This is a genomic window from Micromonospora sp. WMMD708 (assembly GCF_049315245.1).
GTDB classification, from domain to species: domain Bacteria; phylum Actinomycetota; class Actinomycetes; order Mycobacteriales; family Micromonosporaceae; genus Micromonospora; species Micromonospora wenchangensis.
Map to the genome: position 1 here is coordinate 4,733,255 of NZ_CP186060.1, position 57,076 is coordinate 4,790,330.

The 57,076-nt window shown below is 73.7% G+C and carries 48 protein-coding genes and 1 pseudogene (2 of these 49 cut by a window edge); 25 read left to right on the plus strand and 24 right to left on the minus strand.

Going from position 1 to position 57,076, the window contains the following annotated elements; translation table 11 throughout:
* Positions 1-1,809, plus strand: the 3' portion of a protein-coding gene (locus ACN260_RS20800) for a M36 family metallopeptidase (protein ID WP_422752660.1). 1,122 nt of this gene lie to the left of the window's left edge; 1,809 of the gene's 2,931 nt are visible here — the last part of the coding sequence; its start codon lies beyond the left edge, outside the window; the stop codon is at positions 1,807-1,809.
* 49 nt (positions 1,810-1,858) lie between these two features.
* Here ACN260_RS20800 and ACN260_RS20805 read toward each other — a convergent pair whose 3' ends face one another.
* Complete coding sequence (locus tag ACN260_RS20805) at positions 1,859-2,728, minus strand: hypothetical protein (RefSeq protein ID WP_422752661.1); 870 nt, start codon at positions 2,726-2,728, stop codon at positions 1,859-1,861.
* Positions 2,729-2,931: 203 nt separating this feature from the next.
* On the opposite strand from ACN260_RS20805, the gene ACN260_RS20810 reads away from it, so the two are divergent.
* From ACN260_RS20810 to ACN260_RS20820, 3 genes are all read left to right on the plus strand, one after another.
* Complete coding sequence (locus ACN260_RS20810) at positions 2,932-3,600, plus strand: class I SAM-dependent methyltransferase (protein WP_422752662.1); 669 nt, start codon at positions 2,932-2,934, stop codon at positions 3,598-3,600.
* A gap of 9 nt (positions 3,601-3,609) precedes the next feature.
* Positions 3,610-4,776 carry a cytochrome P450 gene (locus ACN260_RS20815; protein WP_422752663.1) on the plus strand — a complete coding sequence of 389 codons (1,167 nt, stop codon included), beginning with the start codon at positions 3,610-3,612 and terminating at the stop codon, positions 4,774-4,776.
* A gap of 811 nt (positions 4,777-5,587) precedes the next feature.
* Complete coding sequence (locus ACN260_RS20820; RefSeq protein ID WP_422752664.1) at positions 5,588-7,099, plus strand: SulP family inorganic anion transporter; 1,512 nt, start codon at positions 5,588-5,590, stop codon at positions 7,097-7,099.
* A gap of 33 nt (positions 7,100-7,132) precedes the next feature.
* Here the strand turns inward: ACN260_RS20820 and bioD are convergent, their stop codons facing one another.
* Both bioD and ACN260_RS20830 read right to left on the minus strand, forming a co-directional pair.
* Complete coding sequence (bioD, locus tag ACN260_RS20825) at positions 7,133-7,837, minus strand: dethiobiotin synthase (RefSeq protein WP_422756777.1); 705 nt, start codon at positions 7,835-7,837, stop codon at positions 7,133-7,135.
* Positions 7,838-7,913: 76 nt separating this feature from the next.
* Positions 7,914-9,074: an 8-amino-7-oxononanoate synthase gene (locus tag ACN260_RS20830; RefSeq protein WP_422752665.1), complete on the minus strand. Its 1,161-nt coding sequence runs from the start codon at positions 9,072-9,074 to the stop codon at positions 7,914-7,916.
* Between the two features lie 252 nt (positions 9,075-9,326).
* Here ACN260_RS20830 and bioB point away from each other — a divergent pair, with 252 nt between their 5' ends.
* Genes bioB through ACN260_RS20845 form a run of 3 tightly spaced genes read left to right on the plus strand, consistent with a single transcriptional unit; the run spans position 9,327 to position 11,085 of the window.
* A complete protein-coding gene (gene bioB / locus ACN260_RS20835; RefSeq protein ID WP_422752666.1) occupies positions 9,327-10,322 on the plus strand; it encodes a biotin synthase BioB in 996 nt (331 codons plus the stop codon).
* Positions 10,323-10,326: 4 nt separating this feature from the next.
* Positions 10,327-10,575, plus strand: a complete 249-nt coding sequence (locus ACN260_RS20840) for a hypothetical protein (RefSeq protein WP_422752667.1) — start codon at positions 10,327-10,329, stop codon at positions 10,573-10,575.
* 3 nt (positions 10,576-10,578) lie between these two features.
* Positions 10,579-11,085, plus strand: coding sequence for a GNAT family N-acetyltransferase (locus tag ACN260_RS20845; RefSeq protein WP_422752668.1), 507 nt, complete (start codon positions 10,579-10,581; stop codon positions 11,083-11,085).
* A 71-nt stretch (positions 11,086-11,156) separates the two neighbouring features.
* On the opposite strand, the gene ACN260_RS20850 is transcribed toward ACN260_RS20845, so the two are convergent.
* Entirely contained in the window at positions 11,157-13,622 is a 2,466-nt protein-coding gene (locus ACN260_RS20850) for a non-reducing end alpha-L-arabinofuranosidase family hydrolase (RefSeq protein ID WP_422752669.1), read from the minus strand.
* Between the two features lie 209 nt (positions 13,623-13,831).
* Complete coding sequence (locus ACN260_RS20855; protein WP_422752670.1) at positions 13,832-16,795, minus strand: glycoside hydrolase family 9 protein; 2,964 nt, start codon at positions 16,793-16,795, stop codon at positions 13,832-13,834.
* Between the two features lie 239 nt (positions 16,796-17,034).
* Here ACN260_RS20855 and ACN260_RS20860 point away from each other — a divergent pair, with 239 nt between their 5' ends.
* Positions 17,035-17,439, plus strand: a complete 405-nt coding sequence (locus ACN260_RS20860) for a VOC family protein (protein WP_422752671.1) — start codon at positions 17,035-17,037, stop codon at positions 17,437-17,439.
* Between the two features lie 191 nt (positions 17,440-17,630).
* Here ACN260_RS20860 and ACN260_RS20865 read toward each other — a convergent pair whose 3' ends face one another.
* Positions 17,631-18,755, minus strand: a complete 1,125-nt coding sequence (locus tag ACN260_RS20865) for a GNAT family N-acetyltransferase (RefSeq protein WP_422756778.1) — start codon at positions 18,753-18,755, stop codon at positions 17,631-17,633.
* 89 nt (positions 18,756-18,844) lie between these two features.
* Complete coding sequence (locus ACN260_RS20870) at positions 18,845-19,546, minus strand: amino acid-binding protein (protein ID WP_422752672.1); 702 nt, start codon at positions 19,544-19,546, stop codon at positions 18,845-18,847.
* 152 nt (positions 19,547-19,698) lie between these two features.
* Between ACN260_RS20870 and ACN260_RS20875 the strand changes: the two genes are divergently transcribed.
* Complete coding sequence (locus tag ACN260_RS20875; RefSeq protein WP_422752673.1) at positions 19,699-20,787, plus strand: phosphotransferase family protein; 1,089 nt, start codon at positions 19,699-19,701, stop codon at positions 20,785-20,787.
* The gene (locus tag ACN260_RS20880; RefSeq protein ID WP_422752674.1) at positions 20,787-22,004 is read left to right on the plus strand and encodes an acyl-CoA dehydrogenase family protein; all 1,218 of its coding nucleotides are present in this window, start codon (positions 20,787-20,789) and stop codon (positions 22,002-22,004) included. The genes ACN260_RS20875 and ACN260_RS20880 overlap by 1 nt, the downstream gene beginning before the upstream one ends.
* Before the next feature lie 84 nt (positions 22,005-22,088).
* Here the strand turns inward: ACN260_RS20880 and ACN260_RS20885 are convergent, their stop codons facing one another.
* The 6 genes from ACN260_RS20885 to ACN260_RS20910 all read right to left on the minus strand — a co-directional run bounded on the left by ACN260_RS20885 (position 22,089) and on the right by ACN260_RS20910 (position 28,684).
* Positions 22,089-23,135: a LacI family DNA-binding transcriptional regulator gene (locus ACN260_RS20885; RefSeq protein WP_088645450.1), complete on the minus strand. Its 1,047-nt coding sequence runs from the start codon at positions 23,133-23,135 to the stop codon at positions 22,089-22,091.
* Positions 23,136-23,227: 92 nt separating this feature from the next.
* Positions 23,228-24,661 (minus strand): GH1 family beta-glucosidase, encoded by a 1,434-nt coding sequence (locus ACN260_RS20890; RefSeq protein WP_422752675.1) that lies wholly within the window; start codon positions 24,659-24,661, stop codon positions 23,228-23,230.
* Positions 24,658-25,500, minus strand: a complete 843-nt coding sequence (locus ACN260_RS20895; protein WP_422752676.1) for a carbohydrate ABC transporter permease — start codon at positions 25,498-25,500, stop codon at positions 24,658-24,660. The genes ACN260_RS20890 and ACN260_RS20895 overlap by 4 nt, the downstream gene beginning before the upstream one ends.
* A gap of 10 nt (positions 25,501-25,510) precedes the next feature.
* Positions 25,511-26,479, minus strand: a complete 969-nt coding sequence (locus tag ACN260_RS20900; protein ID WP_422752677.1) for a carbohydrate ABC transporter permease — start codon at positions 26,477-26,479, stop codon at positions 25,511-25,513.
* A 115-nt stretch (positions 26,480-26,594) separates the two neighbouring features.
* Positions 26,595-27,887 carry an ABC transporter substrate-binding protein gene (locus tag ACN260_RS20905; RefSeq protein WP_363656338.1) on the minus strand — a complete coding sequence of 431 codons (1,293 nt, stop codon included), beginning with the start codon at positions 27,885-27,887 and terminating at the stop codon, positions 26,595-26,597.
* Positions 27,888-28,138: 251 nt separating this feature from the next.
* A complete protein-coding gene (locus tag ACN260_RS20910) occupies positions 28,139-28,684 on the minus strand; it encodes a plasmid pRiA4b ORF-3 family protein (RefSeq protein ID WP_422752678.1) in 546 nt (181 codons plus the stop codon).
* A gap of 150 nt (positions 28,685-28,834) precedes the next feature.
* On the opposite strand from ACN260_RS20910, the gene ACN260_RS20915 reads away from it, so the two are divergent.
* Positions 28,835-29,620, plus strand: a complete 786-nt coding sequence (locus ACN260_RS20915; RefSeq protein WP_422752679.1) for a pyrimidine reductase family protein — start codon at positions 28,835-28,837, stop codon at positions 29,618-29,620.
* Positions 29,621-29,727: 107 nt separating this feature from the next.
* Here ACN260_RS20915 and ACN260_RS20920 read toward each other — a convergent pair whose 3' ends face one another.
* Positions 29,728-31,272 carry a M4 family metallopeptidase gene (locus ACN260_RS20920; RefSeq protein ID WP_422752680.1) on the minus strand — a complete coding sequence of 515 codons (1,545 nt, stop codon included), beginning with the start codon at positions 31,270-31,272 and terminating at the stop codon, positions 29,728-29,730.
* 441 nt (positions 31,273-31,713) lie between these two features.
* On the opposite strand from ACN260_RS20920, the gene ACN260_RS20925 reads away from it, so the two are divergent.
* The 9 genes from ACN260_RS20925 (at position 31,714) to ACN260_RS20965 (ending at position 42,799) form a co-directional block, all read left to right on the plus strand.
* The gene (locus tag ACN260_RS20925) at positions 31,714-33,474 is read left to right on the plus strand and encodes an ATP-binding protein (protein WP_422752681.1); all 1,761 of its coding nucleotides are present in this window, start codon (positions 31,714-31,716) and stop codon (positions 33,472-33,474) included.
* Positions 33,475-33,487: 13 nt separating this feature from the next.
* The gene (locus ACN260_RS20930) at positions 33,488-34,636 is read left to right on the plus strand and encodes an exonuclease SbcCD subunit D (protein WP_422752682.1); all 1,149 of its coding nucleotides are present in this window, start codon (positions 33,488-33,490) and stop codon (positions 34,634-34,636) included.
* A complete protein-coding gene (locus ACN260_RS20935) occupies positions 34,636-37,110 on the plus strand; it encodes an AAA family ATPase (protein ID WP_422752683.1) in 2,475 nt (824 codons plus the stop codon). Before ACN260_RS20930 ends, ACN260_RS20935 begins: the two co-directional genes overlap by 1 nt.
* Positions 37,111-37,182: 72 nt before the next feature.
* Positions 37,183-38,148, plus strand: a complete 966-nt coding sequence (locus ACN260_RS20940; RefSeq protein ID WP_422752684.1) for a hypothetical protein — start codon at positions 37,183-37,185, stop codon at positions 38,146-38,148.
* A 28-nt stretch (positions 38,149-38,176) separates the two neighbouring features.
* Entirely contained in the window at positions 38,177-39,034 is an 858-nt protein-coding gene (locus tag ACN260_RS20945; RefSeq protein ID WP_422752685.1) for a spermidine synthase, read from the plus strand.
* A gap of 82 nt (positions 39,035-39,116) precedes the next feature.
* The gene (locus tag ACN260_RS20950; RefSeq protein WP_422752686.1) at positions 39,117-39,821 is read left to right on the plus strand and encodes a sigma-70 family RNA polymerase sigma factor; all 705 of its coding nucleotides are present in this window, start codon (positions 39,117-39,119) and stop codon (positions 39,819-39,821) included.
* Positions 39,818-40,600 (plus strand): anti-sigma factor family protein, encoded by a 783-nt coding sequence (locus ACN260_RS20955; RefSeq protein WP_422752687.1) that lies wholly within the window; start codon positions 39,818-39,820, stop codon positions 40,598-40,600. The genes ACN260_RS20950 and ACN260_RS20955 overlap by 4 nt, the downstream gene beginning before the upstream one ends.
* 207 nt (positions 40,601-40,807) lie before the next feature.
* Complete coding sequence (locus tag ACN260_RS20960) at positions 40,808-41,476, plus strand: hypothetical protein (protein WP_422752688.1); 669 nt, start codon at positions 40,808-40,810, stop codon at positions 41,474-41,476.
* A 402-nt stretch (positions 41,477-41,878) separates the two neighbouring features.
* Positions 41,879-42,799 (plus strand): DNA-3-methyladenine glycosylase family protein, encoded by a 921-nt coding sequence (locus ACN260_RS20965; protein ID WP_422752689.1) that lies wholly within the window; start codon positions 41,879-41,881, stop codon positions 42,797-42,799.
* Positions 42,800-43,070: 271 nt separating this feature from the next.
* Here the strand turns inward: ACN260_RS20965 and ACN260_RS20970 are convergent.
* From ACN260_RS20970 to ACN260_RS20980, 3 genes and pseudogenes are all read right to left on the minus strand, one after another.
* Positions 43,071-43,238: pseudogene (locus ACN260_RS20970) on the minus strand (DUF1990 family protein); the annotation flags it as partial.
* A 127-nt stretch (positions 43,239-43,365) separates the two neighbouring features.
* Positions 43,366-43,788, minus strand: a complete 423-nt coding sequence (locus ACN260_RS20975; protein WP_422752690.1) for an SRPBCC family protein — start codon at positions 43,786-43,788, stop codon at positions 43,366-43,368.
* Between the two features lie 162 nt (positions 43,789-43,950).
* Positions 43,951-44,160, minus strand: a complete 210-nt coding sequence (locus ACN260_RS20980; protein WP_422752691.1) for a hypothetical protein — start codon at positions 44,158-44,160, stop codon at positions 43,951-43,953.
* 135 nt (positions 44,161-44,295) lie between these two features.
* On the opposite strand from ACN260_RS20980, the gene ACN260_RS20985 reads away from it, so the two are divergent.
* Complete coding sequence (locus ACN260_RS20985; protein WP_422756779.1) at positions 44,296-45,411, plus strand: ATP-dependent DNA ligase; 1,116 nt, start codon at positions 44,296-44,298, stop codon at positions 45,409-45,411.
* A gap of 32 nt (positions 45,412-45,443) precedes the next feature.
* Positions 45,444-47,024, plus strand: a complete 1,581-nt coding sequence (locus ACN260_RS20990; RefSeq protein ID WP_422752692.1) for an alpha/beta hydrolase — start codon at positions 45,444-45,446, stop codon at positions 47,022-47,024.
* Between the two features lie 41 nt (positions 47,025-47,065).
* On the opposite strand, the gene ACN260_RS20995 is transcribed toward ACN260_RS20990, so the two are convergent.
* The gene (locus tag ACN260_RS20995) at positions 47,066-47,563 is read right to left on the minus strand and encodes a potassium channel family protein (RefSeq protein ID WP_422752693.1); all 498 of its coding nucleotides are present in this window, start codon (positions 47,561-47,563) and stop codon (positions 47,066-47,068) included.
* Positions 47,564-47,637: 74 nt separating this feature from the next.
* Between ACN260_RS20995 and ACN260_RS21000 the strand changes: the two genes are divergently transcribed.
* A complete protein-coding gene (locus ACN260_RS21000; protein WP_422752694.1) occupies positions 47,638-48,090 on the plus strand; it encodes a GNAT family N-acetyltransferase in 453 nt (150 codons plus the stop codon).
* A gap of 28 nt (positions 48,091-48,118) precedes the next feature.
* Here ACN260_RS21000 and ACN260_RS21005 read toward each other — a convergent pair whose 3' ends face one another.
* From ACN260_RS21005 to ACN260_RS21020, 4 genes are read right to left on the minus strand one after another with little or no spacing between them, the layout of a single operon-like run.
* Positions 48,119-48,835: an ABC transporter ATP-binding protein gene (locus tag ACN260_RS21005; protein WP_422752695.1), complete on the minus strand. Its 717-nt coding sequence runs from the start codon at positions 48,833-48,835 to the stop codon at positions 48,119-48,121.
* Positions 48,832-49,830, minus strand: a complete 999-nt coding sequence (locus ACN260_RS21010; protein ID WP_422752696.1) for an ABC transporter ATP-binding protein — start codon at positions 49,828-49,830, stop codon at positions 48,832-48,834. Before ACN260_RS21010 ends, ACN260_RS21005 begins: the two co-directional genes overlap by 4 nt.
* 1 nt (position 49,831) lies before the next feature.
* Entirely contained in the window at positions 49,832-52,522 is a 2,691-nt protein-coding gene (locus ACN260_RS21015) for an FtsX-like permease family protein (RefSeq protein ID WP_422752697.1), read from the minus strand.
* 43 nt (positions 52,523-52,565) lie between these two features.
* Complete coding sequence (locus ACN260_RS21020; protein WP_422752698.1) at positions 52,566-55,751, minus strand: FtsX-like permease family protein; 3,186 nt, start codon at positions 55,749-55,751, stop codon at positions 52,566-52,568.
* Positions 55,752-55,891: 140 nt separating this feature from the next.
* Here ACN260_RS21020 and ACN260_RS21025 point away from each other — a divergent pair, with 140 nt between their 5' ends.
* Positions 55,892-56,185, plus strand: a complete 294-nt coding sequence (locus tag ACN260_RS21025) for a hypothetical protein (protein ID WP_422752699.1) — start codon at positions 55,892-55,894, stop codon at positions 56,183-56,185.
* A gap of 153 nt (positions 56,186-56,338) precedes the next feature.
* Here ACN260_RS21025 and ACN260_RS21030 read toward each other — a convergent pair whose 3' ends face one another.
* Positions 56,339-56,527: a hypothetical protein gene (locus tag ACN260_RS21030; RefSeq protein ID WP_422752700.1), complete on the minus strand. Its 189-nt coding sequence runs from the start codon at positions 56,525-56,527 to the stop codon at positions 56,339-56,341.
* 154 nt (positions 56,528-56,681) lie between these two features.
* Between ACN260_RS21030 and ACN260_RS21035 the strand changes: the two genes are divergently transcribed.
* Positions 56,682-57,014, plus strand: a complete 333-nt coding sequence (locus tag ACN260_RS21035) for a hypothetical protein (RefSeq protein ID WP_422752701.1) — start codon at positions 56,682-56,684, stop codon at positions 57,012-57,014.
* Here the strand turns inward: ACN260_RS21035 and ACN260_RS21040 are convergent.
* A protein-coding gene (locus ACN260_RS21040) for a hypothetical protein (protein ID WP_402890851.1) crosses the window boundary here: on the minus strand, positions 57,007-57,076 show its end. It continues 86 nt past the right edge of the window; the window shows 70 of its 156 coding nt (coding positions 87-156); its start codon lies beyond the right edge, outside the window; its stop codon occupies positions 57,007-57,009. The two genes, ACN260_RS21035 and ACN260_RS21040, sit on opposite strands and share 8 nt — an antisense overlap.

A 57,076-nucleotide genomic window follows, 5' to 3' on the forward strand; every position in this document is an offset into this window, starting at 1 on the left:
CGCTGCAACCCGGCGGTGTTCACCTCCGCCCAACGCAACGACGCCGACGCCGCCACCGCCAACCTGTTCGCCATGCACAACCGGATGCACGACTGGGCCTGGCACCTGGGCTTCACCGAGGCCACCTGGAACCTCCAGGCGGTCAACGTCAGCGGCGCAGGGCTGGGCGGCGACGCCGAGCAGGGCCGGGCCCAGCAGGGCGCGCTGAGCGGCAACCGGAACAACGCCAACCAGTCCACCCCGCGCGACGGGCTGCCGCCGAGCACCAACATGTACCTGTGGCAGCCGCAGGCCGGTGGGCCGTACCCGCCGTGCGTCGACGGCGACTACGACATGACGGTGATCGGCCACGAGTACACCCACGCCATCACCAACCGGATGATCGCCGGCCCCGACAGCGGGATCAGCGGCCACCAGGGCGGGGCGATGGGCGAGTCGTGGAGCGACCTGCTCGCCGCCGAGTACCTCTACGAGCACGGTCTGCGCGCCCCCGGCGAGACGCCCTTCGTCACCGGCGGCTACGTCACCGGCAACCTGGTCAGCGGCATCCGCAACTACGACCTGAGCCGCAGCCCGCTCAACTACTCCGACGTCGGTTACAACACCGCCGGGCCGGCGGTGCACGCCGACGGGGAGATCTGGGGCGCGACCAACTTCCGCATCCGCGCCGCCCTGGTCAAGAAGTACGGCCTGGGCACCCCGGCGCGGCAGCTCGACTGCGCCCAGGGCCGGGTGGCCGCCGGGAACTGCCCGGGCAACCGGCGCTGGGTGCAGCTGGTCTTCGACTCGTTCCTGCTCCAGGCGGCCAGCCAGGTCAGCATGCTCGACATGCGGGACAACCTGCTCACCGCCGACCGGCTGCGCTTCGGCGGGGCCAACCAGGAGCTGATCTGGGCCGAGTTCGCCCGCTCCGGGATGGGTCGGGACGCCGCCACCGTCGGCGCCGCCGACACCGATCCCACGCCGAGCTTCGCCAGCCCGGCCGGCGGCAACGCCACGCTGACCCTGCGTCCCCGGGGCGACAGCACCGACGCGCCGATCCGGCTCTACGTCGGTGACTACGAGGCGCGGGCCACCCCGGTCGCCGACACCGACCCGGCCACCCCGCTACCGGCCACCTTCGAGGCCGTCGCCGGGACGTACCAGGTGCTGGCGGTCGCCCCCGGCTTCGGCCACCAGCGCCTGGAGGTGGTCGCCAAGGCCGGCCAACAGGGGTACGTCGACCTGCGGCTGAGCCGGAACCTGGCGTCCACCGCGTCCGGGGCGAGCATCACCGGGGACGGGGTGAACCTGGACCGGATCGCCGACGACACCGAGGCCACCAACTGGGCGTCGTTGACCGGGGTGGCCGGCAGGCAGGTCACCGTCACGCTGCCCGGCGGCACCCCGCAGCCGGTGCAACGGGTGACCGTCAGCGCCATGCTCCGCCCGGCGATCACCGGCGACGCCGACCCCGGTGCGCAGAACGCGCTGAGCGCGCTGCGGTCGTTCGCGGTGTCGACCTGCGACGCGACCACCACCGACTGCGCCGACCCGGCCCGCTGGACCCGGATCTACACCAGCGCCGACGACGCGTTCCCCGGTGGCAGGTACCGGGCCTACAGCCGGGACCTGATCGCCCGGTCGTTCCGGGTGCCGACCACCGTCGCCACCCACGTCCGGCTGGAGGTGCTGGCCAGCCAGTGCACCGGCGGCCCCGCGTACGCCGGTGAGCAGGACGACGACCCGGCGACCCGGACCGACTGCGCGACCGCCAGCCCGGCGCGCGACCAGGTGCGGATCGCCGAGTTCCAGGTGTTCGCGAAGTGAAACCCGCCGGGGCCGGGTGGTGGCGCCACCCGGCCCCGGCGGCCCCCGATCACCGTCGGACGGTGGTCCAACGGACCGGCCGACGGACCGGGCGCGCATCGTCGCCCGCCACCCCGTCGGACGCGGTCCGGGTGAGCTGCCGCAGCCGCATCAGCAGGCCGACACCGAGGAAGAGCAGCAGGCCGCCGAGCAGGAACGCCGCCTGCACCAGCCCGAAGCCCCCGCTCTGGCTGGCCGAACGGTTCGCCGCGGCCGGTGGCGGCACCTCGGCCAGCGCCTCCTCGGTCGGCTCGGTCTCCTCCTCGGTCGGCTCCAGCACCTCCTCGGTCGGCTCCGGCGACGCGGTGGTCGGCTCGGGTGCCGCCGTGGTGGGCGCAGGCGCCGTGCCGACGACCTGCCGGGTGGCGGTACGCCGGGCGAGCAGCCGCAGGTTCGGGTCGTACGCCTCGGCGGCCATGGTGATCCGACCCCGGGTGACGTCCTCGGCGAAGGCCACCCGGTAGGTGGCGGTGACCGTGCGGTCCGGGCAGAGGGTGCCCGGGTCGAGCTGCCGGTCGGTCAACCGGGCCACGTCCCCCTGCGCCCGGATGTCCAGCGGGAACGAGCCGGTCTCCTCGACCCGGTCCATCTTGACCTGGTCCAGTCGCAGCCCCTGCACCGAGAGCACCATCGACCAGCGGACCTTCACACAGCCGCCGTTGCCCTTGTTGGACACCACCGCCGAGACCGTCCGCACCTGGTCCCCGGCGGTGAACTGGGCCGGCAGGCCGCTCAGTTCGGTGGAGAAGCGGTCCGCCGCCGACGCCGGTGTCGGCCCGACGAGCCCTGTCCCCGACAGGCAGGCCAGCACCGCCCCGACCCGTAGCGCGTTCCGCCACACCATCACCACCGTCTCGCTCCTCCCGTCGGTCTTGTCCACTCGCCACGCTATGAGCACGATGGGGAAGCCGGTAGACGGGCGTGTTCGCGCCGATCGGCAAGTACGGGGCCGGTTAACACCGACAGTGGTGAACCGGTCACCCCTCTTCGCCGACACGCCGGGTGACGGTGTGGGTTGGGTCGCTTCCGCGCGCCGGTGAGGGTCGACCGCGCCGGGGTCCGCTCGGCTGACATCCTGGGCGGGTGTCCGATCTCTCCGCGGCCTTCGTCCGGCTGCACGCCCGGCTCGCCCCGGTCGCCTTCGTACCCGAGGTGCGGTTGCACCAGGCCGACGAGCCGATCGGCCTGTGGGAACTGACCGAGGGCCAGTTCCGCAGTTCCCAGCCGCCGCCGTTCTGGGCCTTCGCCTGGGCCGGCGGGCAGGGCCTGGCCCGGTACGTCACCGACCACCCGGAGACGGTCGCCGGCCGCCGGGTGCTCGACCTCGCCTCCGGCTCCGGCCTGGTCGCCATCGCCGCCGCACGGGCCGGCGCGGCTACCGTGCGGGCGGTGGAGATCGACGAGCGGGCCGTCGCCGCCGTCGCCCTCAACGCCCGCGCCAACGGGGTACGCGTCGACGCCGAACTGGCCGACGTGCTCGACGGCGACGCCGGGGACGCCGAGGTGCTGCTCGCCGGGGACGTCTTCTACAGCGAGGCGATGGCCCGCCGGGTGCTGCGCTTCCTGTTGCGGGCCGCCCGCTCCGGTGCCCGGGTGCTGGTCGGCGACCCGGGCCGGGCGTTCCTGCCCCGGGAACGGTTCCGCGAGCTGGCCGGCTACGACGTGCCGGTGCCGGAGGCGTTGGAGAGCGTCCGGGTGAAGCACACCACGGTGTGGGAACTGGACCCCGCCCCGCCGGGGGCCGCCCGCTAGCGTGACCGGGTGCTGTTCCGGGGGTGGGAGGCGTCCGTCGACGAGCCCTGGCCGGACGTGGCCACGGTCGTCGACCGGGTCGGCGGCGTCCACCTGGTGGTCACCCGGCACACGCTGGTCCGGCGGGTGCTCGCCGACGCGGTGACCTGGCGGCCCGACAACGCTTTGGACGCGGTGACGCCGATCCCGGTGGCCGCGCTGCGGGTGCTCACCGCGCACCGGTTCCGGCTGCCGCCGACGCTGGCGAACAACGCCGGCCCCAGCCACCCGGCGATCCGGGCGATCGTCGCCGAGGCCCTGCACCCCGACCGGGTGGCCGCCCAGCGACCGTGGCTGACCGCCCTGGTCCGGGACCGGGTGGCCGGCATCGACGCCGACCTGGCCGCCGGTCGGCCGGTCGACCTGCACGCCCGGCTCGCCGCCGACCTGCCGCTGCTGGCGCTGGCCCGGCTGGTCGAGCTGCCGGACGCCCCGGTGGGCGCGGTGAAGGACTTCGCGCGGGCGGCACTGGAGCTGTTCTGGGCCCCGCTGGACGCCGACCGGCAGCAGACCCTCGCCGTCGAGGTGGGCCGGTTCCACGCCGTCCTGCGGGAGTTCGCCGGTACCGGCGGCGGCCTGGCCGGCCGGCTGCGCGCCGCCGGGCACCCCCCGGACGTGGTGGTGGGGGCGCTGTTCTTCCTGCTGGTCGCCGGCCAGGAGACCACCAGCCAGTTCCTCACCCTGCTGCTGCACCGGCTCACCGGCGAACCGGGGGTGCGCGCCGGGCTGCGGGCCGGCACGGTCGCCGTCGCCGATGTCGTCGAGGAGGGCCTGCGCCGGGAGCCACCGATCGTCACCTGGCGGCGGGTGGCGGCGGTCGACACCACCCTGGGCGGTACGCCGGTGCCGGCGGGCAGCTCGATGCTGCTGTGGCTGGCCCGCGCCGGCTGTGACCCGGAGGTGGTGGCCGACCCGGCCGGGTTCCGCCCGGGGCAGCGCGGGTCGCGCCGGCACCTGGCCTTCGGGGCGGGGGCGCACCGCTGTGTCGGCGCGCACCTGGCCCGGCTGGAGGCGGCGGTGGTGGTCGCCGAGGCGACACCGTTGCTGGACGCGGTGACGGTGGTACGCCCACCGTGGTGCCCGGACAACCTCACCTTCCGGATGCCCGACGCCTTCGTGGTGCGCCGCAGCGGGTGACCCGCCGGCCTGACCAGAGGCACCGCCACGACGCCGGGACGCCCACCGGCACACCGCGCGGCGTACGGGCGTAACCCGGCCTCCTGGCGACGGGTTGAGCCCAGTGTCGACGCGTGGTCGCGCGTCCGCCTGTCGGGCCGGGGGGTGAGGGTGCAGCGCACGCCGGTCCTCCTCGTCCCGCTGCTCAGCATCGTCCTGCTGTGGCCGTTGGCGGTCGTCCCCGGTGGCGAACCGCAGCTCCCCGCCCCTGCCGCCGGGCAACTCACCGTCGCCGGGGCCACCCCGTCGACCCGGTTGAGTATTCCTCCCGTGACCCTCCGTTGTATTCTGGATCGTCTATACGCTCGTCTCAGTCAGGAAAAGCCGGTAGTATCAGACATCGATGGATATCAGTACCTGTCGACCAGCCCGGCCGCCCCGGACAGCGCCGGAGCGGGTCGGACCGGAGGGGAGATCGGAACGGCAGTCGGGCGGGCGGGGCGCGGACAGTCGTCGACGGAACGACGTGACCCGATCGGGCAGGAATGCCCCGGGGTGCGGGGCACCGTCCACCGGTGGCAGCGGGGCACGGACCAGCGTCCGGCCCCCGACACCGCCGACGCCACACCGCTGATGGTGAGCGTGCTGCGCTGCTGACCGGTGGCGGTCCGCTCCACCACGCCCGTCGCCGTCGCGCGACGTCCGGCCGATCCGGCGACGACCCTCGTCGCCGGTCCGCAACAGACCGCCGCCCAGCCCGTCGTTCCGCCGGTCGGTGAGCGACGGCGAGGGGGCGACCCGTTGACCGCTGCCAGCCTCCTGGATGTGAATCGTGCTCTCCACTGACACCCGGCGTGCCCTGCGCGCCGACCTACCCGCCTCACTCGTGGTCTTCCTCGTCGCGCTGCCGCTCTGCGTCGGCATCGCCGTCGCCTCCGGCGTCCCCGTCGAACTCGGCCTGGTCACCGGTGTCGTCGGCGGGGTCGTCGTAGGCATGATGCCCGGCAGCAGCATGCAGGTCAGCGGCCCGGCAGCCGGCCTGACCGTGCTGGTGGCCGAGGCCGTGGACCGCTACGGCCTGGCCGGCCTCGGCACCATCGTGCTGATCGCCGGGCTGATCCAGATCGTCCTGGGGTTGCTCCGGCTCGGCCGGTGGTTCCGGGCCATCTCGGTGGCCGTGGTGCACGGCATGCTCGCCGGCATCGGACTGCTGCTCATCGCCGGGCAACTGCACATCCTCGCCGGCGCCGACACCGCACCGGTCGGCCTCGCCGCGTTCGCCGGCCTGCCGGCGCTGGTCGGTGACCTGACCGGCTCCGAAACCGCCCGGCTGTCGCTCGTCCTGGGTACCGCCACGATCGCGGTGATGCTGATCTGGAACGTCCTGCCCGGAAAGCTGCGGACCGTGCCCGGCGCGCTGGTCGCCGTGGTCGCGGCGGCCGGGGCGAGCATCGTGCTGGACCTACCGGTCGACACCATCGAGGTGTCCGGGCTGCTCGCGGCCATCCAGCCGTCGCTCGGGCATCCGAGCCAGCTCGCCGACCTCGGGGTGCTGGCCACCATCGCCACGTTCGCCCTGGTCGCCTCTGCGGAGAGTCTGTTCAGCGCGGCGGCGGTCGACCGGCTGCACCAGGGACCGCGCACCGACTTCGACCGGGAACTCGTCGCCCAGGGCACCGGCAACACCGTGTGCGGCCTGCTCGGCGCGCTGCCGATGACCGCCGTCATCGTGCGCAGTTCCGCCAACGTGCACGCCGGCGCGAAGACCAAGGCATCCCGGGTGCTGCACGGGCTGTGGCTCCTGGTCTTCGTCGCCGCCGTACCCGGCCTGGTCGGGCTGATCCCCCTGCCGGCGCTCGCCGCGGTGCTGGTGCACGCCGGGTGCAAGCTGCTCCCGGTGCGGACGCTGCCCGGCCTGTGGCGGGAACACCGGGGCGAGGCGGTGGTGCTGGTGGTGACGGCCACCGCGATCGTCACCACCGACATGTTCACCGGCGTGCTGGTCGGCCTCGGCCTGGCGGTGGCCAAGGCCGCCTGGGAGACGTCGCACGTCCGGGTCACCGTGGACGACGGCGACGGTGGCACCGGGCCGATCGACGTCGCCATCGTCGGCAACGCCACCTTCCTGCGGCTGCCCACCATCCTCAACACGCTGCACGCGCTGCCCGCCGAGCGGATCATCCGGCTCGACCTGCGCGGCCTGCGGCACCTCGACCACGCCTGCGGCACCGCGCTGGACACCTGGATCGAGGCGCACAACCGCTCCGCCGGCGGCCAGGTGCAGGTCGTCGCGCCCCGTCCGGCCGAGGACGACCGGCCACGCCCGGTCCCCGCCACCGAGTGAGCAGGGACCTCGCGGCCCACGGCGGTGCGACGCTCAGCCGGCGTCCTCGGCCCAGGTACGCCAGTCGTCGAGCACCCCGTACAGGTCGGGGGTGAGCCAGCCCGGGGCGGACCGGCGGAACACCCCCGGGTCCATCGCCCCCGCCCCGGCCGGCAGCGCACCGAGCAGGTTCGGCACCAGCTCCGTCAGGTTCGCCCAGTGCACCAGCTGCGGCTCCGTTGGCCACGCGCCGATCACCACCCCGGCGGGCACGGCCCGGCGCTCCAGGGCCTCCAGGGTGAGCGCGGTGTGGTTGAGGGTGCCCAACCCGGCCCGGGCCACCACCACCGCCGGGGCGCCCAGCGACACCGCCAGATCGGCGACGGTCCACGCCTCACCCGACGGACGCAGCCCCATCGGCACCAGCAGCCCACCGGCCCCCTCGACGAGCACCAGGTCGTGCTCGTCGACCTCCGCGCGGATCGCGTCGACGGCCGTGTACAGCTCCAACGGCTCCAGTTCGGCCACCCGGGCGGCGGCCAGCGGGGCCAACGCGTCGGGGTAGCTGGCCAGGGTACGACCGGTCAGCGGGGCGGCCAGCCGGGTCACCGCGTCCACGTCGCCGGGCTCACCGGTGGCCGTCCCCGACTGGCCCGGCTTGACCACCGCGACCCGTAGGCCGGCAGCCTGTGCGGCGGCCGTGATCGCCGCCGTCACCACCGTCTTGCCGACCTCGGTGTCGGTCCCGGTGACCAGCACCGCACCCTTCCACCCACTCACGGAACCACCTCGGTTCGCGACTGCGGGGCTCGCAAACCCGGCTCACTCCTCACGCTCACGGAACCACCTCGGTTCGCGACTGCGGGGCGCACTCCACGATGGTCTCCAGGGCGTGTTCGAAGTCCGCCCGGCTGACCCCGGTGGAGAGGGTCAGCCGTAGGCGCGAGCGGTGGTCCGGGGTGGACGGTGGGCGGAAACACCCGACCGCGACGCCCCGGGCCCGGCAGTCGGCCGCCCAGGCGGCGGCGGCCTCCGGGCCGGGCGCGGTCACCGACACCACGGCGGCGTCGGGGGTGGACACCGGCAGCCCGGCCGCGCCGAGGCGGCGTACCGCGTGGCCGGCCCGGTCGGCCAGTTCGGCGCGCAGGTCGTCGGCGGCGCGGGCCAGCGCCACGGCGGCGCGTACCCCGGCGGCGACGGCCGGCGGCGGCGCGGTGTCGAAGATGAAGGTCCGCCCGGTCTCCACCAGGTGCCTGACGAACTCGGCCGGACCGGCGACCACCCCACCGGCGCCACCGAGCGCCTTGGACAGGGTCGCGGTGACCACCACGTCCGGCGCGCCGGCGAGCCCGGCGGCGGCCACCGCGCCGGCACCGGCCGGGCCGGTGACGCCGAGCCCGTGCGCGTCGTCGACCAGCAGCAACGCGCCGTGCCGCCGGGCCACCGCGTGCAGCGCGGCCAGCGGCGCGAGGTCGCCGTCGACGGAGAACACCGACTCGGTGACCACCACCGCCGGGCGGCCCGGCACGGCGGCGAGCGCGGCGGCCACGGCGTCGACGTCGGCGTGCGCGGTGACCACCGTCTCCGCGCCGGAGATCCGGCAGCCGTCGATCAGCGAGGCGTGGTTGTGGGCGTCGGAGACGAGCAGGGTACGCGGCTGCACCAGGCCCCGGACGGCGGCCAGGTTGGCCAGGTAACCGGAGGAGAAGACGAGTGCCCGGTCGACGCCGAGCCAGTCGGCCAGGTCGTCCTCGAGCGCGTGGTGGACATCGGTGGAGCCGCGGACCAGCCGGGAGCCGGTGGCGCCCAGCCCGTACCCGGACAGGGCCCGGCCGGCGGCGGCGACCACCTCGGGGTGGGTGGAAAGGCCCAGGTAGTCGTTGCCGGCCAGGTCGACGTCCGGGTCGCCGGCGGCGCGGGGGCGCAGGGTGCGGGTGAGCCCCGCCTTCGCCCGCAACGCGGCGCGGCGGTCCAGGGCCGCCAGCCAGTCCGCCACCGGTCCCGCCTCCGTCCGTCGTCCGACCTGCCTCCCGCCCGTCCGCCGGGCGTCTGCCGCCCGCCACGGACGACCGGCCCGTGCCGGTGGGTGACGACGTTGCCGCCGCCGGGCGAAATTACCATCCGCCGGGCCGGCACCGGCGTGGCGGCGGCCCCCCGCCACGCCGCGCGGGAGGCGGCCCGCGGGGCGGCCGGGGGCCGTCGGCTCGGGGCGTTTCCCGGGCCGCACCGGCCTTGTAGGGTACGGACCATGCCAGAGATCCTCGACCAGGCCCGGACCCAGGTGCTGGGCGACGGCGTCGGCCTCGACCAGGCCGGTGTCCTCGCGGTGCTGACCCTGCCCGACGAGCACCTCACCGCCGCCCTCCAACTCGCCCACGAGGTGCGGATGCGCTGGTGCGGCCCGGAGGTCGAGGTCGAGGGGATCGTCTCGCTGAAGACCGGCGGCTGCCCGGAGGACTGCCATTTCTGTTCGCAGTCCGGCCTGTTCACCTCGCCGGTCCGGTCGGTGTGGCTGGACATCCCGTCGCTGGTGGAGGCGGCGAAGCAGACGGCGGCGACCGGGGCGAGCGAGTTCTGCATCGTGGCCGCCGTGCGCGGCCCCGACGACCGGCTGATGAAGCAGATGCGCGAGGGGGTCGCCGCGATCCGCGCGGAGGTCGACATCCAGGTCGCCGCGTCGCTGGGCATGCTCAGCCAACAGCAGGTCGACGACCTGGTCGAGATGGGCGTGCACCGCTACAACCACAACCTGGAGACCTGCCGCTCGTACTTCCCGAACGTGGTCACCACGCACTCCTGGGAGGAGCGCTGGGAGACCCTGCGGATGGTCCGCGAATCCGGCATGGAGGTCTGCTGCGGTGGCATCCTCGGCCTCGGCGAGACCGTGGAGCAGCGCGCCGAGTTCGCCGCCCAGCTCGCCGAGCTGGACCCACACGAGGTGCCGCTGAACTTCCTCAACCCGCGTCCGGGCACGCCGCTGGGCGACCGTCCGGTGGTGGAGGGCAGGGACGCGCTGCGGGCCATCGCCGCGTTCCGGCTGGCCATGCCGCGCACCATCCTGCGGTACGCGGGCGGCCGGGAGATCACCCTCGGTGACCTGGGCACCCGCGACGGCCTGCTCGGCGGGATCAACGCGGTGATCGTCGGCAACTACCTGACCACGCTGGGCCGGCCGGCGACCGACGACCTGAAGCTGCTCGACGAGCTGAAGATGCCGGTCAAGGCGCTCTCCGCCACCCTGTGAGGTGATGATGACCGACGCGGGTGACCCGACCACCGACGGTCGTACGGCGGAGTCCGTCGTGCTGACGTCGGCCCCGACCTGGTGCGACCGCTGTGGTGCGGACGCCACGGCGGGTCCGCACCCGGGGTGCGCGGCGGCCCGGGTGTTGGAGCCGCCCCGCTACTGCGGGCACTGCCGACGGCGGATGAAGGTGCAGGTGCTGCCGGTCGGCTGGTCGGCGGTCTGCGTCGAGCACGGCGAGCGGCGGGGCTGACGGGTGCTGCGCGGGCGGACGGTGACGCTGCGGCCGGTGACGGAGGCGGACGTACCGGCCCTGGCCGCGATCCGGGCCACCCCGGAGGTGCGTCGCTGGTGGCGCGGCGGCGACGACCTGGCCGCGTCGGTGCGGGCCGACCTGGCCGACGACACGCTGACGGTCTACGTGATCGAGCACGCCGGCCGACTGGTCGGGGCGATCCAGTGGTACGCCGAGACCGACCCGGACTACCGCCACGCCAGCCTGGACGTCTTCCTCGACCCGGCGGCACGCGGCAACGGGCTGGGTGGGGACGCGGTCCGCACCCTGGTCCGGCACCTGGTCGACGAGTACGGCCACCACCGGTTCACCATCGACCCGGCGGCGGCGAACACGGCGGCGATCCGGGCGTACGCGAAGGTGGGGTTCCGCCCGGTGGGCGTGATGCGGCGCTACGAGCGGGGCGCGGACGGGCGCTGGCACGACGCGCTGCTGATGGACCTGCTCGCGGAGGAGTTGGCCGACTGAAACCGGGCGGGGCGTGCCCGGCACCCTCGGGTGCCGGGCACGCCCCGGTTGTTCAGCATGCGTAGGTGCGCCTAGCGCTGGAGGGTGAGGACACCCGGCCGCCACGGCAGCAGGTTGTAGTCGCCGCCCGCGTTGGGGTCCTTGCCCTGGTAGAGCAGTTGCAGGTTGCAGGCGTCGATGGTCTTGGTCTGGTCGGGGTTGGTGCGGACCAGGTCACCGTGGCTGATGTCGTTGGTCCACGTGGCGCCGCTGTTGGCCTTGCCGGCGAAGGGGTTGCTCTCGCTGGCCGCCTGCGGGGTCCACGAGCCGCCCAGGCTGTTGGACGTGAACGACCGGAAGTAGCGCCCCTGGCTCCCGATCGCCTCGACGATCATCAGGTACTGGTTCTGGCCCGCCACCTTGTAGACCTCGACACCCTCGAACAGGTTGTTCGTCGAGTCGGTCATGATCGTCGTGTAGCTCGAACCGAAACTGCCCGGGAAGTTCCCCAGCGGCATGCTCGACCGGTAGATCTTGCCGTTGTCCCCGGCGAAGAACAGGTACATGTTCTGGTCGTCGCCGATCAGGGTCTGGTCGATCACACCGTACGGGGCGTCCGGCAGGGTGGCGGTGGACAGCGTCTGCGCCGAGGACCAGCCGTTGGCGTTGGTCGGGTCGCTCGACGTCTTGTAGCTGAACGAGGTCGGTCCCCACTGGTACGCCAGCACCCAGATGTTCTTCGGGGCGAAGTACAGCAGGGTGGGCGCGACGGTGCCCTGGCTCATGCCGTTCTGGCTGGCCGAGGCCATGTCCGACCAGTTGGTGAACGTGCCGAAGTTCATCGAGCTGTACTGGCCGCTGCTGTTGACGTACGAGCCGTAGACCAGGTGCTTGCCGTTGTAGACGACGTTGGTGAAGTCCTTCAGCGAGACCCAGCCGTTCTTCGGGCTGGTCAGCGCGCCGGTCGACGACCACCGGTAGGTCGACGGGAGCGCGCAGCCACCCGAGGGCGGCGGCGTGGTCGTCGGCGGCGGGGTGGTGGTGGTCGGCGGCGGGGTGCTGCCACCGAAGTCGGTGCGCCACTGCTGGTTGGTCTGCCCGTGGCAGTCGTACAGCTGGACCTGCTGGCCGTTGCCGGTGCCCCAGACGTCCAGGCAGCGACCGGACTGCACGCCGCTGATGGTGCCGTTGGCGTTGATGTTCCACTGCTGGTTGGCCCCGCTGTTGCAGTCCCAGATGATGATTCCGGTGCCGTTGGCGGTGGCCGCGCCGTTGGCGTCCAGGCACTTGGTGCCGTAGACCCGCAACTGCTTGCCGCTGGTGTACGTCCACTGCTGGTTGGTCTGGCCGTGGCAGTCGTAGAGCTGCACCCGGGTGCCGTTGGTCTGGGTGGAGTTCGGCACGTCGATGCACCGGTTCGACTGCACGCCGACGATCCGGCCGGCGCCGCCGCTCGGCGGCGGGGTCGTGGTGGGCGGGGGCGTGGTGGGCGGGCCCGTGGTCGGCCCGGAGGTCGGGGGCGCCGCGTTGAGCGCGTTGAGGACCGAGTTGTACGCGGCCTTCTTGTTGCCGCCGCCGTCGAACAGCAGCGGGTTCTCGTTGGAGCGCCACGAGTCGCTGTCGCGCACGCCCCACACGGTGATGCCGATGCAGCGCGGCACGTTCAGGCACGCCTGGGTCAGCCCGGCGTACTGGGTGGTCGAGGAGTTCGTGACGTCGACCTCGGTCAGCGCCACGTCCACCCCGAGGGCGGCGAAGCTGGACAGCGTGGTCTGGAAGTTGCTCGGCAGCGAGCTGCCGCCGGTGAAGTGGGTCTGCAGGCCGACGCAGTCGATCGGCACGCCCCGGGACTTGAAGTCCTGGATCATCCGGTAGACGCCCTGCGTCTTGGCGTACGACCAGTTCTCGATGTTGTAGTCGTTGTAGCAGAGCTTCACCGACGGGTCGGCGGCCCGCGCGGTGCGGAAGGCCACCTCGATCCAGTCGTTGCCGGTGCCCTGGAGGTTCGACGACCGGCGGCTGCCGTTCTCCTCGAACGCCTCGTTCACCACGTCCCAGGCGGCAAGCTTGCCCCGGTAGTGGCCCATCACGCCGTTGATGTGGTCGATCATCGCCTGGCGCAGCGTGCTGCCGCTCAGGCTCTGCATCCAGCCGGGCTGCTGCGCGTGCCAGGCCAGGGTGTGCCCACGGACCTTCAGGCCGCGCTGGGTCGCCCAGTTGTAGATCTGGTCACCGGAGTTGAAGTTGAACTGGCCGCGCTGGGGCTGCGTCGCGTCCGGCTTCATCTCGTTCTCGGCCGTGATCATGTTGAACTCGCGGCCGGCGATCGTGCTGTACGTCGAGTCGCCGAGCCGGCCGGCTGCGATCGCCGTGCCGAAGTACCGGCCCGACTGCGCGGCGGCCGCGCCCAGCGTGGTCGCGGCGGCGTTCGCCGACGGCATCATGACGGCGGCGGCCGCCACCGTCACGACGCTGACCGCGCCGGCGAGCAGTGCCCGGACGGCGGGCGACCGCCGTCGCCGACTCCCGCCGGGGGGAACGGATGGACTCGTTGCCATCGTGGTCTCCTTGCTGGCCGACACCCGGGCCGTCGGGGCGGGACGGCCGGATGCCTTCGGTTGTTAAATCTAGTGCCATCGATGTTTCCATCCTGCACCGGCAGGAACAAAGGTGTTTCGGAAAAGTTTCGGAACATTTTTGGTCCGGCGGGGCCGACGCGACGTGGCCGGTCACCGCAGGTGCGGTGCCGGCCACGTCATGTCGATGCTCAGGAGACCGTGCAGGTGGCCCCGTTGAGCGTGAAGCTCGTCGGCTTCGGGTTGCTGCCGGTGTGGGTGCCGTTGAAACCGATGCTGGTGGACGCACCGGGGGCCAGCGCCCCGTTGTAGCTCATGCTGGTCGCGGTCACCGCCGTACCGGTCTGGGCGTACGTCGCCGACCAGCCCTGGCCGATCTTCTGCCCCGTACTGGGGAAGGTGAAGGCCAGCGTCCAGCCGTTGAGCGCGGCCGTGCCGGTGTTGGTGACGGTGATGCTGGCGGTGAAGCCGTTGGTCCAGTCGCTGGTGGTGTAACCGACCTTGCACGACGACGCGGGGTTGGTCGGGGGCGGGGTGGTCGGCGGCGGGGTGGTCGGCGGCGGGGTCACCGATCCGGTGGTCCGTACGGTGACCGTCGGTGACGGGGTGGACGGGTTGCCGGCCGCGTCCACCGCCACCACGTAGAACCCGTACGACGTGTCCGGCGTCAACCCGGTCACCTGGACGGTGGTGCCGGTGCCCGTGGCGACGACGAGATGGGCCGGCCAGGACGTCTTGTAGACCCGGTAGCCGGTGACCCCGACGTTGTCGGTGGACGGCGTGAAGCTCAGGGTGAGCCCGGTCGGGCCGACGTTCGACGCGGTCGGGGTGCCGGGCGGGGTCGGACCGGTGGTGTCCGAACCGGTGCCCGCCGGGGTGGCCACCGCGAGCGCCGACGACCACAACGAACTGTTGCCGGCACCGTCGCGGGCCATGACCGAGAACCGGTAGTTGGTGGCCGGCGAGAGGTTGGTCAGGGTCAGGCTGTTGGTGGTGGTGCGGTGGGACATCATCACGTCGCTGCCGACCGTCTCGCGCACGACGTCGTAGCCGGCCACGCCGCTGCCGCCGGTGTCGGTGGAGGCGGGCCAGGTCAGCGTGACCGAGGTGGGGCCGATCGCCGAGACGACCGGGGTGCCGGGGACGGTGGGCGGGGTGGTGTCCGTCGGCGTCGAGGTCGGCTCGTCACCCCAGACCCGGGTGGTCCCGGCGTACAGCGGCACCTTCGGGTTCGGGCCGGCGGTGGCCTGGTACGACGGGTCGTTGGTCGGGTCCCAGGTGCCGCCCTCCGGTACGCCGATCTTGAACTGCACCTCCATCCGGTGCTGCGACTGCCCGGCCGGGGCGATCGTCTGACCGGTGCAGTCCACCTCGACGTACCAGATGTCGCCGGAGAGCTGCTTCGCGGTCGACGGCGACGGGCAACCCTGGGTGTAGCCGGGGGTGACCTGCACGGCGGTGCTGCCCTCGGGGCGGAAGTAGTAGCGGAACCTGCCGTTGGTCAGCGCCCGCGCCGGGAACGCCGACTTGTTGTAGATGATCGCCTTGAGCCCGGTGGCCCGGGGCTCGGCCTGCATCACCGTGGTCTCGACGCTCAGCTCGGCGATGTCCGGCTTCTCGGCCACCGGGAAGTCGGCCAGCGGGCTGCCGCCGTACTCCTGGGACAGCCGGGCCAGGGCGGAGGTGAAACCGGCGTTGTAGTCGGTGGCGACCTCGTTCATCACGTAGTCCGACCGGCTGTCGGTGTAGGCGTCGTTGGCCGCCGACGGGCCGCCGACCAGCGCGCCGTAGAGCACGTGCCGGGTCTCCACCGGCACGGTCTGGCTGTCCCACCAGGAGCCGTGGGCGGTGCGGTGGTGCGGATTCTTCGGCGCGTTGCTGCCGAACCCGATCACGTAGCTGGACTTGCGCGGGTTGTCGCCGAGCGCGTAGTTGATCTGCCGGACGGCGAAGTCGTGGAACCGGGCCTTGCGGGTGGCGTCGGTGGTCTTGTCGCTGTAGACCAGCGCCGCGAAGCTGGTGTTGGCGGCGTACCGCAGCGCGCCCCAGGAGTCGAGGACGGCCATCCCGCCCGGCGAGTAGGGCACCTTCTGACCGTTGACGCCGACCGTCCAGTAGTCGAGCCACCGGTTGGCGTCGTCGACGTACTTCTGCTTGCCGGTCAGGTTGGCCAGCAGCACGTACGCCCCGAACTGCTTGTTGTCCCAGGCGATCGTCCACTTGTAGGACCGGGTGGTGGACTGCGGCTCGGTGCCGAGCTTGTCGTACTCGCTCTCGGCCTTGGCCAGGTAGGCGGCGTCGCCGGTGGCCCGGTGCAGCCAGATCGCGCCCCAGACCAGTTCGTCCTGGTAACCGCTCCACGACTTGTAGAAGCTCGTCGCGTCGGTGATGCACTCGTGGTAGCTCTTACGGACCGTGTCGGCGAACGTGTAGAGCTGCTTGGCGTGGGTGAGCAACTTGTCGGCGTAGGCGGCGTCGGTGGGCCGGAACACCATCGACGACGCGGCCATCGCCGCCGCCGTCTCCCCCGCCAGGTCCGCCCCGCCACAGCTCGCATCGATCTTGTACGCGGGCCGCGCCATCGGCAGCACCTCGGCCGGACCCCACCACTTGTGGTCGTCGTCGCCCTTGCCGACCTGCCCGTAGAGCACGTTGGCCGAGGGGTGCGCCTTGATGAAGTAGTCGTTGACGAAACGCAGGTTGTTCAGCAGCGGGGTGAGCTGGCCGGCGGCGACGTACCCGTCGCGGTACTCGACCGCGCCCCAGGCGAGCATGGTGGCGCTGAACGCCATCGGGAAACCGAACTTCACGTGGTCACCGGCGTCGTACCAGCCGCCGGTGAGGTCCACGCCGACGTCGGCCCCGTCGGTGAGCGCGGAGTCACCCCGCCAGGAGACCCGGTTCCAGGACGGCTTCTTGCCGGACTGCTGCGCCTCGTAGAACAGCAGCGACTTCTGCAGCGCCTCGGGATAGTTGAACATTCCGGTGCCGGCGGCCTCGGCGCGCCCGGCAGCGGTGGGGGCGGCCCCGGCGGTGAGCGGGAGCGCGCCGATGGCCAGAGTCAGACCGCTGGCCAGGGCGGCACCGGCGGCGAGCAGGCGGCGGAGCCGGGGCCGGCCCGCGCCCGACCGGCCGGGCCGGTTCGGGTGCTGCATGCGGAACTCCTGTCGATGGTGCCTCCGGCGACGCCCACCGGACGCGGGGACGGGGCGTCGCGGGTGGTGGGCGTCGCCGGAGGCGGGTGGTGGTGAGAGGACCGAAGGAGTCGCGGGAGCGCTCCCATGGATGTGCGCCAATGTAATCGTTCGGTCATCGGTTTGTGAAGGGGCCAACCCCGACGACACCGGAAGAAGCTCCCCGGGCGCCATCGCACCGACCGGACTAGCCTTGATCGATGTCGATGATCGAACAGGTGTCCCTGGGGGTGACCGACGACCGGCGCGCCGGCCGGTTCTGGGCCGGGGCCCTCGGCTACGTCCGCCGGCCACCCCGCTACCCGGGGGACGGGTGGATCGTGCTGGAACCGCCGGCCGGCGCCACCGGGGTACCGCTGGCGATGGACGTCAGCGTCAGCCCGGTGTCGGATTTCCCCCGCATCCACCTCGACCTGCACGCGGGCGACCGGGACCTCGACGACGAGGTCGACCGGCTGTGCGGTCTGGGGGCCGAACGGGTCGACTGGCCGCACTACCCCGCCGAGCCGGAACCCGGCCAGCTGCCGTACGTCGTCCTCGCCGACACCGAGGGCAACCGGTTCTGCGTCTCCGGACACCGCCGGGCCGGCGTCCGCTTCGGCTGACCGCCACCCCACCGGCCCGGGGAGGCGGCACTCCCGGGGTCACCTGGCCGGAGCAGGCCCGGACATGGGCAGGGCCCCCGCACCGGGGGCCCTGCCTGTACACCGTTCTCCGCATCGGAGTTCGGCCACGCACCGGAAGGAAGCCCCCGCCCGGTGCCACACGGGTTGTCTCGATGAGCGGTGCCCGGTCGTCAGCAGACCCCGCCGGTCGCGCCCGTCCGCCGGGGACCGATCACGGCCGCACCGGGCCGACCGGGCCCGTCGGCGACCGGGCCGTCGCCCACCCGGGCGGACAGACCGACGGTCACGGTGAGCAGGCTGCCGTCCCGCTCGATCGGCGCGGACCGGCCCAGCCGGGCCACCGTACGCACCATCGGCGTGTTCTCCGCCTGGGTGTGCAGGACCAGCGCCGCGAACCCGGCCCGCTCGGCGTGGGCGAGCAGCCGGCGCAGCAGGGCGGTGCCCAGCCCACGCCGCTGCCAGTCGTCCCGGACCAGCAGCGCCGCCTCCGCCTCGTCGCCCTCGGCGAGCAGGTTGGCCAGCGCGACGACCGACTCCGCCGCCCCGTCGGAGCCGGTCGTCGTGGCCACCAGGGTCAACCCCCGGGCTGGTTCCAGCAGCCGGCGCAGCCGGGCCGGCGAGGGCGCCGCCGCCCCGCTCAGGTAGCGCCGCTGCCGGCTCCGGGCCGAGCAGCGCCCGTGCAGGTCGACCACGCCCGCCAGGTCGTCGGAGGTCGCCGGCCGGACGGTCAGCTCCGCCCCGTCGGGCAGCACCACGACCACCCGGTCGGCCTCCCGCCGGGCCACCGCCGCCGCCAACTCGACGAGCGCCTGCGCCCGCGCGTACTCGGCCGGGGTGAAGCTGGGCGCCTGCCGGCGCAGTTCGTACGAGCCGCCGGCCGGGTCGGTCAGCAGCATGGTCGTGGTGCCCACCGCGTCGTGCCCGACGGAAGCCGTCGGACGCCAGGTCACCTCGTCCGCGCCGAGCGTGGCCCGGAGCACCTCACCTGCCAGTTCCGGGTCACCGACCAGCCGGGTGGCCAGCCCGAGCACCCGGGTCGGCTGGTCGGCCAGACCCCGCGCCTCGCTGCGGGCGACCCAGCAGTCCCGGCCCCGGCCCCGCTCGACGGCGGCGATCAGATCCGCCTCGTCGAGGGTGTCCGGCGCGTCGACGAGGAAGTCGTCGACCGCACCGACCTCGGTGGTGTGCACCTGCACGGTGAGGATGTTGACCCCCCGCAACGCGAGACTCGCGGTCAGTACCGACAGGTATCCCGGCCGGTCGTCCACGGTCGCGCGAACCCGCCACAGCGCCATGTCCACTCCCTTCCCCAGCACGAAGCCTGCCCGCGGCCTGTTGCCGTGGCGTTGCCCGGCGGTGTCGCACCGGCAACCGTCCGCCCAGGTCAGGTGACGGTGGTCACCGACGGCGGGCCGACCATGTCGAGCCGGTCGCCGAGGATCACCGCGCTGGCCCGGACGAGCTGGGCGAGCCGGTCCACCTCGGTGGCGTGGAACCCGGCGGCGGTCAGCGGCTCGGTGTGGTCCCGGGCGACCACCAGCACCAGCCCGGCCCGGCCGAACGGCGCGATCGCGTAGTGCGTGCCGTCGGCCATGGTCAGGGTGCGGGCCCGCAGCGGGGTCACCTCGGGCAGCCGGGGCGGCTCGGGCGCACGCCAGCTCGCGTGCCCGACGGTCGCCGTCCCCGCGCCGGCCCGCGAGGCCCAGTCCACCGGCACGACGGCCGCCACCGCCCAGTCCGCCGCGAGCAGCCCCGGCACCGCATCGACCAGGGTGGCCACCCCGTCGGTGGGGTTCGCCGCCACCTGGGCGAGCAGTTCGGCGTCCTGACCGGTGGTGGTCGGCGCGCCGATCGCCCGCCACACCCCGTCGACGCGCACCCCGGGGATGGCGGCCAGCCCCGCGAGCAGCCCCTCGACCCGGGCGGCGCCGGGCCAGACCACCGTGAAGTCGTCGACCGCCCGGCCACCGAGCCGTTCCAGCACCACGACCTGGACGATGTCCGCGCCGGAGACGCCGAGCGTGCGGGCCACCTGGCCGAGTGTCCCGGGTCGGTCCGGCAGGGTCACCCGAACTCTCAGCAACATGTCTGTCCCTCCGCTCGGCGGGCCGACCGCACACGGCCGGCAGGCTGGTCCCCAGCCTGCCGGTTGACCATTTCGCCCCTGTTGCCGTGGCATGTCCCGGGCGGAAAATCGCTGACCTTGACAACCCGGCTGACCTGCCATCAACTATGCGGATGACCGAGCCGGCCGTCGACGCGTCCCACGACGGCGGCTCCCCCGGCGACCGGCTGCCGCCCGGGCTGGATCTCGGCCGGTTGGCCGGGTGGCTGGCCACGCACCGTCCGGAGCTGGTGGCCGACGGGCCACTGCGGGCCAGCCTGATCGCCGGCGGCAAGTCCAACCTGACCTACCTGCTGCACTGCGGCGGACGCGAGCTGGTGCTGCGCCGCCCGCCGCTGGGTCACGTGCTGGCCACCGCGCACGACATGGCCCGCGAGCACCGGGTGATCGCCGCGCTCGCACCGACCGCCGTGCCGGTGCCCGAAGCGGTCCTGCTCTGCGCCGACCCGGCGGTGATCGGGGCGCCCTTCTACCTGATGAGCCGGGTGCCGGGCGAGGTGCTGCGCACCCGGGCCCAGACCGACCCGCTCACCGACGCGCAACGTCGCGACCTGGCCTGGGCGATGATGGACACCCTCGCCGCGCTGCACACCGTCGACCCGGCCGGGGTGGGGCTGGCCGACTTCGGCCGTCCGGAGGGCTACCTCGGCCGGCAGGTACGACGTTGGGCCGGCCAGCTCGACCGGTCCCGCAGCCGGGAGCTGCCCGGGGTGGACGAGCTGCGCGACGCGCTGGCCGCCTCGGTGCCCGAGGGGGTGAACGCCGGCCGGATCGTGCACGGCGACTACCGGCTGGACAACCTGCTCACCACGGTCGACCCGGTGTCGGTCCGGGCGGTGCTGGACTGGGAGATGGCCACCCTGGGCGACCCGCTGGCCGACCTCGGGCTGCTGCTGACGTACTGGGACGTCCTCGGCGACAGCGACCTCGCCGAGGGCAACCCGGTCGCCGACGGGCTCGGCCCGCGCGCCGGCTTCCCCACCGGCGGCGAGCTGATCGCCCGGTACGCCGACCGCAGCGGCGTCGACGTGGGGCCGCTGCACTGGCACCTGGCCCTCGGTTGTTTCAAGCTCGCGGTGATCTGCGAGGGCATCCACTACCGGCACACCCTGGGGCAGACCCTCGGCGGTGGGTTCGACCGGATCGGCGAGATGGTGACGCCGCTGGTGGAGCACGGTCTGCGCGCGCTCAGGGGGAACTGATGGACTTCGGCTACGACGCCCGTACCGTCGAACTGCGGGAGCGGCTCGGCGCGTTCCTCGACGAGTGCGTCCTGCCGGCCGAGCCGGTGCACGCCGCCCAGGTCGTGGCGGCGGGTGACCCGTGGTCGCGGTCGCCGGTGCTCGACGGGCTGAAGGTCGAGGCGCAACGGCGCGGCCTGTGGAACCTCTTCCTGCCCGATCCGCGCTACGGCGCCGGGCTGACCAACCTCCAGTACGCTCCGCTCGCCGAGCTGACCGGGCGCAGCCCGCACCTGGCCCCCGAGGCGGTCAACTGCGCCGCCCCGGACACCGGCAACATGGAACTGCTGGCCGAGTTCGGCACCGGGGCGCAGCGCGACAGGTGGCTCACCCCGCTGCTGGCCGGCGAGATCCGCTCGGCGTTCTGCATGACCGAGCCCGAGGTGGCCTCCTCCGACGCCACCAACATCGCCACCCGGATCGTCCGCGACGGCGACCACTACGTGGTCAACGGGCGCAAGTGGTGGTCGTCCGGGGCGATGGACCCCCGGTGCGAACTGTTCATCGTGATGGGCAAGACCGACCCGGACGCCGACCGGCACCGCCAGCAGAGCATGGTGCTGGTGCCCCGGGACACCCCGGGCGTGCACGTCCGGCGGGGCATGACGGTCTTCGGCTACACCGACGCCCCGCACGGCGGGCACGCCGAGATCGACTTCGTCGACGTCCGGGTGCCGGCGGAGAACCTGGTCGGTGCCGAGGGTGGCGGATTCGCCATCGCCCAGGCCCGGCTCGGGCCGGGCCGGATCCACCACTGCATGCGCCTGGTCGGGATGGCCGAGCGGGCCCTGGAGCTGCTCTGCCGGCGGGCCAACGAGCGGATCGCGTTCGGTCGGCCGCTCGCCGAGCAGGGCGTGGTCCGGGAGTGGATCGCCGAGTCCCGGGTGCGGATCGAGCAGGCCCGGCTGCTGGTGCTCAAGACCGCCTGGTTGATGGACACCGTCGGCAACAAGGGTGCGCACACCGAGATCCAGGCCATCAAGATCGCTACGCCGGCGATGGCCGAGTGGGTGATCGACAAGGCGATCCAGGGGTACGGCGGCGCCGGGGTCAGCCAGGACACCCCGCTCGCCGGGCTCTGGGCCCAGGCCCGCACCCTGCGGCTCGCCGACGGTCCCGACGAGGTGCACCGCGCGTCCCTGGCCAAGCGGGAACTGCGCCGCTGGTCCCGAGCCTGAGCCGCTGGTGCCGAACCGACGCCACCGGCGCGTCAGGCCACCCGGCGGCGGGCCGGAGGTGGAGGTCGGAGCTGTCGAAGCGTTTCAGGTGGAGGCACGCTGGATGAGTTCGGTGTCCAGCAGGATGTGCGGGGTGGGGATCTCGTCGCCCCGGATGCGGGCCACCAGCAGCCGGGCCATCTGCCGGCCCATCTCCTCCACCGGCTGGAAGACCGTGGTCAACGGCGGGTCAGCCTGCTGGGCGACGGGCGAGTCGTCAAATCCGATGATCGCCACGTCCTCGGGCACCCGCCGGCCCGACTCGCGCAGCGTCCGCAGCGCGCCGAACGCCATCAGGTCGGAGGCGACGAAGACCGCGTCCAGCTCGGGGCAGGCCTCCAGCAGCCGGCGCATGCACGCCGCGCCGCTGCCCTCGCTGAAGTCCCCGTAGGCGATCATGCGAGGGTCGAGCATCCCGACGGTGGACTCCACCGCTTCCCGGTAGCCGACCAGGCGGGCGAGGCCGGCGCCCATGTCCTGGGGGCCGGCTATGGTGGCGATCCGGCGGCGACCCTGCCGGGCCAGGTGCTGCACCGCGTTGCGGGCGCCACCGACGTTGTCGACGTCGACGAACCAGGACGGCCGCGCACCCGGGCGCAGCATCCGGGCCGGCCGACCGCCGAGCACGGTGGGCAGGTCGCGCTCCTCCAGCAGGGTGGGCAGCGGGTCGGAGTCGTGCAGCGACAGCAGCAGGACCCCGTCGACGTGCTGGTTGGTCAGGTGGTTCTCGACCCGTTCCCGTTCGATCGGGGACTGCACCATGGCGAGCCAGAGTTGCAGCGGCGTCTCCAGCAGGCCGGAGCTGACGCCCCGGACGATGCCGGCGAAGAACGGCTCGGTGAAGACCCGCTCCCCGGACTCCGAGACCACCAGGGCCACCGAATCGGTCCGCTGGGTGACCAGTGCCCGTGCCGCCCGGTTCGGGACGTACCCCAGTTCGGCGATGGCCTGTTGGACGGCGGCCCGGGCCTCCGGGCTGACCTGGGGTGAGCCGTTGACCACCCGGGAGACCGTGCCCCGCCCGACACCCGCGCGGGCGGCGACCGCGTCGAGGGTCGGGCGCCCGAGTGACCGGGTGCGTTGCGTTGTCATCGTCTGCTCCTCCGACGTCGGACGGTCCCCGCCGTCCGCCCCCGGGGGCGGGCGGCGCGGCGGGGCCGTCCGGAATGCTGGCTGGCCTCTGCCTATTGTGCGGCCAGACCGTTGCGTCGGATCACCTCGGCGTACCACCTGGCGCTGGACTTGGGGATACGGGCCTGGGTGTCGTAGTCGATCCAGATCATCCCGAAGCGCTTGGTGTAACCCCAGGCCCACTCGAAATTATCCATCAGCGACCACGCGAAGTAGCCCCGCAGGGGCACCCCGGCCTCGATCGCCTCGTGCGAGGCCCGCAGGTGGGCGTCGAAGTAGGCCAACCGGTCGACGTCGTCGACCCGACCGTCCTGCACGGTGTCGACGAACGCCGAGCCGTTCTCGGTGACGTAGAGCGGCAGGTCGGTGTACTCCTCGTGGACCCGCCGCAGCGTCTCCACCAGGCCCGGGGCGTCGATCTCCCAGTCCATGTCGGTGACCGGGACACCCCGGGTGACGAACCGCACGTCCTCGCTGCCCGGCCAGCAGGATGGCGCCCGCCAGTACTTCTCCGGCTCCTCGCCGGCGACCGGCGCGGCCACCACGTGCCGGCTGTAGTAGTTGATCCCGACCAGGTCCAGCGGAGTGGAGATGATCTCCAGGTCGCCGTCGCGGACGTGTCCGAAATCGGTCACCTCGGCCAGGTCGGCGGTCAGGTCCGCCGGGTACGACCCGCGCAGCAGCGGGTCGAGGAAGAACCGGTTGGCCAACCCGTCGATCCGGCGGGCGGCGTCGACATCGCCCGGGGCGTCGGTGGCCGGGGTGACCGGGTAGAGGTTGACCGTGACACCGAGCTGGGCCTGCGGCAGCTTCGCCCGCAGGGCCTGCACGGCGAGCCCGTGACCGAGCATGAGGTGGTGCCCGGCCCGGACCGAGTCCGCCCCGTCGGACCGCCCGGGGGCGTGCGCCCCGGAGCCGTAACCGAGGAACGCCGAGCACCACGGCTCGTTGAGCGTGGTCCAGTACTTCACCCGGTCGCCGACGGCGTCCGCGACCAGGGACGCGTAGTCGGCGAACCGACCGGCGGTGTCCCGGGCCGGCCAGCCGCCCGCGTCCTCCAGCGGCTGGGGCAGATCCCAGTGGTAGAGGGTGAGCCACGGCTCGATGCCGTTGGCCAGCAGCTCGTCGACCAGCCGCCGGTAGAAGTCCAGGCCCTCCTGGTTGGCGCCGCCGGTGCCGCCGGGCTGCACCCGCGGCCAGGAGACCGAGAACCGGTACGACTTGAGGCCCAGCTCGGCCATCAACCGGACGTCGTCGGGCATCCGGTGGTAGTGGTCGCAGGCCACGTCCCCGGTGTGCCCGGAGACCACCCGCCCTTCGGTGTGACTGAACGTGTCCCAGATCGACGGGGTCCGGCCGCCCTCGGCGGCGGCCCCCTCGATCTGGTACGCGGCGGTCGCCGCGCCCCACAGGAAGCCGGGCGGGAAGGTCAGTTCCGTCCCCTGGTCGAGTACGCCGACAGCGGGCGGGTGGGTCGGGTTGCTCACGACTTGACGGCGCCTTCCATGATGCCGCCGATGATCTGGCGGCCGAACACGATGAACACGATCACCAACGGCACGGTGCCGATGGCGGTCGCGGCGAACACCTGCGAGTAGTCGGTGTAGTAGGCGTAGGACAGGAACGCCAACGACACCTGCAGGGTCGGGTTCTCGGGGGTGAGCACGGCGTACGGCCAGAGGTAGGAGTTCCAGGTCTCCATGAAGGTGAGCAGGCCGAGCACGGCGGCGGCGGGGCGCAACGCCGGCAGCACGATGTTCCAGAAGATCCGGAAGGTGCTGGCGCCGTCGACCCGGCCCGCCTCGATCAGCTCGTCGGAGATGGCCTGGATGGCGTACTGCCGCATCATGAACACGCCGAACGCGCTGACCAGGAAGGGCACGGTCACCGCGTAGAGGGTGTCGTACCAGCCGAGGTCCTGGATCATGCCCCAGAGCGGGATCAGACCGAGCTGGGTCGGGATCATCATGGTCACGATGATCGTCAGCAGCAGCGCGTTGCGACCCCGGAACCGCAGCTTGGCGAAGGCGAAGCCGGCCAGCGACCCGGTGATCACCACCGAGACCGTCACCACCAGGGAGACGATCACCGAGTTGAGCAGGCCGGTGAGGAAGTTCGCCGCGTCGTTGTCGAGCACCCGGCCGAAGTTCGCGCCGAACTCGCCGGCCGGGGTGAACGGCGGCGGCACGTCGTTGATCTGGTCGAGGCTACGGGTGGCGATGACCACCATGTAGTAGAACGGGTAGACCGAGAAGAGCACCGCGACGACGAGCGCGATGTAGAGCAGCGGACTGGTGCGCCAGAGGCGCTGGGATGCCTTGTTCACGGCGCGGTCCTCACTTCACCGAACGGCGGACGAGCAGGAAGTTCACCAGCGAGACCAGGGCGATCATGACGAACATGGCCCAGGCCACCGCAGCGCCGTAGCCGGCGGAGCTGAGGTTCTCGATACCGAGCTCGTACATGTACATCGCCAGGGTCTGGAACTCGCGCTGGTCGCCACCGATGATGTTGCCGTTGCCGAAGACCAGCGGCTCGGTGAAGAGCTGGAGCCCGCCGATGGTGGACAGGGTGACCACGAAGACGAAGGTGGGGGTCAGCATCGGCAGGGTGATCCGCCAGAACTGCTTCCACTGGTTCGCGCCGTCGATCGCGGCGGCCTCGTAGAGGTCCTTCGGGATGGCCTGCATGCCGGCCAGCAGGATCAGCGTGTTGTAGCCGGTCCACCGCCAGTTGACCATGGAGGCGATGGCCGTCCAGGAACTCCACTTCTGGGCGTCCCAGTCGACCGCGTCGACGCCGACCAGGCTGAGCGCCCAGTTGATCAGACCGAAGTCGCGCTGGAAGAGCATCCCGAACACGATCGCCACCGCGGCGACGGAGACCACGTTGGGCATGAAGATGGCCATCCGGAACAGCGTCCGGGCCCGCAGGAAGGTGCGGTTGAGCATCGTGGCCAGGAACAGCGCCAGGAGCAACTGGGGGATCGTCGACAGGATGAAGATGCCGAACGTGTTGATCGTGGCGTTCCAGAAGTACTCGTCGGTGAACAGCCGGGTGTAGTTGTCGAACCCGATGAAGCTGTGCTCGCCGATGAGGTCCCAGTCGTGCAGCGACATCCACGCGGTGCGCAGCATCGGGTAGAACCCGAAGATGCCGAAGATCACGAAGAACGGCGCGATGTAGAGGTAGGGCGAGAACTTCAGGTCGAGGCGGTTCAGGGTGATCGCCCGGCTGCGCCGCCGGGGGGGTGTGGGGGGTGGTGCGCTGGGCGACGGCGGCGCCGTCGTGGCCGAGAGGCTCATGCGGGGTCCTTTCCCGGCTCCGGCGGGGCCGGTGAGGCGGGCGGTACGTGGAACGGGACGCCATTGGTGGCGCCCGGGACATGCCCGGACGCCACCGCCGGTGGTGGTGCAGTGATCAGAAGGCGCCCTGGGTCTTGGCGTCCTTGAGGAACTGCTCCCAGGCCTTGTCCTTGGGGGACTGCCCGTTCTCGTACGAGCGCAGGGCCGGCTCGAACGCGTTCTCCTTGATCGCCTGGTGCTTCGGGCCGAGGTGCAGCGGCTGGATCTTCTCGACGCTCTCACCGAAGATCTTGCCGGTCGGCGCGCCGCTGAAGTACTCGTTGGTGTAGCTGGTGAACTCCGGGTTCTTCAGCGCCTCGAGGTTGGTCGGCAGCGGGCCCTTGAGCTTGAACGCCTCGACCTGGCTCTTCGCGTTGGTCAGGTACTCGGCGAGCTTGGCCGCCTCCTTGGGGTACTTGCTCTGGGACGGCACGGCCAGCCAGGAGCCGCCCCAGTTGCCCGCGCCGCCGGGAACCGGCGCGAGGTCCCACTTGCCCTTGTTCTCCGGGCCGGAGTTGTCGGCGACGATACCGAGCATCCACGACGGGCAGAAGGTGGCCGCGAAGGTGCCCTGCTTGAAGCCGGCGGACCACTCGGGCGACCAGGTGGCGCTCTTCGCGGAGATCTTCGCGTCGGACATCGCGACGGCGGTGTCCCACGCGGTCTTCACCGCGGCGCTCTTGTCGGCGATGACGTTGTCCTCCTTGTCGTAGAACAGGTCACCGCCCTGCTGCACCATGACCGCGCTGGCCGCGGTGGTGGCCGAGTCGATCAGGCCCTTGTTGGTGGCCGCCCGGTACTTCTTGCCGGTCTCGATGAAGGCGTTCCAGTCCGGCCAGAGCGCCGCCACCTGGTCCCGCTCGGTCGGCAGCCCGGCCGCGGCGAACAGGTCCTTGCGGTAGCAGACGCCGAGGCTGCCGACGTCGGTGGGCAGGCCGATCAGCCGGCCGTCCGCCGCCTTGCCCAGCTCCCACTTCCACGGCAGGTATTCCTTGCTGTGGTCGGCGATCAGCGGCGTCAGGTCGGCCCAGTTCGCGGGGTTGGTCTTGAACTCGTTGAGGATGCCCTCTTCGAGCGCGGTCACGTCCGCAGCGCCCTTGCCGGTGGCCAGCGCCCGGACCACCTTCGGCCGGTACTCGTTGAGCTGCGCGGTCTTGCGCAGCTCGACCTTGATGCCGGTGTCCTTCTCGTACTGCTTGACGATTTCGTCGTATCCGAACTCACCGAAGGTGTCGACGACCAGCTTGCTGGGCTTGCCGCCGGCCTCCTTCGGCTCGTCGTCCTTGCCGCAGGCCGCGAGACCGCCGATGGCGGTTACTGCGGCCAGGGCGGCGACCGCGAACCGGTTACGCCGCGTGGTGACGCTCATCCTGACCCCTTTTCGATGGTGAGGCTGGGTGGTGTGTGGTGGGGGGTGCTGTCGCACGTCCCGGCCGGTCCGGCGGTGCCCGCCGGTCGGTCTGGGATGGTCGCGGGTGATCCGCGCCACGCCCTTGGGAACGCTCCCATGAGATTGCCGGGAGGTGTCGGGGGTGTCAATAGACCGTTGGGAGCGTTCCCAGATCGTTACCAGCTATCGCGTTTATCCCGCCTCATGTGATGGCCCGGCGGGGACGGAGATCAACAGAAGCGGCGCAGCAGGGTGGTCGCCCGCCCCGCGTCGAACGCCTCCGGGTCGTGCCCGGGGCCCACCCAGTCCCGCATCGTGACGTGCTCCGGATGGTGCGGATCGGCAAGCGCCGCCAGCAGCAGGAGCTGCCCGGCCGGGCCGCCGACCCCCTCCGGCGGGCAGGCCCGCTCCCCCTGCGGGCAGCTCGGGTACCGCCCGTCCGGGTCCGCGGCGAGGACGTCCTCCACCACCAGCTCGTGCTCCCACCAGTCACCGAAGTCGTAGACGTAGCAGAACCGGCTGCCCTTGCCGGCCACCGCGTCCAGCCGGGTGTCCAGCTCGTCGTGCACCACCGGCTCGGCGTCCGGATCGGGTTCGCCGTACTGCACCCCGTCGATCTCGAACGTGTGCAGGTGGCAGTCCCGCCAGCCCATCGCGTGCTGCATCACCCGGTGCAGCCGGTCGAGGGTGTAGCCGCCGGGGACCAGCACCCGCCGCCAGACCGACGGGCGCACCCCGGTGAGGGACACCTTCAGCTGGAAGATCTGACGTGACATGTTGCCCTCTCCACCCACCGCATAGGCTGCCGGCATGATCTGCCGAGCGTGCCGACAGCGGCGGCACGACGACTGCCCCGGCCGGAAGTGGTGCGACTGTCAGCACCGTACCCCCGCGCCCACCCCTCCGGTCACCGGTCCGGCCGGCGAATGAGCGTCGGAATCCCGATCCGGCGGATCTGGCCCACGCCCGCCGACGGCCCGCTGGACGACGCCGCGCTGACCGCGCTCTACGCCCGCGCCGACGTCCCCCGGCTGCGGGTCAACTTCGTGGCCAGCGCGGACGGTGCGGTCACCCTGGACGGCCACTCCGCCGGCCTGTCCGGCGAGCCGGACAAGCGGGTCTTCGGCCTGCTCCGGATGCTCTGCGACGGGCTGCTGGTGGCCGCCGGCACGCTGCGCCACGAGGGCTACCGGGCGGTGCGGCTCAGCCCGCAACGCCGGGCCTGGCGACGCGCGCACGGCCTGGCCGAGTACCCGACGCTGGCGGTCGTCTCCCGGTCGCTGCGGCTCGACCCGGCCCAGGCCGCGTTCGCCGACGCGCCGGTGCGCCCGGTCGTGCTGACCACCGCGACGGCCGTCGCGCCACCGGGCCTCACCGACGTCGTCGACCTGGTCCGGGTCGGCCGCGACGACGTCGACCTCGGCGCCGGCCTGGCCGCGCTGCGCCGGCGGGGGCTGGGGCAGCTGCTCTGCGAGGGCGGCCCGCACCTGTTCGGCGCGCTCACCGCCGCCGACCTCGTCGACGAACTCTGCGTCACCGTCGCCCCGCTGCTGGCCGGGGCCGGCCCGGGACGGATCACGGCCGGCCCGGCCAGCCCGCCCCGCCCGTTGCCGCTGCGGCACACGCTGGCCGCCGCCGACGGCGTACTCATGCTGCGGTACGCCCGCGACGCGCCCGGCGTCGACCCCGCCGGGGCCGCGCCCGTCGGCTGACGTCACCCTCCCCGGACGCGGCGCGGGGCGTGGGCCACCCGGTCGGTGTGCCCACGCCCCACGTCGGGACGTTCGGGGTCGGCGTGTCGAACGCCGGCCCGGCGGGGTCAGCTGACGCTCACGCCCGCCCAGGCGGCGGCGACGGCCTTGTACTCGGCGCTGGTCGCGCCGTACAGGTCGGTCGCGGCCGACAGGGTCGCCGTCCGGGCGCCCTTGTAGTTGGTGGTGGAGGTCATGTAGCGGGTCAGCGCCCGGTACCAGATCGCCCCGGCCTTGGTGTTGCCGATGCCGGCGACCGTGGTGCCGTTGCAGGTCGTGCTGGTGCCGTACGACGAGGTGCCGCTACCCACCGCGAGCAGGTAGAAGAAGTGGTTCGCCACGCCCGAGGAGTAGTGCACGTCCAGGCCGCCCACCGAGCTGCTCCAGCAGTCCGCCGACTTGCCGTCCTTGGAAGGCTTGTCCATGTAGCGCAGCGGGGTGCCGGTGCTGCGCAGCTTCTCCCCGATCAGGTAGTCGCCCGGGTCCTTGGCGGTGGCCGCGTAGAACTCGACCAGGGTGCCGAAGATGTCGCTGGTGGCCTCGTTGAGGCCGCCCGACTCGCCGCTGTACCGCAGCCCGGCGGTGTTGCTGGTGACGCCGTGGGTCATCTCGTGCCCGGCCACGTCCAGCGAGGTCAGCGGGTACCAGCCCGAGCCGCCGTCGCCGTAGGTCATGCAGAAGCAGGAGTCCTGCCAGAAGGCGTTGGCGTAGTTGCTGCTGTAGTGCACCCGGCTGTACGCGCCGACACCGTCGTTGCGGATGCCGTTGCGACCGTGCGCGCTCTTGTAGTAGTCCCAGGTCTTCTGCGCGCCGAAGGCGGCGTCGGCGGCGGCGGTCTGCCGGTTGCTCAGGGTGCCGTCGCCGAACACGTTGTTGGTGCTGGCGACCAGGGTGCCGGTGCCGATGGTCCGGCCGTTGAGGTCGTAGGTGCGGTGGTTGCCCCGGGCCGGGTCGGCGAGCTGGTAGGTGCTGCCCGAGAGGTTGCTGCCGACCGAGACCGTGCCGGAGTGGAAGGTGTTGCCGGTGCCCTCCCGCTGCACACCCTCCCACGAGTCGCGGACCGCGCCGGTGGTGGCGTCCACCAGCACGTGCAGCTCGCTCGGGGTGCCGTCGGCGTGGGTGCCGGCCACCACGACCTCGTAGGCGAGGGCGGTCGCGGTCGCACCGGCGTCGAAGACCAGCTGCGCGCCCGCGACCGAGCGGCCGGTGGCGGTCGACGCGGCGAAGGCGATCTTGCCGGCGGCGGCCTCGCTGACCTTGGCCTTCGGGGAACGTTGCGGGGCGTTGGCGAGGCCGTGGGTGGCACCGCGCCAGGAGTCGCCCTTGCCGAGGTGGACGACCACCTCGCCGCCGAGGACGGGCAGGCCGTCGGAGTAGCGGTTGAGCCGGACGTGCTCGGTACCGTCGGCGTCGGTCACCACGTTGCGCGGGGTGAACGTCTGCCCGTCGGCGGCGAGGCCGGCACCGGAGTGGGCCTTGAGCTGGGCGACCGCGCGGGTGAACGGGTCGGCTGCGGGGCCGGCGGGTGCGGCGGTGGCCGCGGTGGGCACCGTGACGGCGGTGGCCAGGAGGGCGGCCGTGGCGAGGCCGCTCAGCAGGGGGGTACGACGCATGGGGGTTCTGCCTCCACAGGGACAGTCGGGGGGGTGCCGACTGACGGCGGCCCGCCGGTGAGTCACCGTGGGCCGGTCACGTGTCCGCAGGTTACGGACGTGACAACCGGCACCGAAGGAAGAAGATCCTCGATGTCAGCTGTGGCTATTCTGAGCCCAACCGGTCGGTTTCTGTCACGCCCTGCGCGGGGATTTTTTTCCCCGGATTTCCGCCGGTCCCGCCACCTGCGCAAATACCACCACCGCGCGGAAAAAAGTCGACCGATGGTGACCACGCCACCCCTTGCGGTCACCGAATCGGCGGTGACGGCGGTGATCGGCCGGACGTCGACGACGGCCCGCCGATGGCGTCCGCCGCGTCGCGTGGCAACCTGTCGCACTCCTCGGGCAGGATGCAGGCGTGCGCCCTGACCGAGACGACCAGCTGACCGGAGCCCGCGGATGACCGACGACCGGACCGACGGCCGGATCGACAGCCCCGGCGAGCCCGTCGGCCGCGTGCTCGGCACCGCCGACGCCACCCCGTTGCAGTTCTGGACGGCCGTCTCCCCCGGCAGCTACCTCCAGCTCGACGACGTGGTGGTCACCCGGCGCGACCTGCCCGACCGGGAGCCGGTCACCATCGCCGGGGTGGTCACCCAGGTCCGCGCCCGGCACGAGGGCGCCCAGTTCGAGTCGGACGTCTTCGCCATCGCCGACGGCACCCTCCCGGCCCAGGTGCAGGAGGCCGCCGAGATCACCACCACCCGGGTCGACCCCGAGCTGTACGTGCCGCCCGCGCCGGGCGCCACCGTGCACCGGGCCGAGGGTGACGCCCGCGCCCGCGCGCTGCACTTCGACCGGATGGAACGGCGCATCCCGATGGGGATGGGCCGCGACGGCGTCCCGGTCTACCTCAACGCCGACTTCCTCGACGGCAGCCGGGGCGCGCACGTGTCGATCTCCGGCATCTCCGGGGTCGCCACCAAGACCAGCTTCGCCACCTTCCTGCTCTACTCGGTGTTCCGTTCCGGGGTGCTCGGCGGCGACGCGGTCAACGCCAAGGCGCTGATCTTCAACGTCAAGGGCGAGGACCTGCTCTTCCTCGACCACCCCAACGCCCGCCTCGACGACCCCACCCGGGCCGCGTACGCGAAGCTGGGGCTGGCCGCCGGCGCGTTCCCCGACGTGCGGGTGTACGCCCCGCCCCGGGTCGGCGACGCCTCCGGCACCCCCGACGTGAGCAGCCGGCTCACCGGCGTGGACGCCTTCTACTGGACCCTCGACGAGTTCTGCGCCGACCGCCTCCTGCCGTACGTCTTCGCCGACGCCGACGACGAACGCCAGCAGTACACGATGGTGGTGCACTCGGTCACCGCCCACCTGGCCCGCCACGCCCAGCCCGCCGACGGTGGGGTCAGCATCGACGGGGTGCGCCTCGGCTCCTACGCCGACCTGGTCGACCACGTCGTCGAGCAGCTCAACGACGACGAGACCCGGGGTGACTGGGCCGGCAGCGCGGTCGGCCTGGGCACGGTCAACGCGTTCGCCCGCCGGCTGATCGGCAGCAAGAAGGACCTCGGCCGGCTGATCCGCGGCGACCTGGCGACCCGCCGGCCGCACTCCATCAACACCGCCGAGAGCGCCCAGGTCACCGTGGTCGATTTGCACAACCTGCCCGACCGCGCGCAGCGTTTCGTGGTCGGCGTGACGCTGCGCGGCGAGTTCGAACGCAAGGAGAAGGCCGGCACCGCCAAGCCGCTGCTCTTCGTCGTCCTCGACGAGCTGAACAAGTACGCCCCCCGCGAGGGCTCCTCCCCCATCAAGGAGGTGCTGCTCGACATCGCCGAGCGCGGCCGCTCGCTCGGGGTGATCCTGGTCGGCGCACAGCAGACGGCGAGCGAGGTCGAACGGCGTATCGTCACCAACTCGGCGATCCGGGTGGTCGGCCGGCTCGACCCGGCCGAGGCGTCCCGCCCGGAGTACGGCTTCCTCCCGCCGGCCCAGCGGCAACGCGCCCTGCTGGCCAAGCCGGGCACCATGTTCGTCAACCAGCCCGACATCCCGGTCCCGCTGTGCCTGGAGTTCCCCTTCCCCGCGTGGGCGACCCGGGTGTCCGAGGCCGGCCGGGCCCCGTCGGAGACGCTGCGCTCGATCACCGGCTCGGTCGACCCGTTCGCCGTGGTCGGCTCGGGCGGCGTCGACGACGACATTCCGTTCTAGGGGGCCGGCCGCCATGAAGATCCTGCACACCTCCGACTGGCACGTCGGCAAGGTGCTCAAGGGACAGTCCCGGGCCGAGGAGCACAAGCAGGTGCTCGCCGGGGTGATCGAGATCGCCCACGCCGAACGCCCCGACCTGGTCATCGTCGCCGGTGACCTCTACGACACGGCCGCCCCCGGCCCGGAGGCGACCCGGCTGGTCACCCGGGCGTTGACCGCGCTGCGGCGGACCGGGGCCGACGTGGTGGCGATCGGCGGCAACCACGACAACGGCAACGCCCTCGACGCGCTGCGGCCCTGGGCGGAGGCGGCCGGCATCACCCTGCGCGGCGGCGTCCGGGACAACCCGGCCGAACACGTCGTCGACGGGGTCACCGCCGCGGGCGAACGCTGGCAGCTCGCCGCGCTGCCCTTCCTGTCCCAGCGGTACGCCGTCCGCGCGGTGGAGATGTACGAGCTGACCGCCGCCGAGGCCACCCAGACGTACGCCGACCACCTCGGCCGGGTGCTGGAGAAACTGACCGAGGGGTTCACCGAGCCGGACCGGGTGCACCTGGTCACCGCCCACCTCACCGTCGTCGGGGCGAGCACCGGCGGCGGCGAACGCGACGCGCACACCGTCCTCGGCTACGCCGTGCCCGCGTCGGTCTTCCCGGGCACCGCGCACTACGTGGCCCTGGGTCACCTGCACCGCTCCCAGCGGGTGATCGGGCCGTGCCCGATCCGCTACAGCGGCAGCCCCATCGCCGTCGACTTCGGCGAGCAGGAGAACGTCTGCTCGGTGACCCTGGTCGAGGTGGGCGCCACCTCGGCCGCCCGGATCCGGGAGGTGCCGGTGGCGGCGGCGGTGCCGCTGCGCACGGTTCGTGGCACCCTCGCCCAACTGGCTGCGGCGGAGCCGCCGGAGGGCTGGCTGCGGGTGTTCGTCCGGGAACAGCCCCGGGCCGGGCTGCGGGAGGAGGTGCAGGAACTGTTCCCCCGCGCGCTGGAGATCCGGATCGACCCGGAGCTGCTACCCACACCGGGCAGCGGCACCCGGGTCGCCCAGCGGGCCGGCCGCTCGCCCCGGGAACTGTTCGCCGACTACCTGGACAGCCGGGGCCACGAGGACGACGGGGTCCGGGACCTCTTCGACGAGCTGCTGGAGGAGGTGGAGCGCTGATGCGACCGATGCGGCTGGACCTGGCCGGTTTCACCGTCTTCCGCGACGAGACCACCGTCGACTTCACCGACGCCGACTTCTTCGCCCTGGTCGGGCCGACCGGTTCGGGCAAGTCGACGGTGCTGGACGCGATCTGCTTCGTCCTCTACGGCGCGGTGCCCCGCTGGGGCGGCGCGCGCGGGCTGGCCAACGCGCTCGCCCCCTCGGCGGTGGAGGCCCGGGTCCGGCTGGTCTTCGAGTCGGCCGGCGACCGGTACGTGGCGACCCGGGTGGTCCGCCGGGACGGCCGTGGCGCGGTCAAGACCGCCAACGCCGGGCTGCAACTGATGCCGCCCGGGTTCGACGTGACCAAGCTCGACACCGGGCTCAGCCCGGAGGACCTGGGTGAGGTGCTGGCCGGCACCCCGGCCGAGATGGAACCGGCCGTGCTGGACGCGGTCGGGCTGCCGTACGAGCAGTTCACCTCCTGCGTGGTGCTGCCGCAGGGGCAGTTCGCCGACTTCCTGCACGCCAAGCCGGCCACCCGGCAGCAGATCCTGGTCAACCTGCTCGGCCTCGGCGTCTACGAGAACGTGCAGAAGCGGGCCACCGAACGCGCCGGGCAGGCCGAGGCGAAGCTGGAGGCGGTCGCCCGGATGCTCGCCGGGTTGACCGACGTCGACGACGAGACGCTGGCCGCCGCGTCCGACCGGGTCGACCGGGTACGGGAGCTGGCGGCGGCGGTCGCAGCGGCCGTACCGGAGCGGGAGCGGGCCCGGACGGCGGCGCGCGAGGCCACGGCGGCGCTGGCCGCGCTCGACGCCGACCTGGCCGGGCTCGCCGGGGTACGCGCCCCGGCCGGGGTGACCGAGGTGGCCCGCGCGGTGAGCACGGCGCGGGAGGCGGTCGACGCGGCGACCCGCACGGTGGCGCTGGCCGAGGAGCAGGAGGAGAAGCTGCGCGGCGAGCTGGCCGGCGCGGGCGACGAGAGCACCCTGCGGCTGCTGCTGCGGGCACACACCGACGCGGAACGGCTGACCGGCGAGGCGGACACGGTCCGGGTGGCCCTCGACGCGGCGCAGGCCGGGCACGACGCGGCGGCGACGGCGCTCGGCGCGGCCCGGGAGGCGGCGGCACGGGCCGAGGCCGAGCTGGAGGCGGCGTTCCGGGCACACGAGGAGGCCAAGACCGTCGACCAGGCGGTCGCGTTGCGGGCGCACCTGGTCGACGGCGCGACCTGCCCGGTCTGCGAGCAGCCGGTGCCGGTGGTGCCGGCGGTGCCGGCCGGTTCGGCGGTGGCTGCGGCGACCGCCGCCGGCAAGGCCGCGCGGGCGGCCAGCAAGGCCGCGCTGGCGCTGGTCGACCAGCGGGACGCAGCGGCCCGCGAGCAGGAGCGGACGCTGGTGCGGCTGCGGGCCCAGCACGACCAGTTGCACGGCCGGCTGACCGAGCTGGCCGGGCAGCTCGCCGGGGCGGCCACCCCGGCGGCGCTGCGCGACCAGCTCACCGAGCACGCCCGGCTGCGGCAGGCGCTGGACGGAGCGGCGGTGGCGGTACGCGCCGGCCGGGACGCCGCCCGCCGGGCCCGGAGCGCGGCGGACACCGCCGAGGAGCGGCTGCGGGCCGCCTGGCGGGACTTCGACACCACCCGCGACGGGCTGGCCCGGTTCGGCCCGCCGACCACCGACCGGGACGACGTGGCCGCCGCCTGGACGGCCCTGGTGGAGTGGGCCGGCGGGCAGGCCCGGCAGCGGCGGGCCGACCGGGACGGGTTGGTCGCCGCGGTGACCGAGGCGCAGTCGGCCGCCGCGGCGGTGGAGGAACGCATCGGTGGCCTGCTCACCGCCGCCGGGCTGCCCCCCGCCGACGACCCGGCGCAGGCGGTCGCGGTGGCCGCCGAGCGGGCCGAAGCCGACCTGCGGCGGATCACCGAACGCCGGGCGCAGGCCGTCGAGCTGCGGGAGCAGCGCGCCGAACACGAGCGGCAGGCGCGCACGGCGCGGGCGCTGGCCGGGCACCTGCGGGCCAACAACTTCGAACGCTGGCTGCTGGCCGAGGCGTTGGACCTGCTGGTCGACGGGGCCTCCCGGATCCTGCGGGAGCTGTCCCAGGGGCAGTACGACCTGGTTCACGACAAGGGCGAGTTCTTCGTGGTCGACCACCACGACGCGGGGCTGCGCCGGGGGGTGCGGACACTGTCCGGCGGGGAGACGTTCCAGGCGTCGCTGGCGCTGGCGCTGGCGCTGTCCGAGCAGCTCGCCGGGATGTCCACCACGGCGGCCAGCCTGGAGTCGATCGTGTTGGACGAGGGGTTCGGCACCCTCGACGCGGCCACCCTGGACATCGTCGCCGCGACCCTGGAGAGCCTGGCCGCCCGGGGTGACCGGATGGTCGGCGTGGTCACCCACGTGCCGGCGCTGGCCGAGCGCATCCCGGTGCGCTTCGAGGTCCGCAAGGACGCCCGCACGGCCCACGTCGAACGGACCGGCCGGTGAGCGCGAGGAGCGCAGCGCAGCGGAGCCCCGCAGTCGCGAACGAAAGGCGGGCACCGTGAGTGGGGCGGTGACGTGACCGGGCCGCAGCTGTTCGTGGACGCCTGGGACCCGTCCTACGGGGCGTCGTTCGAGGCGACCCCGGGCGGGCCGGTCGCGCCGAGCAGCACCCAGGTCGACACCGACGTGGAGCTGCCGGCGGTGGACTGGCGGGCGATCGGCCCCCGCTCCGGGGTGACCGCCCCGGACGTGGTGCTGCTCGTCGACGGGGTGCGCCGGATCGACGCCAGCGTGTGGACGGCCGAGGAGGACGGTGCGTCGTACCCGGGGATCGCCGCCTCGTACGCGGCCGGGGTGGTCCGTTGCGACCTGGAGCGCGGCGCGGCGGAGCTGGCCGGTGCGCGGGTGGGGCGGGGACTGTTCACGGCGAGCCCGTCGGCACAGGAGGTGACCTGCGGGCAGGTGCGTTACCCGGTGCACCGGGTCGGCGGCACCGGTGAGCTGAGCAAGCTGCCGGCGGCGGTGCAGGCCCCGCTGACCGCCCTGGAGGTGGCCGTGTCCGACGCGGCCCGCACCGACGGGGACCTGCTGGTGGTGGACGGCCCGCTGCGGGCCCGCCGGCAGTTGCCGCGCACCCTGGGCTACATCAAGACGCAGCACAGCCAGTATCTCGACGCCCGGCTCACCGCCGTGGTCACCGGGCTGGGCTCCGGCCAGCGGTCCCCGGTGTTCCGGCTGGGCACCGCCTGGGGCGGCTGGTCGTGGTACCTGCGGCTGCCGGTGGCGGTGGGTGCGCCCTGGGCCGGGATCGTCCGGTTGGAGTGCTCGCCGGATCTCGAACCGCAGGATGCGATCGCGCTGGCCGACCTGTCGCTGGTCACCCTGCCCCGGTTCGCGTCCTCGCCGTACAAGGACCCGCGCGCGCCGCAGAACCTGGTACCGATCGCCGGGTTGGAGCGACGGCTGCGCGGAATGCTGGGCGACGCGCGGCTGCTGCACCGGGCACTGACCATGGCCAGCCGTAGCGGCGGGAGCCGCTGATGGCCAGCCGCAGCGGCGGGAGCCGCTGATGGGCCGCCGTCGGGGTGACGACCGGATCGTGGTGGACGTGGCCACCGGCCGGGCGGAGCTGGTGCCGGACCAGGACCGGCCGCGCTCGTGGACGCTGCTGCTCGACGACGCGCCGCAGTCGCATGTGGACCTGGCCGACCCGACGCACCTGGAGTTCGAGTACGTCCGGCGGCTCGGCGCGGCGCTGGACCTGGTCGCCGCGCCGGGTGCCCCGCTGCGGGTGCTGCACCTGGGCGGCGGCGCGCTGACCCTGCCCCGGTACGTCCAGGCGACCCGGCCCGGGTCGACGCAGCGGGTGGCCGAGGTGGACGGCGCGCTGGTGGACCTGGTCCGGCGGGAGCTGCCCTGGCCGGCCGACCCGAGGCTGAAGGTGCGCGTCGCCGACGCCCGCGCCACGCTGGAGTCCAGCCGCGACGCCTCGTACGACGTGGTGGTCGCCGACGTCTTCGCCGGTGCGCGCACCCCGGCCCACCTGACCAGCGCGGAGTACGCCGCACAGGTGGCCCGGGTGCTCGCGCCGGCCGGCTGGTATCTGGCCAACCTGGCCGACGGGCCGCCGTTGCGGCACACCCGCGCCCAGGTGGCCACGGTCCGTCAGGTGCTGCCCCGGGCCGCCCTGGTCGGCGATGCGGCGGTACTGCGCGGGCGGCGGCACGGCAACCTGGTGCTGGTGGCCGGGCGGGTCGAGCCGCCGGTGCCGGAGCTGACCCGACGCGCGGCCGGGGACTGGTTCCCGGGGCGGGTGCTGGCCGGCGCCGAGCTGGACCGGTTCGTCGCCGGTGCCGCCGTGGTCACCGACGCGGACGCCACCGACTCGCTGCCGCCGCCGCCCGGAATTTTTTCGGTCCGCCGTTGATCCGCTGGGAAGAGCGGTCCGTATCAACGGTCGGCGCCCTCCCCGTGGGCCCGCTGATGTCGGTGGACAGCAGGAGGTCTGCATGAGTGCGGTCGCGGCCGGCTTGCACGGTGAACTGGCCAGGCCAGGGTGGATGTTCGCCCGGGCCCAGCCGCAGTCGCGTGCGTCGAGGTCCAGTCGGGGGGTCGACGCCGGTCCCACCGATCGCCAGAATGGCCCGGTGACCCCGCGATCGACGCCCGGGCGGCACCAGGCCCCGGCGACGACCTCCGAGGCGAGCCACTCCGACCAACTGGTCCGGCTGCTCTACGCCGAGCACGCCGGCCCGCTGCTGATGTTCGTGATGCGGTTGACCGGCGGTGACCGGCAACGCGCCGAGGACATCGTGCAGGAGACGCTGCTGCGGGCCTGGCGCAACGCGCACCGGCTCGGCGTGCAGGGGCAGGGTTCGCTACGGCCCTGGCTGGTCACGGTGGCCCGGCGGATCGCCATCGACGAGCACCGCAGCGAGCAGGCCCGCCCGCCCGAGACGTACGACCGGGACCTGACGGCGTTCGCCGAGGCGGACAGCACCGACCGGGTGCTGCGCACCATGACGGTGGCGGATGCACTGCGTACGCTGAGTCAGTCGCACCGGGAGATCCTGGTGGCGACGTACTTCCGCGGGCGGACGGTGCCGGAGGCGGCCGAGGAGTTGGGCCTGCCGCTGGGCACCGCCAAGTCGCGGGTCTACTACGCGCTGCGCGCGCTGCGCACGGCCCTACAGGAGAGGGGGGTGACGGAATGAGCCGGGCAGACCACATGGATGTCGCCGCGTACGCGCTCGGCGTCCTGGACGTACAGGACACCGAACGGTTCGAGGAACACCTCGCCACCTGCTGGGCCTGCGCCGCCGAGTTGGAGACGATGGTCCCGGTGGTGGGGCTGCTTTCCGACATCGACGGCGAGACGATGATGGCGATGGAGCAGACCGCGACGGATCCGCGGCTGCTGGACCGTACCCTGTCGGCGGTCCGGACCCACCGGCGCAAGGCCCGGTTCCGGCAGGTGCTGACGATGGCCGCCGCGGTGGTGGCGGTCGGCGCGCTCAGCGGCGTCGGGGTCGCCACCTTCGGCGGTACGGTCGGCGGTGGCAACACGGTGGTCGCCGAGCCGAGCCGGTCCACGCCGGTGGACGGTCCGGCGAGCCCGCAGCCGACCCGGTCGGGTCCGGCGGTGGGTGGCACCGAGATCGAGGGCGACCAGTTCGACGCCACCGACGGCAGCACCGGTGTGAAGACCACGATGTGGCTGGACAGCAAGGAGTACGGCACCTGGATCGGGTTCAACCTGACCCGGTTGCCCGGCCCGCGCACCTGTCGGCTGGTGGTGGTCCGCAAGAACGACACCACCGAGGTGGTCTCCACCTGGGCGGTGCCGGGGACGGGTTACGGCACCACGGCCAACCCGCAGGATCTCCAGTTGGAGGCATCCACCTCGGCGCCGCGCGGTGAGATCGCGAAGTTGCAGGTGCAGTCGGTGGACGCCAACGGCGTGGCGAGCCCGCTGGTCACCGTCGTGCCCTGAGACACCTTCCGTCGGAAACGGCGTCGGCCCACTGCGGGCCGACGCCGTTTCGGCTTTCCGGGCGCAGGGGTGCCTCTGCTCGCGCACACGTACGGCCGGCCGGAACGGTTCAACGACTGCCATGTGAAATGGCCCACTGTCGATCGTTCAACCTTGACAGTGGACGCTCCGTACTACTCGGTGAACCGCCAAGAATGAGGAGGGCACGTGGCAAAGATCAAGCGGACGACCGTCATCGTCGCGAGCGCGGTGGTCGCACTTACGGCCTGCGCTCCCGCGGGCTACGACGGAGCGAACTCCAGCGTCGCCGAGCCGGTCGCCGTCGCCGCGGCCGAACCCACCGCGTCGGTCGAGCCGGACACCTCGGCTTCTCCCGGCCCCTCCGGCGCCCCCGCCGCCGACCAGGCGCCGCCGCCGGCCAACGTCCAGCTGACCGACGAACTCGTCGGCAAGAAGATCGCCCGGATGGGCCAGGTCGTGGTGGACCAGGAGGGCTTCATCCTCTACCGCTTCGACAAGGACTCCGACGACCCGCCGTCGTCGAACTGCGTCGACAAGTGCGCGCAGGTCTGGCCGCCCGCGCTGACCGACGGCAACCCGCAGTTGCAGGGCGTCTCCGACGACAAGGTCGGCACCGTCACCCGCCAGGACGGCACCCGTCAGATCACCATCGGCGGCTGGCCGGTCTACCGCTACATCGGTGACAAGAAGCCGGGCCAGTGGAAGGGTCAGGGCGTCGGTGGCACCTGGTTCGTGGTCGACCCGAACGGCAAGAAGAACCTGACCTGCCTGCCCACCGGCACCCCGAAGGCGGTCGCCCCGCCGGCGGCCGGCGACTCGGGCGGCTCCAGCAGCGGCGGGGACTACACCTACTGATCCTGCGTCAGCCGGGACCCGGTGGCCGGTCGCAGCCGGGGAGGGCGCGACCGGCCACCGTCACGGATCAGGACCGTCGACGCACCGGCAGCGTCGGACGGTCCGGGCCGCGACGCCGGCCCCTGGTCGGGCCGGCGTCGCGGTGACCCACCCGCCGGCCCCTCCCCACCAGACCCCCGGAACGGGCCAGGGCGGTGGACGCGCCACACGCCAGCGGGCGCGCGCCACCGAAGGTCCCCCCAACCCCGCACCCACGGCCGCTCGGGCGGCCGGTCCGCTCCGGGATGGAGACACCGCCGACGCGCAGGGCGTCGGCGGTGTCGTCCGTTTCCGCACCGGTCACCCTCCCCGGCGGTACGGGGCGGGGCCGTCCACCCTCGGTGACCGTGGCACAGTGACGGGGTGACCTGGGACGAGCCGGCGGCACGCCGGGTGCTGCGACCGCCGGCCGACTACCGGCTCACCGCGTCGGTCCGGGCCCTGACCTTCAGCCCGTACGACCCGTGCGCGCGGATCGTCGCCGGCACCCTCTGGTGGGCCACCCGCACCCCCGCCGGCCCGGCCACCCTGACCCTGCGCCCCGAGGCGGGCGACCTGCTGGCCGAGGGCCACGGACCGGGCGCCGACTGGGTGGTCGACCACGCCGACGCCATCGCCGGCCTACGCGACGACCTGACCGGGTTCGCCGAACTGGCCGCCGCCCACCCGCTGGTGGCCGAGTTGGCCGCCCGGCACCGGGGGCTGCGGATGCCCGCCACCGGGCAGGTCTTCCCCCGGGTGCTGCGCGCCGTGTTCGAACAGAAGGTCACCGGCACGGAGGCGTACCGGGCGTACGCGGCGACCGTGCGGCACTTCGCCGAGCCCGCGCCGGGGCCGTTCCAGCCACTGCTGCTGCCGCCCGACGCGGCGAGGGTGGCGGCGGCCCCGTACTGGGTGTTCCACCCGTTCGGCGTGGAGCAGCGCCGGGCCGAGACGCTGCGCCGGGCCGCCGCCCTGGCCGACCGGCTGGAACGCTGCGTCGACAGCGCCGAGGCGACCCGGCGGCTCACCGCCATCCCCGGCATCGGCCCGTGGACCGCGGCCGAGGTGGTCCGGGTCGCCTACGGCGATCCGGACGCGGTCAGCGTCGGCGACTACCACGTGCCGAACACGGTGGCCTGGGCGCTGGCCGGTGAGGCACGCGGCGACGATGCCCGGATGCTCGACCTGCTCGCCCCGTTCCGCGGCCACCGGGGGAGGGTCTGCCTGCTGCTGGCCGCCGCCGGCATCCAGGCACCCCGGTTCGGCCCCCGGATGCCGATCCGCTCCTTCGCCCGCTTCTGACCCGCCCGGTGTGGGGCGGTGAGGCTATGTCGCCGAGGTAGCGGCATCGGAGCGGGCGGATACCGCTGTTTCGGCCCCGTCGCGTTGGCCACGAGTCCGGCGACCGGAGCGGCCGTGCCGGGTGGGGCCGGTCAGCGGACGAGGCGGCGCAGGGTGTGGGCCAGCCAGCGGGCGTACCCGTGCTGGACGGCGCGACCGGCGGGCCCGGCGGCGGACCCACCCCGAGCCCCGGGGTGACCCGGACGCCGGGCGCGGCCCGCGCCGCGTCGGTGCGCATCCGCACCCCGGCCGCCCGGTGCAGCCGCCAGCTCGACACGGCCTCGGCGGCGACCGGGAAGCTGCCGGGCGGCAGCGCGCACCGGTGCCGCAGGTGGTGGTAGCCCGTCGGCAGCGACCCGCCCCGGGTCGCCCCCACCTCGGGGTACGTCAACTCGGACACCGCGCCTCCCCCAGGGTCGCCCCCAGCCTAGGGCCGGTTCCGCCGCCCGGCGACCCGACCGGGGCGGAACCCGACCGGCGGCGCGACGGGTGGTGGGTACCCGACCGGCGGTGGCGCTCGGCCGGGGTCAGCCGGCTTCGCAGCGCCGCCGGAGCCCCTCGGCCTCCAACCGCAGGTAGCGGCGCACCAGCCGGCCGCCCAGCCAACCGACCGGCCCGGCGAGCGGACCGGTGAGTTCCAGGGCCAGTTCCACCCGGACCCGGCCGTCGGGCAGCGCGACGATCCGGTGTTCGCCCCGGCTGCGTACCCCCGGGGTGGTCGATTCCCAGACGAAGCAGCGCGGCGGGTCGATCTCGGTGACCCGCCAGGACGTCGGACGGAGTCGGGGCTGCTCCAGCCGGGCGGTGGACCCGAGGACCAGCGGCCCGGCCTCGCCCCGGCGGGCGGTCCGGACCGAGGCGGTCCATTCCGGCCACCGTTCGATGTCGGTCTGCACCGCCCACACCGTGTCGATGTCCGCGTCGATCTCGGTCGCCGTCTCGAACCGCATGCCGCCTCCGTGGTTGCACCGCCGGCACCCGTCTGCCGCCCGCTTCCCCGACGAGCGTGCCGCAACGGTCGTGACCGGGCCACCCTCCGGTCGCCCTCCCGACGGTGCGCGGTAGCTCCGGCCGGATGCGGGGTTGGGCGCGGCCCCGGCCGGGCGTGGGGCTCAGCCGGCCTCGCGCAGGTCGGCCAGGTCGAGCGGGGTGTGCCGGTGGAGCAGGTCGGTCAGCTCGGCGACGGTGCCCGCCTCGCCGAGCACGTTCTTGCCGCCGCCGAACCGGTCCGGGTAGCGGTGCACCAGCCGGTAGCGGTGCCGGCCCCGGACCAGCTCGACGGTGACCCGCCAGCGCCCACAGCAACCACACCGCCACTCCACCCGGCGAGGCTAGCTCCGGGCCGGGTGGACGCGATCCGTATCCGCGGGGACGGACGGTACGGGCGGGGACACGCCGGACCGGCACCGACGGTGATCCGCCTCACCACTGTCGGTGGTGTCTGGTTGACTGTCGCCGTGGACCTGCCGATCAACCCCCCGGTCGAGCCGATGTTGGCCAAGAGCGTGGCGCGCCTGCCCACCGATCCCGGCCTGACCTACGAGCCCAAGTGGGACGGCTTCCGCTGCATCGTCTTCCGCGACGGCGACGAGGTCGAGCTGGCCAGCCGGGGCGGCAAGTCGATGACCCGCTACTTTCCCGAGGTGGTGGCGCAGGTCCGGGCGCAGTTGCCCACCCGGTGCGCGGTCGACGGCGAGCTGATCGTGATCCGGCGCGACGGTCCGGGCGGTCAGCCCCGGCTCGACTTCGAGCAGCTCGCCCAGCGGATCCATCCGGCCGCCTCCCGGGTGGCCCTGCTCGCCGAGACGACCCCGGCCGACTTCGTCGCCTTCGACCTGCTCGCCCTCGACGACGAACTGCTGGTCGACGACCCCTACCCGGCCCGGCGGGAACGCCTGGTGCGGGCGCTGGCCGGGGTCCGGCCACCGGTGCACGTCACCCAGGTCACCACCGACCCGGAGGTCGCCCGGCGCTGGTTCGAGGTGTTCGAGGGCGCCGGCCTGGACGGGTTGATCGTCAAGCCGGCCGACCTGCCCTACCAGCCGGGCAAGCGGCTGATGGCCAAGGTCAAGCACGCCCGGACGGCCGACGTGGTGGTGGCCGGGTTCCGCTGGCACAAGTCGGGACCGGTGGTCGGCTCGCTACTGCTCGGCCTCTACGACGACGCCGGGGTGCTGCACCACGTCGGGGTGAGCGCCTCGTTCACCATGGCCCGCCGGCAGGAGCTGCTCGACGAGCTCGCCCCCTACCGGGAGGATGTCGACGCCCACCCGTGGGTGCACGGCGACCACGAGCGCGGCCAGCGCATCCCGGGCGGGGTCAGCCGGTGGACGGGCGGCAAGAACCTCGACTGGGTGCCGCTGCGGCCCGAACTGGTGATGGAGGTCGGCTACGACGCGATGGAGGGCGACCGGTTCCGGCACACCGCCCGGTTCGTCCGCTGGCGGCCCGACCGCGATCCCCGGTCCTGCCGCTACGACCAGCTCGACCGTCCGGTGCGCTTCGACGTCGACCAGGTGCTCCGGGGTGATCCGGCGGCGACCGTGCCGCCGGCCGCCGACGCCCCGGCGTAGCCTGACTGCTACCCGATCATGGAGGTCCGCCGGTGACCAGCACCGCCCGCCGCAACCGCCGGTTCCGGCTCGCCCTGGCCGGATTCGTCGCGGGCGCGCTGCTCGTCACCGGGTGCACCATGCCGGCGTTCGCCCCGCGCACCGAGGACCCGTCGGCGGCGGAAGCCGGCACCGGGCCCACCTGGCGGGCCTGCCCCGAGGTCGCGCAGGAGCTGGTCGGCCGGGGCGCCCCGGGCATGCGCTACGAGTGCGCCCGGATCGCCGTGCCGCGTAACTGGGGCACCGGCACCGGGGCGACCGCCGGGCCGGGCAGCGGCGAGACCTTCGAGATCGCGCTGCTGCGGGCCCGCTCCTCGAAACAACGGGACCGGATCGGCTCCCTGGTGATCAACCCGGGCGGGCCGGGCGGGTCCGGCGTGGACACCGCCGTCTACCTGTCGTTCGGGCCGTCGTTCGGGGGGCTGCCCACGGCGGTGACCGACCGGTTCGACATCGTCGGCTTCGACCCGCGCGGGGTGTCCCGGTCCAGCCCGGTCAAGTGCATCTCCGACGCCGACCTCGACGCCAGCTTCGGCTACGACCCCGACCCCCGCAGCCAGCAGTCCTTCGACGCCTACCAGGCGCTCAACCGGCGGATCGGCCGGGGCTGCGGCGACCGGTACGGCGACCAGCTCCCGCTCTACGGCACCGAGCAGGCCGCCCGGGACATGGACGCGGTCCGGGCCGCCGTCGGCGACGACAAGCTCACCTACCTCGGCTACTCCTACGGCACCCTGCTCGGGGCGACCTACGCCCAGCTCTACCCGCAGCGGGTCCGGGCGCTGGTGCTCGACGGCGCGGTCGACCCCCGGCAGCAACTGGTGGCCGGTTCGGAGAGCCAGGCCCGGGGTTTCGAGCGGGCGTTCGACAACTTCGACAGGTGGTGCGCGGCGAACGCCGGCCGCTGCCCGATCGCCCCGGACGCCCGGGGCGCGGTCACCGCGGCGATCGACAAGGCGAAGGTCTCCCCGGTACGCGGTGCCGACGGGCGGGAGGCCACCTCCGGATGGGTCTTCTACGCGGTGATCTCCTCGCTCTACACCGAGTCGGGCTGGGAGGAACTGGCCCGCGCGATCGACCGCCTCGACGAGGGCGACCCGACCGACGTGTTCAAGCTCGCCGACTCGTACGCCGGGCGGGGCGAGGACGGGCACTACTCCAACCTCTTCGACGCCAACCTGGCGGTGAACTGCGCCGACGAGACCGAGAAGCCCAGCGTCGACCAGATCCGCCGGTTGCAGTCCGAGTGGCGGCAGAAGTATCCGCTGTTCGGGCCGGCCCTGGCGGTGGGCATGTTCGGTTGTGTCGAGTGGCCGGGCGGGCGGGACCCGTACCCGACCGGCCGGGCCGACGGTGCCCCGCCGATCGTGGTGGTGGGCACCACCGGTGACCCGGCCACCCCGTACGAGCAGACCGCCCGGCTGGCCGACATGCTGGGGGTCGGGCGGGTGCTCACCTGGGAGGGCGAGGGGCACACCGCCTACCCGCAGACCTCCTGCATCACCGAGGCGGTGGACGCCTACCTGATCTCGCTCACCGTGCCCCGGGAGGGGCTGCGCTGCCCCGCCCGCTGACCGGCGACGGCAGGCCCCCGGCGGGTCAGGCGGGCTGCGGCTCAGCGGCGGTTGCGGCGTCCGCGCAGCCGTTGCCGGACGAGGGTCGCGTGGTCCGGTGGGGCCGGCGGCGGTGGCAACTCCGGCAACGTGATGCCCTGTCGGGCGGCCAACTCCTCCAGCAGGGCCCGCATCCGCCGCACGTCGTTCTTCAACTCCTCCTGCTCGACGTGCTCGAACGCGTCGTCGTCGACGATGAGCCGACTGGCGAAGTGCGCGGTGATCAGAGGGATGACCAGCAGCACCATGGTGGAGATCAGCAACGCGGCGAGGGCCCGCCCCGGCCAGGTGGTCGGCGAGATGTCGCCGTACCCGACGGTGGAGGCGGTGACCACCGCCCACCAGACGGCGTCGGCGGCGCTGCGGTGCTCCACCTCGCCGTAGATCACCCCGGCCACCACGATCATCAGCAGGTACGAGGTGATCAGCGTCCGGGGCGAGTTGGCGAAGTACACCAGGCCCCGGTAGACCCACCGGAACGGCAGCAGCAACGGCTCCATGTCGCATCATGCTGCACCCCGTCCGCCACCTCCGCCCGTCGATCGACCAGGGTCGCTGTGGCAGGCTGCCCGGCGTGACCGAGGTGACCCTGCGCGAGGCGGTCCGGGCCGACCTGCCCGCCATCCTGACCCTGCTCGCCGACGACGTGCTCGGCAGCACGCGCGAGCACCACACGGTGGACGAGGCGTACGAGCGGGCCTTCGCCGACATCACCGCCGACCCGCGCAACCAGCAGGTGGTGGCCGAACGCGACGGGGAGGTGGTCGGCTGCTTCCAGCTCACCTACATCCCGGGGCTGGGCCGGCACGGCGCGCAACGGGCGCTGGTCGAGGCGGTCCGGGTCCGCGCCGACCTGCGCGGGCAGGGGGTGGGCGAGGCGATGATGACCTGGGCGATCGACCGGGCCCGCGAGCGGGGCTGCGGACTGGTGCAGCTCACCACCGACAAGTCCCGCACCGACGCACACCGGTTCTACCGACGCCTCGGCTTCGTCGCCAGCCACGAGGGCATGAAACTCACTCTCTGACAGCCCGGGGGCGGGTCAGCCGGCCGGCTCAGTCGTCGGCCAGGCGGCCGTCGCGCAGGGTCAGCGTCCGGTCGGCCACCTCGATCAGCGCCGGGTCGTGGGTGGCGACCAGCGCGGTCATCCCCCGGGCGTGCACCACCGCGCGGAGCAGGTCCATGATCGCCCGGCCGGTCTCGGAGTCGAGCTGGCCGGTCGGCTCGTCGGCGATCAGCAGGTCGGGTTCGTTGGCCAGGGCGCGGGCCACCGCGACCCGCTGCTGCTGCCCGCCGGACAGCTCGTACGGGCGCTGTCGGGCGTGCGCGCCCAGACCCACCAGTTCCAGCAGCACCGCCACCCGCTGTTCGCGCTGTGCCGCCGGGACCCGGGCCAGTCGCAGCGGCACCCCGACGTTCTCCGCCGCCGACAGGATCGGCACCAGCCCGAAGGTCTGGAACACGAAACCGACGGTGCCCCGGCGCAGCCGCAGCAGCTCGGCCTCACCGGCGGCGGTGACGTCGTGTCCGGCCACCCGCACCCGGCCGGCGTCCGGTCGGTCCAACCCGCCGATGAGGTTGAGCAGGGTGGTCTTGCCGGCACCGGAACGCCCCCGCACCGCCACCAGTTCGCCCCGGGCGGCGGTGAACGAGACCTCCCGGACGGCGTGCACGGCGTGCCGCCCCCGGCCGAACGTCCGGCTCACCTGCTCGACCCGGACCACCTCGTCGGTGACCGGGTCGGCGGCCCGGACGGAGACCTGCTCGCTCATGCGTCACTCCCGTTCTGCTGCGGCGTCCGGTCGCCGGGGCGGACCTGCACGTGGTCCGGGGCGAGGTCGAGGCGGACCCGGTCGCGCAGGGCCAGGGCCTCCACGAACGGCGCCGGGAGCTGCATCCGGCCGGTGCGGTCCAGCACCGCGTACTCCTCGCTGACCAGTTCGGTGCTGCCGTCGACGCCGACGCGGGCGGTGCGGCGTACCTCGGAGGCGGTCCGGCCGTCGCGGATCGCGACGGTGCGGCGGACCTGGTCGGCGACGGCGTGGTCGTGGGTGACCACCACCACGGTCACCCCCAGTTCGGCGTTGATGGTGCGCAGCGCCGCGAAGACCTCCGCGCCGGTCGCCTCGTCCAGCTCACCGGTCGGCTCGTCGGCGAAGAGCACCTCCGGGTCGTTGGCGACCGCCACCGCCACCGCGCAGCGCTGCTGTTCGCCGCCGCTGAGCTGGCCGGGTCGCCGGTCCGCGCAGTACCCCACCCCGACCAGTTCCAGTAGTTCGTCGGCGCGCCGGCGGCGGGCCCGTGCGCCACCGCCGCGCCGGGCCAGCCGCATCGGCAGTTCCACGTTCTCCCGCGCGGTCAGGTACGGCAGCAGGTTCCGGCCGGTCTGCTGCCAGACGAACCCGACGGTGCGTCGCCGGTAGGCCAACCGGCGGCGGGCCGACATCGACAGCAGGTCGTATTCGGCGACCCGGGCGATGCCGGCGGTCGGCGTGTCCAGCCCGGAGAGAATGTTGAGCAGGGTCGACTTGCCCGAGCCGGAGGCCCCGACGACCGCCACCAGCTCACCCCGGTCGATCACCAGGTCGAGACCCTGGAGGGCGACCACCTCGACCCCCTCGGTCTTGAAGATCCGGACCAGCCCGTCGCAGACGATGTGCCCGCGCAGCCGGTCCTGCCCGCCGGCCCGTTCGGCCGCCCGCTGCGCCGCCCGGCGTTGCAGGTCGGCCAGGTCCGGGACGACGGGGTCCGGGACGGTCGTGGTCATCTCAGCTCTCCTCTCCGAGCCGGAGCACCTCACCGAGGCGCATCCGGCGGTTGTTCAGGGCCTCCACCGCCAGGGCGAAGCCCAGCGCGACCGTGCCGAGCCCGACCGTGGCGGCGACCGGACCGGGGGCGATACCCACCCGCACCGGCGTGCCGCTGGTGAACGCGGCGAGACCGAGCAGCGGGGTGAGCAGCAGCGGCAGCAGCACCCCGACCAGCGCGCCGGTCAGCACCGACACCCCGACCAGCGGGGCCAGTTCCACCAGCAGCAGCCCCCGCCACTGCCGGCGGGACAGCCCGAGGGTGCGCAGCCGGGACAGCACCTCGCCCCGGGCGCGGGCCCCGGCCAGCACGGTGAAGGCGACCGCGAGCAGCGCCAGCACCCCACCGGTCACCGCACCGGCGGTGAACCCGAACGCCAGCAGCCCGTTCGCGCCGCCGCCGCCCAGCCGCAGCCGGGTCTGTGACCAGGTCTCCACCGCGACGCCCCGGGGCCGCTCCCGGCCGGTGACCGCGCCGCCGGTCTGGTAGCGCCGCTGACCCTCGTCCCCGGCCTGGCGCAGCGCCCCGGCGTCGAGCCGGTCGCCGGCCACCAGGAACCCGGTGGGCACCGGCGGGCTGTCCCGCCGGGGCAGCGCCTGCCAGGGCAGCACCACGTACCGGCTGGTGTTCGGCCGGACCAGCGGGAAGTCGGCGACGGTGCCGGCGGGGGTGAACTCGTACCGCTGGCCCTGCACCGTGATGAAGGCGGACCGCAGGCCGGCATCGGCGAGGTCGGCGGCGACGGCCGGGGAGACCACCGCCGGCAGCGGGCCGTCGCCCGGCCGGGCGTCGCGCAGCGGGCCGGGCACCGGAACGTCCCGGCCGGCGGCGGACGCCGTGCGGGCCAGGCCGGGGCCGTCGACCAGCAGCACGCTGGTGTCGCGCAACCGGGCGTCGGTGCCGAGGGCGTCGGTGGCCAGGCGTTGCGCCGACTCGTCGACCAGCCCGGTGGCGGCCCGTACCCCGGGCAACCGTTGCAGCGCCGGCCCGGTGTCGGGGGCGAGCCGGTCGCCCCGGATCAGCGCGTCCGCCGGCACCGCCCGGGTGGCGACGTCGTCGCGGGTGTCCTCGATGCCGGTGGCGACCACCGCGCAGAACGCGGCGGTGGCGACCGCGAGCACCACCACGACCAGCGGGGTGGCCGCCGCCGCCCGGCCGGCGCGGGCCGTGCCCAGGAAGGCGACACTTCCCCGGGTACGCGCGGCGAGCCGCCCGGCCAGCCGCACCGGCCACGGGTACAGCCGCAGCGCCAGCACCGACGCCGCGACCGCGACCAGCGCCGGCACCGACACCAGCAGCGGATCCACCGTGCCGGGGGTGAGGCCGCGCCGCCGCAGCAGCAGCACCGCCAGCCCGGCCAGCAGCACCAGCGCGGCCTCGGTGGTGGCCCGCCGGGCGGACGGCCGCAGCCGGCCCAGGTCCCGCCGCCCGACCACCCCGGACGGTACGGCCAGCGTCGCCACCGGCAGCGCCAGGGTGACCAGGACTGTCGCGCCGACGGCGAGCGGCCCGGTGCCGCCGGGCGCGCCGGGCAGCAGGCCACCGAGCAGCCAGCCGAGCCCGGCGGCGGGCGGGACGACCAGCAGCGACTCGGCGAGGCTGCGCCGCAGTCCGGTGGTGGCCCCGCCGCCCCGGGCGCGGATCAGCACGAACTCGGCGCGGCGGCGGCGTACGGCCAGCGCGGCGGCCAGCACGACCAGCCCGGCCAGCGTCGCCAGCACCCCGGCGGCGATGACGGCGAGCACGGTACGCGCGGAGGTGACCGCCCGGCTGAACTCGCGCAGCGGCACGTCGACGCCCTGGGTCAACTCGGCGTCGGTGGCGGTGCTGGCCCGCGCCAGCCGTTGCACCCCGTCGACGAGCTGGTCGATGCGTCGCACGTCGATGCCGTCCGCGCCGAGCCGGTAGCGCCAGGTGAAGGAGACCGGCCGTCCCTGCCCGGCCAGCCGGTCCAGGGCGGCGACGGCGACCGTCCCGACCAGGATGAACGGTTGACCGTCGCCCTCCGGCTCGCCGACCTGGAGCACCGACGGCAGGGCGTCCCAGCTTCCGTCGGCGGGGTCGACGGGGCGGAACAGGCCGACCACGGTCAGCGGGGTGGACGGGTGTTGCGGGTCGGGGGCGGCGAGCCGGAGCCGGCTGCCGACGCGCAGCCCGAACCGGCCGGCGACGTCGGCGGCGAGGGCGACCTGCACCGGGGCGTCGTCGTCGGGCGGGACGACCGGCCAGCGTCCCTGCACCAGGGTGCCGGTCGTCTCGATGCCGGGGGTGGCACGCAGGCCCAGCTCCACCAGGTAGTTGCCCCGGGCCAGGTCGGGGCCGGTAACCAGGTCGCCGGGGGTCTGCGCGGCGTACCAGCGGTGCGCCACGGCGGCGCGCACGTCGGCGGGCATCCGCTGCTGGAACGTGTCGAGGTCGGCGGCCCGGCTGCTGGCCGGTGGCGCGCCGACGACGGGACGGGTGGTCCAGGTCAGGTCGCGGCGGGCGCCGGGCTCGGCGGCGAGGTGTTCCCGCAGCCCCTGGTCGGCCAGCCGGTTGGCCACCCTCGGCACCCCGGCGACCAGCAGTGCGATCACCAGGGTCAGCGCGGCCAGCAGCAGGAACTGCCCGCTGTGGGCGCGTACCCGACGGATCACGACGCCGATGTTCATCGCTGGTCCTCCCCGTGGTGCAGCGGTCCGGTCGTCGGGGTCCTCACCGGTCTCCCCCGGTGCGCAGCCGGGCGGCGGCGACCCGCTGCCGCAGCCCGGCGGCCATCGCCGCGCTGCCGGCCAGCGCGGCCAGCAGCAGCCCCGCCACGGTCCACCCGATCGGGGCCCAGGCCAGGGCGAACGTCGGTGCGGGCACGGGTCGCCCGGCGGCCGGGGTGAGGATCACCAGGGGTGCCATGGTGGCCCCGACGACCGCGCCGAGCAGCAGGCCGACCCCGACGCCGATCCCGGCCAGGAAGGTCTGTTCGGCGAGCAGCGCGCGGGCCAGCAGCCGGGGGGACGCGCCGAGGGTGTGCAGCACCGAGAACTCGCCGAGCCGGTGCCGGGCGGTGGCCCACACGTCGACCACCAGGCCGACCAGGGCGAGCAGCACCGAGCCGAGGGCGGCGGCCAGCAACCCGGTCCGGGCCCCCTGCCAGTACGGGTCGTCGGCGGCCACGGCGGCGGCCTGCCGGCGGTCCAGCAGGGTCGTCCCGGGCAGCGCGGCGGCGGCCCGGGTCGCCTCGGCGTGGGCGCCGGCGTCGGTCCGCAGCCACCACTCGGGTACCGGCCGGACGGTGCCCGAGTTGCGGATCAGCCAGTCGGTGGCGGCGGGCAGGTCGAGCAGCACCCCGTCGCCGGCGGTGGCGGGCAGCGCGGTCACCTCCCCGACCAGGCGTACCGGCAGGGAGACCCCGGACAGGGTCAGCTGCACGGTCTCCCCGGGCCGGACGTTGAGCGCGGCCCGCACGGCCGGGGTCATCACGGCCGGTACGGCGGTATCCGGGCCGTCCGGAACCACCGCGAAGCGGGACGCGGGCTGGTAGGCGTACCGGCCGCCGTCGAGGAACCCGACGGGGTGGGTGGCGGTCAGTCCGGCGTCGTCGGCGGTGGCGGTGCTGTTCCCGGTGGACTCGGCGGCGGCCACCCGCCACCGGCCGGTGGGGGTGAGCGTGGTGGACCGGGCATCCGGGCCGACGGTGCGCAGGTCACGCACCTGGAGCGCGTACGCGGTGCCGGCGACGTCCCCGCCGTCGGCCTCGAATCCGGCCAGCCGCAGTCCCGCGACGGCAGGCAGGTCGACCCGGAACCCGACGGTCCGCCCGTCGCTGCCGGTGCTCGCCACGGGCAGCCGGTAGGCGAGCCCGTCGGCCCGGGTGAGCAGCATCGACACGGCGATCCGGTGCGGGGTGACGGCCTGGTCGACGGGGGTACGCACGGTGCCGGTGAGGCTGCGGGCGTCGGCCGGCAGCGGCAGCCCGAGGGCCGGCCCCCGGGCGGCGGTCAGCCGTGCGAACAGTTCCCGCGCGGGCCGGTCGGCGAGCCGGTCGCTGAGCTTGGCGACCTCGGCGGCCTGGGCGGTGTCCAGGCCGAGGACGGTGGCCTGCCGGTCGTCCCGGCCGACCCGGACGTCGTCGCGCCAGGCCGGCAGCGCCCGGTCGACGCCGGGCAGGGCGGCGAGCGCGGCGGCCCGGTCGAGGGGGGCGACGCCGGTGCGTTCGACCAGCCGCAGGTCTGCGCCGACACGGTGGTCGGCCTGGTCGACCTGGGACCGTTCCCCGGTGGCGACGAGCGACCAGGCCAGCGTGCTGCCGCCGACGGCGAGGGCGAGCAGCAGCACCGGCCCGGCGTGTGGCCGCCGCCCGGCCTGCCACATGCCGAAGATGGTCGCGGTCCACGGTCGCCTGTCGACGAACCGTTCGGCGAACCGGGTGGCCGGCGGGATCAGCCGCAACGCCACCACCGCCCCGGCCAGCACCCCCAGCGTCGGCGCGGCCACCAGCAGCGGGTCGACGCCGAGGTCGTTGCCGGCGCCGGCCAGCGGTGAGGAGTAACGGCGCAGTTGCACCCAGGCGAGGACGGCGAAGGCGACCAGGGCCAGGTCGAGTCCGGCCCGGCTGACGGTGGTGACCCGGTCGGGGCGGGACCGGGCGGCCAGGTCGGCCACGTAGGTGCCCGCGCCGCGCAGGGTGGGGGCGACCATCGCGACGAGGCAGCCGGCGGCGGTGGCCAGGGCCGCCGCCCAGACCCACCGGCCACCGCCGACGGCACCGCCGAGGTCGACCGGACCGTCGGCGGCGACCCGGCGCAGCGCCCCACCGGCGAGCAGGGGCCCGAGCAGGGCGGCGGGGACGACCACCAGGGTCGCCTCCCGGGCGGCCAGGCCGGCGAGTTGCCGGCGGGCCGCGCCCCGGGCCCGCAGCAGGGCGGTCTGGGCGCGCCGGTCCTCGTGCAGCAGGGCGGCGATCAGCACGAGCGCGTACCCGCCGAGGACGACGATCAGCAGCAGCGGGGTGGCCAGGGCCGAGCGGCCGGCCAGATCGGCCCGGCTGATCCGGTCGATGAGCCGGTCGAGGGTGGTCACCGCCTGGGCCGACGAGCCGAGTCCGGCCTCCTCGGGCACCCCGGTCGCGGCGGTGGCGACGGCCCGGCGCAGCGCCGGCAGCCGGTCCGCCCCGACGGCGGTCAGGTCGGGCGCGATCACCCAGGCGGCGGAGACCGAGCCGGGGAAGGTGGCCGCGAAGTCGGCCGGGTCGAGCACGAACGGCCCGTGCGTGGCGTCGCCGTCCGCGTCGGTGCCCAGTCCGGGGGCGAGCCGCCAGTACGGGTCGGCCGGGTCGCGGGGCCGCCAGGTGCCGGAGAGCACCACCTCGGTACGCCGGTCGGCACTGCGGTCGCGCATCGGCACCCGGTCGCCGGTCCGCAGGCCCAGCGCACCGGCGACCTTCTCGGGCAGGGTGGCCTGGAGCGGGCCGGCCCCGGCGGTCGGCCAGTCGCCGTCGACGAGGTCGGCGTGCGCGGCCAGGTCGTCCAGGGTGGCCAGGGTGGCGAAGACCGGTTCCTTTCCGGTCCGGATGCCCGGGGCGAGGATGCCGGTGAGTTCCCGTCCGGTGCCGTAGCGGGCGGCGGAGACCCGGATCGGGGTGCCCTTGAGGGCGGTGGCGAAGCCGTCCCGGACGGCCCGGTCGCGGGTGGCGTACTCGGTGCGGTCGCGGCCACCGGAGCCGCTGACCAGCAGGCTGCGTTCCTCGACGGGCGCGGCGGTGATCAGGGCGCGCTGCCCGGCGTCGACGGCCCGCCGGTTGTAGTCGGCCAGCCCGGTGACCAGTGCGATCGCGACCACCGCAGCGGCGACCGCCGCGAGCAGCAGTCCCCGCGCCTCGCGGGCCCGCCTCCACACCAGCTTCATCCGTTGCCTCCCCGTGGCCCGGGGTCGGGCCGACGGAGAGCAAGAGGGGTGACCCGGCGGGAAAGGTTCGCAGCCGTTACTTGATCGTTACCCTGGCCAGCGGGTTGGCCCGCAGTCGTGGATCTGGTGTGATCGGCGGCATGGAAACCGCGCTGATGTTGTCGACGCTCGCCCTCGTGCTGGCGCTGGTGATGCAGTTCCCGCTGCGCAGTCGCCGCGACGACGTGTCGTTCCGGCTGGTGGAGATCGAGCGGCGCCAGCGGCTGATCATGGAGCACCTGGGCGTCGTGGACCGGGGCCCGGCCCTGCCCGGGGTGCGGGAGCACCTGGCCCGGGGCGACAAGATCAGGGCGATCAAGGCGTACCGGGAGGCGACCGGCGTGGACCTGCGCACCGCCAAGGAGGCGGTCGAGGCGATCGCCGCCGGCCGCTGACCCCGAGATCCACCCGGTTGGGCCGATGTTGCGCGGCCACACCGACCACCGCCCCGATGATCAACTCAGGTGGGCCGATGTTGCGCGGTCACGGCGGCTGCATACCGCAACATCAGCGACATTGAGATGATCATCCCAGTCGGCCGACCGGGATCAGCCCGTCGTCAACTCCGGCCGGTGCTCGCGGATCCACGCCTCGACGTCGGCCTTGCGCCACACCTTGCCCATCGCCAGCACCGCCACGGGTTCCGGGAAGTTCCGCTGGTTGGCGATCACGGACGCGCGCTGCCGGGAGACGTTCCCGAGCATCGTCCTGATCTCCGACACGCCGACGAGGTCCACGAGTTGACAATGACAGCATGCACCGTTCTCGACGTCGACAACTACGGAGACTATTGACGCAGGCAACGGACAGGGTCACGATGATGGCGTGACCCTGTCGAACGTTTCGCCTGTTCATGATCGGCAGCGGCGGCCCGTGGGTGGGCATCCGCCGATGCGTCCGCTGTGGCGCTGCCGGACGTGCGCCGCACCCTGGCCGTGCCAACCCGCCCGCCTGCTCCTGACCAGGGAGTACCGACGGGACCGGGTGGCGCTGTCGATCTACATGTCCAGCCAGTTGTTCGAGGCCACCGCCGACCTGGTGCGGCTCGATCCGCACCCGGCCCCGTCCCCGGCGGAACTGTTCGACCGTTTCCTCGCCTGGACGGCCCGACCATCCACCCGGCCCGCGAACACCCCCGCACCGGTCGACGGGTGCCGGCCCGGGGACGCGACCCCGGAACCGCATGCGGATCGCCCGGCCGACCGCCTGCCGGAAACTATCTGACGAGCAGGGTCAGCAGTCCGGTGAGAGCGACGAGGACCGCGGCCACCCCGGTGAGCACGGCC

Excerpts from the sequence above, each read along its gene's own strand:
- ACN260_RS20950 (WP_422752686.1), top strand. The coding sequence starts at position 39,117 with ATGAGTGCGGTCGCGGCCGGCTTGCACGGTGAACTGGCCAGGCCAGGG.
- ACN260_RS20925 (WP_422752681.1), top strand. The coding sequence starts at position 31,714 with ATGACCGACGACCGGACCGACGGCCGGATCGACAGCCCCGGCGAGCCC.
- ACN260_RS20855 (WP_422752670.1), bottom strand. The coding sequence starts at position 16,795 with ATGCAGCACCCGAACCGGCCCGGCCGGTCGGGCGCGGGCCGGCCCCGG.
- ACN260_RS20870 (WP_422752672.1), bottom strand. The coding sequence starts at position 19,546 with ATGTTGCTGAGAGTTCGGGTGACCCTGCCGGACCGACCCGGGACACTC.
- ACN260_RS20945 (WP_422752685.1), top strand. The coding sequence starts at position 38,177 with ATGGGCCGCCGTCGGGGTGACGACCGGATCGTGGTGGACGTGGCCACC.
- ACN260_RS20900 (WP_422752677.1), bottom strand. The coding sequence starts at position 26,479 with ATGAGCCTCTCGGCCACGACGGCGCCGCCGTCGCCCAGCGCACCACCC.
- ACN260_RS20975 (WP_422752690.1), bottom strand. The coding sequence starts at position 43,788 with ATGCGGTTCGAGACGGCGACCGAGATCGACGCGGACATCGACACGGTG.
- ACN260_RS20915 (WP_422752679.1), top strand. The coding sequence starts at position 28,835 with ATGAGCGTCGGAATCCCGATCCGGCGGATCTGGCCCACGCCCGCCGAC.
- ACN260_RS20880 (WP_422752674.1), top strand. The coding sequence starts at position 20,787 with ATGGACTTCGGCTACGACGCCCGTACCGTCGAACTGCGGGAGCGGCTC.
- ACN260_RS21020 (WP_422752698.1), bottom strand. The coding sequence starts at position 55,751 with ATGAAGCTGGTGTGGAGGCGGGCCCGCGAGGCGCGGGGACTGCTGCTC.
- ACN260_RS20905 (WP_363656338.1), bottom strand. The coding sequence starts at position 27,887 with ATGAGCGTCACCACGCGGCGTAACCGGTTCGCGGTCGCCGCCCTGGCC.
- ACN260_RS21025 (WP_422752699.1), top strand. The coding sequence starts at position 55,892 with ATGGAAACCGCGCTGATGTTGTCGACGCTCGCCCTCGTGCTGGCGCTG.
- ACN260_RS20840 (WP_422752667.1), top strand. The coding sequence starts at position 10,327 with ATGATGACCGACGCGGGTGACCCGACCACCGACGGTCGTACGGCGGAG.
- ACN260_RS20875 (WP_422752673.1), top strand. The coding sequence starts at position 19,699 with ATGACCGAGCCGGCCGTCGACGCGTCCCACGACGGCGGCTCCCCCGGC.
- ACN260_RS20920 (WP_422752680.1), bottom strand. The coding sequence starts at position 31,272 with ATGCGTCGTACCCCCCTGCTGAGCGGCCTCGCCACGGCCGCCCTCCTG.
- ACN260_RS20930 (WP_422752682.1), top strand. The coding sequence starts at position 33,488 with ATGAAGATCCTGCACACCTCCGACTGGCACGTCGGCAAGGTGCTCAAG.
- ACN260_RS20865 (WP_422756778.1), bottom strand. The coding sequence starts at position 18,755 with ATGGCGCTGTGGCGGGTTCGCGCGACCGTGGACGACCGGCCGGGATAC.
- ACN260_RS21035 (WP_422752701.1), top strand. The coding sequence starts at position 56,682 with ATGCGTCCGCTGTGGCGCTGCCGGACGTGCGCCGCACCCTGGCCGTGC.
- ACN260_RS20910 (WP_422752678.1), bottom strand. The coding sequence starts at position 28,684 with ATGTCACGTCAGATCTTCCAGCTGAAGGTGTCCCTCACCGGGGTGCGC.
- ACN260_RS20955 (WP_422752687.1), top strand. The coding sequence starts at position 39,818 with ATGAGCCGGGCAGACCACATGGATGTCGCCGCGTACGCGCTCGGCGTC.
- ACN260_RS20860 (WP_422752671.1), top strand. The coding sequence starts at position 17,035 with ATGTCGATGATCGAACAGGTGTCCCTGGGGGTGACCGACGACCGGCGC.
- ACN260_RS20850 (WP_422752669.1), bottom strand. The coding sequence starts at position 13,622 with ATGGCAACGAGTCCATCCGTTCCCCCCGGCGGGAGTCGGCGACGGCGG.
- ACN260_RS20995 (WP_422752693.1), bottom strand. The coding sequence starts at position 47,563 with ATGGAGCCGTTGCTGCTGCCGTTCCGGTGGGTCTACCGGGGCCTGGTG.
- ACN260_RS21005 (WP_422752695.1), bottom strand. The coding sequence starts at position 48,835 with ATGAGCGAGCAGGTCTCCGTCCGGGCCGCCGACCCGGTCACCGACGAG.
- ACN260_RS20885 (WP_088645450.1), bottom strand. The coding sequence starts at position 23,135 with ATGACAACGCAACGCACCCGGTCACTCGGGCGCCCGACCCTCGACGCG.
- bioB (WP_422752666.1), top strand. The coding sequence starts at position 9,327 with ATGCCAGAGATCCTCGACCAGGCCCGGACCCAGGTGCTGGGCGACGGC.
- ACN260_RS20935 (WP_422752683.1), top strand. The coding sequence starts at position 34,636 with ATGCGACCGATGCGGCTGGACCTGGCCGGTTTCACCGTCTTCCGCGAC.
- ACN260_RS21015 (WP_422752697.1), bottom strand. The coding sequence starts at position 52,522 with ATGAACATCGGCGTCGTGATCCGTCGGGTACGCGCCCACAGCGGGCAG.
- ACN260_RS21010 (WP_422752696.1), bottom strand. The coding sequence starts at position 49,830 with ATGACCACGACCGTCCCGGACCCCGTCGTCCCGGACCTGGCCGACCTG.